Origin of the sequence: Bradyrhizobium sp. USDA 327 (assembly GCF_041262065.1) — a bacterium.
GTDB lineage: Bacteria > Pseudomonadota > Alphaproteobacteria > Rhizobiales > Xanthobacteraceae > Bradyrhizobium > Bradyrhizobium liaoningense.
Genome location: NZ_JBGCCW010000001.1, coordinates 4,602,132 through 4,657,441, shown reverse-complemented (window position 1 = coordinate 4,657,441; position 55,310 = coordinate 4,602,132). Strand labels below are relative to the sequence as shown.

General features: G+C 64.7%; 53 protein-coding genes (2 of these 53 cut by a window edge). 21 read left to right on the top strand and 32 right to left on the bottom strand.

The features are described from left to right. Both ABIA42_RS21875 and ABIA42_RS21870 read left to right on the top strand, forming a co-directional pair. Window positions 1-861: the 3' portion of a substrate-binding domain-containing protein gene (locus tag ABIA42_RS21875; protein WP_370121293.1), read on the top strand. It extends 24 nt beyond the left edge of the window; only the last 861 of its 885 coding nucleotides appear in the window; its start codon lies off the left edge, out of view; it ends in the stop codon at window positions 859-861. Further along, window positions 858-1,415 carry a PQQ-dependent catabolism-associated CXXCW motif protein gene (locus ABIA42_RS21870; RefSeq protein WP_370121296.1) on the top strand — a complete coding sequence of 186 codons (558 nt, stop codon included), beginning with the start codon at window positions 858-860 and terminating at the stop codon, window positions 1,413-1,415. Before ABIA42_RS21875 ends, ABIA42_RS21870 begins: the two co-directional genes overlap by 4 nt. Window positions 1,416-1,475: 60 nt before the next feature. Here the strand turns inward: ABIA42_RS21870 and ABIA42_RS21865 are convergent, their stop codons facing one another. The 6 genes from ABIA42_RS21865 to ABIA42_RS21840 form a co-directional block, all read right to left on the bottom strand. Then, entirely contained in the window at window positions 1,476-1,778 is a 303-nt protein-coding gene (locus ABIA42_RS21865; RefSeq protein WP_370121299.1) for a copper-binding protein, read from the bottom strand. A gap of 125 nt (window positions 1,779-1,903) precedes the next feature. Beyond that, window positions 1,904-2,512, bottom strand: coding sequence for a hypothetical protein (locus ABIA42_RS21860; protein WP_271533469.1), 609 nt, complete (start codon window positions 2,510-2,512; stop codon window positions 1,904-1,906). Further along, entirely contained in the window at window positions 2,509-3,357 is an 849-nt protein-coding gene (locus tag ABIA42_RS21855) for an ABC transporter permease (protein WP_370121302.1), read from the bottom strand. The genes ABIA42_RS21860 and ABIA42_RS21855 overlap by 4 nt, the downstream gene beginning before the upstream one ends. Then, a complete protein-coding gene (locus ABIA42_RS21850; protein WP_370121305.1) occupies window positions 3,354-4,163 on the bottom strand; it encodes an ABC transporter ATP-binding protein in 810 nt (269 codons plus the stop codon). Before ABIA42_RS21850 ends, ABIA42_RS21855 begins: the two co-directional genes overlap by 4 nt. Further along, a complete protein-coding gene (locus tag ABIA42_RS21845) occupies window positions 4,160-5,098 on the bottom strand; it encodes a YVTN family beta-propeller repeat protein (protein ID WP_370121308.1) in 939 nt (312 codons plus the stop codon). The genes ABIA42_RS21850 and ABIA42_RS21845 overlap by 4 nt, the downstream gene beginning before the upstream one ends. Before the next feature lie 218 nt (window positions 5,099-5,316). After that, a complete protein-coding gene (locus tag ABIA42_RS21840) occupies window positions 5,317-6,498 on the bottom strand; it encodes an ABC transporter substrate-binding protein (protein ID WP_370121311.1) in 1,182 nt (393 codons plus the stop codon). Between the two features lie 60 nt (window positions 6,499-6,558). On the opposite strand from ABIA42_RS21840, the gene ABIA42_RS21835 reads away from it, so the two are divergent. Further along, window positions 6,559-7,131: a DUF3280 domain-containing protein gene (locus ABIA42_RS21835; RefSeq protein ID WP_370121314.1), complete on the top strand. Its 573-nt coding sequence runs from the start codon at window positions 6,559-6,561 to the stop codon at window positions 7,129-7,131. A gap of 133 nt (window positions 7,132-7,264) precedes the next feature. Here ABIA42_RS21835 and fghA read toward each other — a convergent pair whose 3' ends face one another. Beyond that, window positions 7,265-8,110 (bottom strand): S-formylglutathione hydrolase, encoded by an 846-nt coding sequence (gene fghA / locus ABIA42_RS21830; protein WP_028180672.1) that lies wholly within the window; start codon window positions 8,108-8,110, stop codon window positions 7,265-7,267. A gap of 69 nt (window positions 8,111-8,179) precedes the next feature. Next, a complete protein-coding gene (locus ABIA42_RS21825) occupies window positions 8,180-8,800 on the bottom strand; it encodes a response regulator transcription factor (protein WP_028180673.1) in 621 nt (206 codons plus the stop codon). Between the two features lie 207 nt (window positions 8,801-9,007). Here ABIA42_RS21825 and ABIA42_RS21820 point away from each other — a divergent pair, with 207 nt between their 5' ends. After that, window positions 9,008-10,366 carry a histidine kinase gene (locus ABIA42_RS21820; RefSeq protein ID WP_370121318.1) on the top strand — a complete coding sequence of 453 codons (1,359 nt, stop codon included), beginning with the start codon at window positions 9,008-9,010 and terminating at the stop codon, window positions 10,364-10,366. Between the two features lie 38 nt (window positions 10,367-10,404). Then, a complete protein-coding gene (locus ABIA42_RS21815) occupies window positions 10,405-10,803 on the top strand; it encodes a calcium-binding protein (RefSeq protein WP_370121321.1) in 399 nt (132 codons plus the stop codon). Window positions 10,804-10,819: 16 nt separating this feature from the next. Here the strand turns inward: ABIA42_RS21815 and ABIA42_RS21810 are convergent, their stop codons facing one another. After that, complete coding sequence (locus ABIA42_RS21810; RefSeq protein ID WP_370121324.1) at window positions 10,820-11,458, bottom strand: response regulator; 639 nt, start codon at window positions 11,456-11,458, stop codon at window positions 10,820-10,822. Between the two features lie 100 nt (window positions 11,459-11,558). Continuing rightward, complete coding sequence (locus ABIA42_RS21805) at window positions 11,559-13,724, bottom strand: PQQ-dependent dehydrogenase, methanol/ethanol family (protein WP_370124000.1); 2,166 nt, start codon at window positions 13,722-13,724, stop codon at window positions 11,559-11,561. Window positions 13,725-14,075: 351 nt separating this feature from the next. Between ABIA42_RS21805 and ABIA42_RS21800 the strand changes: the two genes are divergently transcribed. Further along, a complete protein-coding gene (locus ABIA42_RS21800) occupies window positions 14,076-16,523 on the top strand; it encodes a TonB-dependent receptor (protein ID WP_370143641.1) in 2,448 nt (815 codons plus the stop codon). Between the two features lie 146 nt (window positions 16,524-16,669). Here the strand turns inward: ABIA42_RS21800 and ABIA42_RS21795 are convergent, their stop codons facing one another. The 5 genes from ABIA42_RS21795 to ABIA42_RS21775 form a co-directional block, all read right to left on the bottom strand. After that, window positions 16,670-17,416 (bottom strand): SDR family NAD(P)-dependent oxidoreductase, encoded by a 747-nt coding sequence (locus ABIA42_RS21795; RefSeq protein WP_271533456.1) that lies wholly within the window; start codon window positions 17,414-17,416, stop codon window positions 16,670-16,672. Window positions 17,417-17,564: 148 nt separating this feature from the next. Next, the gene (locus ABIA42_RS21790; RefSeq protein WP_370143640.1) at window positions 17,565-18,482 is read right to left on the bottom strand and encodes an MBL fold metallo-hydrolase; all 918 of its coding nucleotides are present in this window, start codon (window positions 18,480-18,482) and stop codon (window positions 17,565-17,567) included. Window positions 18,483-18,565: 83 nt separating this feature from the next. Next, window positions 18,566-19,771: an NAD(P)/FAD-dependent oxidoreductase gene (locus tag ABIA42_RS21785; protein WP_370121327.1), complete on the bottom strand. Its 1,206-nt coding sequence runs from the start codon at window positions 19,769-19,771 to the stop codon at window positions 18,566-18,568. Window positions 19,772-19,892: 121 nt separating this feature from the next. Continuing rightward, window positions 19,893-20,165 (bottom strand): hypothetical protein, encoded by a 273-nt coding sequence (locus ABIA42_RS21780; protein WP_370121330.1) that lies wholly within the window; start codon window positions 20,163-20,165, stop codon window positions 19,893-19,895. Window positions 20,166-20,259: 94 nt separating this feature from the next. Then, window positions 20,260-21,219 (bottom strand): helix-turn-helix domain-containing protein, encoded by a 960-nt coding sequence (locus tag ABIA42_RS21775; protein ID WP_370121333.1) that lies wholly within the window; start codon window positions 21,217-21,219, stop codon window positions 20,260-20,262. A 298-nt stretch (window positions 21,220-21,517) separates the two neighbouring features. Between ABIA42_RS21775 and ABIA42_RS21770 the strand changes: the two genes are divergently transcribed. From ABIA42_RS21770 to ABIA42_RS21750, 5 genes are all read left to right on the top strand, one after another. Next, entirely contained in the window at window positions 21,518-21,685 is a 168-nt protein-coding gene (locus tag ABIA42_RS21770; protein ID WP_271533452.1) for a hypothetical protein, read from the top strand. Window positions 21,686-21,747: 62 nt separating this feature from the next. Then, entirely contained in the window at window positions 21,748-22,155 is a 408-nt protein-coding gene (locus ABIA42_RS21765; RefSeq protein ID WP_271533451.1) for a hypothetical protein, read from the top strand. Window positions 22,156-22,304: 149 nt separating this feature from the next. Then, window positions 22,305-23,768 carry a GH1 family beta-glucosidase gene (locus ABIA42_RS21760; RefSeq protein WP_370121337.1) on the top strand — a complete coding sequence of 488 codons (1,464 nt, stop codon included), beginning with the start codon at window positions 22,305-22,307 and terminating at the stop codon, window positions 23,766-23,768. Between the two features lie 168 nt (window positions 23,769-23,936). After that, entirely contained in the window at window positions 23,937-25,169 is a 1,233-nt protein-coding gene (locus ABIA42_RS21755; RefSeq protein ID WP_370121340.1) for an acetyl-CoA C-acetyltransferase, read from the top strand. Between the two features lie 342 nt (window positions 25,170-25,511). After that, window positions 25,512-25,814 carry an HU family DNA-binding protein gene (locus ABIA42_RS21750; protein WP_035705209.1) on the top strand — a complete coding sequence of 101 codons (303 nt, stop codon included), beginning with the start codon at window positions 25,512-25,514 and terminating at the stop codon, window positions 25,812-25,814. 70 nt (window positions 25,815-25,884) lie between these two features. Here ABIA42_RS21750 and ABIA42_RS21745 read toward each other — a convergent pair whose 3' ends face one another. The 5 genes from ABIA42_RS21745 to ABIA42_RS21725 all read right to left on the bottom strand — a co-directional run bounded on the left by ABIA42_RS21745 (window position 25,885) and on the right by ABIA42_RS21725 (window position 29,868). Then, on the bottom strand, window positions 25,885-26,040 hold the full coding sequence (locus ABIA42_RS21745) for a hypothetical protein (RefSeq protein WP_162832024.1): 156 nt from the start codon (window positions 26,038-26,040) through the stop codon (window positions 25,885-25,887). 5 nt (window positions 26,041-26,045) lie between these two features. Beyond that, the gene (lon, locus tag ABIA42_RS21740) at window positions 26,046-28,427 is read right to left on the bottom strand and encodes an endopeptidase La (RefSeq protein WP_370121344.1); all 2,382 of its coding nucleotides are present in this window, start codon (window positions 28,425-28,427) and stop codon (window positions 26,046-26,048) included. A gap of 8 nt (window positions 28,428-28,435) precedes the next feature. Beyond that, window positions 28,436-28,819, bottom strand: coding sequence for an Hsp20/alpha crystallin family protein (locus tag ABIA42_RS21735; RefSeq protein WP_028180878.1), 384 nt, complete (start codon window positions 28,817-28,819; stop codon window positions 28,436-28,438). Window positions 28,820-28,984: 165 nt separating this feature from the next. After that, entirely contained in the window at window positions 28,985-29,551 is a 567-nt protein-coding gene (locus tag ABIA42_RS21730) for a ferritin-like domain-containing protein (protein ID WP_271533447.1), read from the bottom strand. Between the two features lie 110 nt (window positions 29,552-29,661). Continuing rightward, window positions 29,662-29,868, bottom strand: a complete 207-nt coding sequence (locus ABIA42_RS21725; RefSeq protein ID WP_028180880.1) for a hypothetical protein — start codon at window positions 29,866-29,868, stop codon at window positions 29,662-29,664. A 507-nt stretch (window positions 29,869-30,375) separates the two neighbouring features. Here ABIA42_RS21725 and ABIA42_RS21720 point away from each other — a divergent pair. Next, on the top strand, window positions 30,376-31,029 hold the full coding sequence (locus ABIA42_RS21720; RefSeq protein WP_370121348.1) for an L-fuculose-phosphate aldolase: 654 nt from the start codon (window positions 30,376-30,378) through the stop codon (window positions 31,027-31,029). A 13-nt stretch (window positions 31,030-31,042) separates the two neighbouring features. Further along, entirely contained in the window at window positions 31,043-32,830 is a 1,788-nt protein-coding gene (locus ABIA42_RS21715) for a chloride channel protein (RefSeq protein ID WP_271533445.1), read from the top strand. A 7-nt stretch (window positions 32,831-32,837) separates the two neighbouring features. Here the strand turns inward: ABIA42_RS21715 and ABIA42_RS21710 are convergent, their stop codons facing one another. After that, window positions 32,838-33,089: a DUF2798 domain-containing protein gene (locus ABIA42_RS21710; RefSeq protein WP_271533444.1), complete on the bottom strand. Its 252-nt coding sequence runs from the start codon at window positions 33,087-33,089 to the stop codon at window positions 32,838-32,840. Window positions 33,090-33,379: 290 nt separating this feature from the next. On the opposite strand from ABIA42_RS21710, the gene ABIA42_RS21705 reads away from it, so the two are divergent. Then, entirely contained in the window at window positions 33,380-33,796 is a 417-nt protein-coding gene (locus ABIA42_RS21705; RefSeq protein WP_370121353.1) for a hypothetical protein, read from the top strand. 894 nt (window positions 33,797-34,690) lie between these two features. Here the strand turns inward: ABIA42_RS21705 and ABIA42_RS21700 are convergent. After that, window positions 34,691-35,728 (bottom strand): integrase core domain-containing protein, encoded by a 1,038-nt coding sequence (locus ABIA42_RS21700; protein ID WP_370157164.1) that lies wholly within the window; start codon window positions 35,726-35,728, stop codon window positions 34,691-34,693. Between the two features lie 627 nt (window positions 35,729-36,355). Here ABIA42_RS21700 and ABIA42_RS21695 point away from each other — a divergent pair. The 3 genes from ABIA42_RS21695 to uraD are packed head-to-tail and all read left to right on the top strand — an operon-like array spanning window position 36,356 to window position 38,600. Next, window positions 36,356-36,769, top strand: a complete 414-nt coding sequence (locus ABIA42_RS21695; protein ID WP_370121359.1) for a DUF3830 family protein — start codon at window positions 36,356-36,358, stop codon at window positions 36,767-36,769. Continuing rightward, the gene (gene puuE / locus ABIA42_RS21690; RefSeq protein WP_370121362.1) at window positions 36,770-37,705 is read left to right on the top strand and encodes an allantoinase PuuE; all 936 of its coding nucleotides are present in this window, start codon (window positions 36,770-36,772) and stop codon (window positions 37,703-37,705) included. It begins immediately after the preceding gene. Window positions 37,706-37,712: 7 nt separating this feature from the next. Further along, complete coding sequence (uraD, locus tag ABIA42_RS21685) at window positions 37,713-38,600, top strand: 2-oxo-4-hydroxy-4-carboxy-5-ureidoimidazoline decarboxylase (RefSeq protein ID WP_370121365.1); 888 nt, start codon at window positions 37,713-37,715, stop codon at window positions 38,598-38,600. Between the two features lie 232 nt (window positions 38,601-38,832). On the opposite strand, the gene ABIA42_RS21680 is transcribed toward uraD, so the two are convergent. Both ABIA42_RS21680 and ABIA42_RS21675 read right to left on the bottom strand, forming a co-directional pair. Beyond that, window positions 38,833-41,559, bottom strand: coding sequence for a molybdopterin-dependent oxidoreductase (locus ABIA42_RS21680; protein ID WP_370121368.1), 2,727 nt, complete (start codon window positions 41,557-41,559; stop codon window positions 38,833-38,835). Continuing rightward, window positions 41,556-42,383 (bottom strand): FAD binding domain-containing protein, encoded by an 828-nt coding sequence (locus ABIA42_RS21675; RefSeq protein WP_370121371.1) that lies wholly within the window; start codon window positions 42,381-42,383, stop codon window positions 41,556-41,558. Before ABIA42_RS21675 ends, ABIA42_RS21680 begins: the two co-directional genes overlap by 4 nt. A 149-nt stretch (window positions 42,384-42,532) precedes the next feature. Here ABIA42_RS21675 and ABIA42_RS21670 point away from each other — a divergent pair, with 149 nt between their 5' ends. Next, the gene (locus tag ABIA42_RS21670; protein ID WP_271533438.1) at window positions 42,533-43,882 is read left to right on the top strand and encodes an 8-oxoguanine deaminase; all 1,350 of its coding nucleotides are present in this window, start codon (window positions 42,533-42,535) and stop codon (window positions 43,880-43,882) included. Window positions 43,883-43,991: 109 nt separating this feature from the next. Here ABIA42_RS21670 and ABIA42_RS21665 read toward each other — a convergent pair whose 3' ends face one another. The 5 genes from ABIA42_RS21665 to ABIA42_RS21645 form a co-directional block, all read right to left on the bottom strand. Beyond that, window positions 43,992-45,068, bottom strand: a complete 1,077-nt coding sequence (locus tag ABIA42_RS21665) for a BMP family ABC transporter substrate-binding protein (RefSeq protein WP_370124006.1) — start codon at window positions 45,066-45,068, stop codon at window positions 43,992-43,994. A gap of 75 nt (window positions 45,069-45,143) precedes the next feature. Beyond that, window positions 45,144-46,061: an ABC transporter permease gene (locus tag ABIA42_RS21660; protein ID WP_370121374.1), complete on the bottom strand. Its 918-nt coding sequence runs from the start codon at window positions 46,059-46,061 to the stop codon at window positions 45,144-45,146. Then, window positions 46,048-47,139: an ABC transporter permease gene (locus ABIA42_RS21655; protein ID WP_370121377.1), complete on the bottom strand. Its 1,092-nt coding sequence runs from the start codon at window positions 47,137-47,139 to the stop codon at window positions 46,048-46,050. Before ABIA42_RS21655 ends, ABIA42_RS21660 begins: the two co-directional genes overlap by 14 nt. Further along, window positions 47,123-48,712: an ABC transporter ATP-binding protein gene (locus ABIA42_RS21650; RefSeq protein WP_370143638.1), complete on the bottom strand. Its 1,590-nt coding sequence runs from the start codon at window positions 48,710-48,712 to the stop codon at window positions 47,123-47,125. Before ABIA42_RS21650 ends, ABIA42_RS21655 begins: the two co-directional genes overlap by 17 nt. A gap of 202 nt (window positions 48,713-48,914) precedes the next feature. Continuing rightward, window positions 48,915-49,400: a nucleoside deaminase gene (locus ABIA42_RS21645; RefSeq protein WP_370124009.1), complete on the bottom strand. Its 486-nt coding sequence runs from the start codon at window positions 49,398-49,400 to the stop codon at window positions 48,915-48,917. 388 nt (window positions 49,401-49,788) lie between these two features. Between ABIA42_RS21645 and ABIA42_RS21640 the strand changes: the two genes are divergently transcribed. Both ABIA42_RS21640 and ABIA42_RS21635 read left to right on the top strand, forming a co-directional pair. Further along, a complete protein-coding gene (locus ABIA42_RS21640) occupies window positions 49,789-51,063 on the top strand; it encodes an allantoate amidohydrolase (protein ID WP_370143637.1) in 1,275 nt (424 codons plus the stop codon). Window positions 51,064-51,160: 97 nt separating this feature from the next. Continuing rightward, window positions 51,161-52,546: a hypothetical protein gene (locus ABIA42_RS21635; protein WP_370124012.1), complete on the top strand. Its 1,386-nt coding sequence runs from the start codon at window positions 51,161-51,163 to the stop codon at window positions 52,544-52,546. Window positions 52,547-52,554: 8 nt separating this feature from the next. Here ABIA42_RS21635 and ABIA42_RS21630 read toward each other — a convergent pair whose 3' ends face one another. Then, window positions 52,555-52,773, bottom strand: coding sequence for a hypothetical protein (locus ABIA42_RS21630; RefSeq protein WP_035678447.1), 219 nt, complete (start codon window positions 52,771-52,773; stop codon window positions 52,555-52,557). A 352-nt stretch (window positions 52,774-53,125) separates the two neighbouring features. Here ABIA42_RS21630 and ABIA42_RS21625 point away from each other — a divergent pair, with 352 nt between their 5' ends. Continuing rightward, on the top strand, window positions 53,126-53,308 hold the full coding sequence (locus tag ABIA42_RS21625; RefSeq protein WP_370121380.1) for a hypothetical protein: 183 nt from the start codon (window positions 53,126-53,128) through the stop codon (window positions 53,306-53,308). Window positions 53,309-53,327: 19 nt separating this feature from the next. Here ABIA42_RS21625 and ABIA42_RS21620 read toward each other — a convergent pair whose 3' ends face one another. Together ABIA42_RS21620 and ABIA42_RS21615 are read right to left on the bottom strand one after the other, a co-directional pair. After that, window positions 53,328-54,704 carry a VWA domain-containing protein gene (locus tag ABIA42_RS21620; RefSeq protein ID WP_370121383.1) on the bottom strand — a complete coding sequence of 459 codons (1,377 nt, stop codon included), beginning with the start codon at window positions 54,702-54,704 and terminating at the stop codon, window positions 53,328-53,330. A 5-nt stretch (window positions 54,705-54,709) separates the two neighbouring features. Continuing rightward, window positions 54,710-55,310, bottom strand: the 3' portion of a protein-coding gene (locus ABIA42_RS21615) for a MoxR family ATPase (RefSeq protein WP_035678446.1). Its footprint extends 347 nt past the window's final position; only the last 601 of its 948 coding nucleotides appear in the window; its start codon lies beyond the right edge, outside the window; it ends in the stop codon at window positions 54,710-54,712.

Sequence of the window (55,310 nt, the reverse complement as noted above, 5' to 3'; positions counted from 1 at the left end):
CGCTGGTTGTTTTCACTATGGGTCGTGGTCGCATCCTGTGCGTTCGGCGATGTCGCCGTCGCGCAGACCAAGGACAGCGGCGATCTCTCATTCGAACTGGTCGATCCCAAGGTGCTGCGCGTCTGCGCCGATCCGCGCAATCTGCCGTTTTCCAACGAGAAGGGCGAGGGCTTTGAGAACAAGCTCGCCGAATTTCTTGCGGACAAGCTCCAGAAGAAGCTCGACTACGTCTTCTTTCCGCAGGCCACCGGTTTCGTGCGGATGACGCTGGGTGCGCATCGCTGCGACGTCATCATGGGCTTCCCGCAAGGTGACGACCTTGTGCAGGGCACCAATCCCTACTACCGCACGAGCTATGCGCTGGTCGCGAAGGATGGCAGCGGGCTCGAGGACGTCGACACGCTCGAGGACCCCAGGTTGAAGGGCAAGCATGTCGGCATCGTCGCCGGCACGCCGCCGGCGACCAACATGGCGCTGGCCGGCCTGATGGGCGATGCAAAGCCCTATCCGCTGATGATCGACACGCGCTTCGACAATTCGGCGAAAGCGATGATCGATGACCTCGCCGCCGGCAAGATCGACGCCGGCGTGTTGTGGGGACCGATGGCCGGCTACTATGCGAAGAAGGCCGGCTCTTCGCTCCATGTCACGCCGCTCGTGAAGGAAACCACCGGGCCGAAGCTGGTCTATCGCATCGGCATGGGCGTGCGCCCTGCCGACCAGAACTGGAAGCGGCAGCTCAACAAGGTGATCCAGGAGAACCAGGGCGAGATCAACAAGATCCTGCTCGATTTCGGCGTACCGCTGCTGGACGAGAGCGACCGGCCGCTCGGCGCGGAGGCGGCCAAGAAAACGCCATGAGACGGCCGCTTGCCGCTGTGATCGTCGTTGCTCTGCTCGTGGCACCGGCGTTGGCGCAGCAGCAAGAGCCGTTCGAGCCCGAAGGCTATCGCACCGACAATTATCGCGCGCCGGTGCCGGCGACGCTTGCCGGCGCGCGCGTGCTGACGACCGAGGAGGCGGAGGCGGTCTGGCGCGCGAACAGCGGCACCTTCGTCGACGTCCTGCCGCGGCCGCCGAAGCCGAAGAACCTTCCCGAGGGCACGGTGTGGCGCGATGCGCCGCGCAGAAACATTCCGGGCAGCATCTGGCTGCCTGACACCGGCTACGGCACGCTGCCGCCCGCCATGGATGACTATCTCCAGCGCGGCCTCGCGCGCGCCTCGCGCGGCAACAAGGCCGCATTGCTCGTGATCTATTGCCTCGCCGATTGCTGGATGTCCTGGAACGCCGCCAAGCGTGCGCTGGCTTACGGCTACTCCAGCGTCGCCTGGTACCCCGACGGCACCGACGGCTGGGAGCGCGCGAAGCTTCCGACCGATGACGCGCAGCCGGAGCCGCGACCCGAGCAATAATGGTCAGGCGAAGATACGCTTCCTCTCTCCGCAAGCGGAGAGAGGTCAAGCGCAGTGCTGTTACTTCTGTTTCTGCAGCTTCGTCAGCGTGCCGGTGCCGTTCGTCTCGGTGGCCGTATAGTTCACCCTGTCGCCGGCATGAACGGCATCCAGCATCGCGGCATCCTTGGTTTTGTACTCCTGGAGCGCGCCGGCGCTGCCAGCGCTGGCGCCGACCGTACCCTTCTGCATCTGTTGGATCGAGATCGTGCCGTTGAGACGGTCGATCCGCGTGATCGTTCCGGTCATATCTTCGGCAAATGCGCTGGATGTGAGCAAGCTAAGGGCCGCAGCGCCCGCGAGGATGAATTTCGTTGTTCCCATCGAGGCCTCCCGAGGTATGGGGTTCACTTCGACAAGGCATCCTGGATCGATTTGGTTCCGGCAGATAGCTCGGGAAAAGGTTAACGATTGCGGAACTTGCGCGAAAGCCGTCAGCGAGGCTGCCGCTATTCCATTTCCTGCTGGATCACGCGGCCGAGCGCGAACAGGCGCTGGTCGATCGTGGTTGGAACCTCGCAGACGAAGCGCACCACCTTGGTGCGGTCCTCGAAGATACGGGTCTTCCAGATCAGCTCGTTGCTGAGCGCCTCGACCTTGGCCTCGTCGCGGGGTGTCGCGCCTTGCAGGGTGTGGAGTTGGAGCGTTTCCTCGCGAATCTTGTCGGCGGCCTCGCGCTGCTTCCGGCTGACGCGTTCGAGCCCGTTCATGACCTGCGAGCGCTGAGCATTGAGCGTGTCGAACAGACCGGCAAATAGCAGCTTCGCATTCGCCGTCTTGTCGGAACCGGAGGCGGCCAGAAACTCCTTCACCGATTTCTCGGCCTCGTCCAGCGGCGTCTTGCGCGCCGCCAATTTTGCGACCAGCGCGCTGACCTTGGCGTCGTCCTTCCATTTGTTCTGGACATCGTCGAGCGGCGGACCGGCCCACACGGCGGCCAGCGAGATCTCCGGCACCTTGGCTTGGGTACAGGGCCAGTCCGGATAGCGCGGATCGGCCGCGCGCGCGGTCGTGCCGGACAGCGCGATCACCAGGGCAGCCAGGAGCCAGACCTTCATCCTTCGCCTCCCGCAGGCCCGCGTCGCGCCAGCCCGCGCGAGGGATCATAGGCCAAAATCGCTCCGACCATGAAGACGATTGTGCAGCTTGCCACCACCGCCAACGAGATCCAGTTGATCTGCCCGTACAGCGCGAAGCGGATCAGCTCGACCGCATGGGTGAACGGATTGGCCTCGCAGAGATAGTACAGATAAGGGCTGCCCTCCTGCACCCGCCAGAGCGGGTAGAGCGCGGAGGAGGCGAAGAACATCGGGAAGATCACGAAGTTCATCACACCGGCGAAGTTTTCCAGCTGCTTGATGCCCGAGGAGATCAGCATGCCGAGCGAGCCCAGCATCAGCCCGGACAGGATCAGCGCCGGCAGCACGGTGAGATAGCCCGAGGCTGGCGGGGTGATGTCCCAGAGCCAGGCGATCAGCAGGAATGCGTAGACCTGGAGCAGCGACACCGCGGTGCCTGCGAGCAGCTTGCAGAACAACAGGAATCCGCGCGGCAGCGGGCTCACCAGGAGCGTGCGCATGTTGCCCATCTCGCGGTCATAGACCATCGAGAGCGAGGATTGCATGCCGTTGAAGAGCTGGATCATCGCCATCAGCCCAGGCGCGATATAGACCTCGTAGAGGATGTAGGTCTCGTACGGCGGGATGATGGAGATGCCGAGCACCTGGCGGAAGCCGGCGGCGAAGATGAACAGCCACACCAGCGGGCGCACCAGCGCCGAGACGAAGCGCTCGCGCTGATGCAGGAAGCGCAGCCCCTCGCGCCAGACGATGCCGGTGAGGCAGGTCAGGTACTCCTGGACCGAGAAGCCGCGCGGGGTGTCACGCGTGGTGATGCTGCTCATGCGCCGCCTCCCGGCATCACTTGCGCGCCGGTCAGGCGCATGAAGGCGGTGTTGACGTCCTGCGCGCCGGCCTCCGCGATGACGCGGCTCATCGGCCCCTTCGCCAGCACCTTGCCCTGGTGCAGCACCACGAGATCGTCACCGGGATTGATCTCGTCGAACAGGTGCGTGGCCCAGAGCACCCCGATGCCCTGCTCGGTCACGAGCTGGCGAACATGGCTGATGATGTCGGCGCGCGCCTTGACGTCCAGGCCGACCGTCGGCTCGTCCAGCAACAGCAGCCGCGGCCGGTGCAGCAGCGCCCGCGCAATCTCCAGCCGCCGCATCTGGCCGCCGGAGAGGTCGCGGACCTTGCTGCCGACGCGCTCTTCGAGCCCGATGCGGCCGAGCAGCTCGGCGCTGCGCGCGGCGGCCTCGCGGCGGCTGATGCCGTGCAGGGCGGCGTGATAGAGCAGGTTCTGCGTCAGCGACAAATCGAGATCGAGCGTACGCGGCTGGAACACGACCCCTAACAGCCGCAGCGCCTCGCCGGGGCTCTTGCTGATGTCATGGCCGAAGATGGCGACCCGGCCGGACTGGATGCCGAACAGGCGCGTGACGAGCGAGAACAGCGTGCTCTTGCCGGCGCCGTTCAGCCCAAGCAGCGCAGTGAAGCTCGCGGGCTGGACAGTGAAGGAGACGTCCATCAGCGCGCGGCGCGGCCCATAGGCGTGGCTGACGCCGTCGATCGCCAGCGCCGGCGCGGCGGCGGGATCAGGCCTTGGTGCGTCGTCGTGTGGTTCGGCGATCGGGGCAGGGCTGGTCATGGCGCGATCGTGACGCCCCAGGGCAGTTCGCCCACCTGGATGGTCTTGATCACTTTTTGCGCGGCGACGTCGATGACCGAGACGTCGTTCGACACGCCATTGGTGGTGAGCAGGTACTTTTCATCCGGCGTGAACGCCACGTGCCAGACGCGCTGCCCGACCAGCAGGTATTTCGTCACCTTGCGCGAGGCGACATCGACGACGGCGATGCGATTGGCGGGGCCGAGCGCGATGAAGGCGGTCTTGTCGTCCTTGGTCATGCCGATGCCGACGGGCTGGATCGCCTCTTTCCGCAGGCCCGGGATCTCGAAGGTGACCTTGCCGATCACCTCGTGCTTCCTGGGATCGATGATCGACACGGTCCCGCCGATCTCTGAGGATACCCACAGTTCCGAACTGTCATGCTTGAACTCGGCGAAGCGCGGGCGGGCGTCGACCAGCACGTTGGCGACGATCTGGCGCGAGGCGGTGTCGATGAAGTGCGCCATGTTGGTCGTCTCGGACGTGTTGATCAGCGTTTTGCCGTCGGGGCTGATGGTCATGCCCTCGGGCTCGACGCCGACCTGGATGTCGCCGAGGCGTGCGCGCTTCTCGAGATCGATCACGGTCACCGTGTTGTCGTTCTCGTTGGCGACATAGAGGATCTTGCCGGCGGCATCCTGCGCGAACAGCTCGGGATCGGGCCCGGAGGGCAAGCTGTCCACCACGCTTTGCGTCTTGGCGTCGATGACCTGGATGGTGTCGTCGTCGCCGACCGCGACCATCACGAACTTGCCGTCGCGCGTGAAATCGATGCCCCGCGGGCGCTGGCCGACCTTGATGGTCTTGGTCACCGTCCAGCTGTCGGTGTCGATCACCGAGACCGTGTTGCTCTTTTCGTTCGAGACGTAGGCGACGAACGCGTGTGCGGGCGCTGCGGCGGTCGCCAGAACCATCAGCAACGCTGCTCTTAGCAGGTTCGATCTCCGTCCGCGGGCGGTCCTCACCTCCCCCGCTTGCGGGGGAGGTCGTATCGCATCGAAAGATGCGATACGGGAGAGGGCTCTCTCCTCTTGAGGGGTCTCGCGAGCGGAGAGACCCTCTCCCCAACCCTCTCCCGCACGCGGGAGAGGGAGCGCACCATCTCTGCGGAGGCTCCGTCGCATCACTTCGCTCACTTCAGCTTGCATTTGCTCTCCGGACGATCGTAGCCGAGCGTGTCGAGCTCGGAGACCTGGTGCAGGAATCCCTCCTGCGGCGACACCGAAACCACCATGCGACCATCGACCAGCAGGATCGGCTGGCGCAGCTGCAAGTTCCAGTCGCGCAAGGTGAGCCGCGTGCCCTTGAACGCGGCGACCGAGAAATCCGGGCCCTTGATGAAATCGGTCACCTTCTTGACGTCGCCGGAATTGGTGCGCGAGGTGGCTTCGCCGATCATGCGCACCGCGGTCCAGGCCTGCATGTCGAGTGCGGTCATGCGCCGCGAATTCAGCTTGAAGAAGCGGTTCTGCATCTGGATCGCACCCCACTGGTCCTGCGCGGCGTCCCAGCTGCGCGGCACCAGCCCGGCCGAGCCAGCGACGGGCCGCGGATCCCAGGTGCGATAGGGCAAATAGGCGCCGAACACCTCGCTCTCGTCGGCGGCGACCAGCACGTCATAGGCCGGCGCCTGCTGAGTGAAGACAGGCATCTGGCGCTGTATCAGTGTCACGCCGCTATCGGTACGGCGTGCGCCGCCTTTGTCTTCGAAGGTGCGCTCCTGCACGATCTTGGCGCCGAACCGCGTGGCGGTGCGCCGGAGCGCATCGGCGAACAGCTTGTCCTCGTCATGGGAGCCGACCACGAGCAGCCAGCGCTTCCACTGCTTCCACACCAGGTATTGCCCGAGCGCGTCGGCGAGCATTGCCCGGGTCGGGGCGGTATGGATGACGTTGGCGCGGCAATCGGCCTCGCGCAGCCGCTCGTCGATAGCGCCGACGTTGAACAACAGCGTGCCGCGGTCGCGTAAGGCGTCCGAGACCTTTAGCAGCGCATCGGCCGGCAGGTCGGTGACGATGAAGCCGTTCTTCTCGGCCAGCGCGGTCGCCGCCTGCACAACGTCCTCGCCTTCCTTGATGCGGCGCTCCTCCAGCGTAAAGCGCTGGTTGAGGAATTTCCCGGTGGTGTTGTTGTCTTCGATGGCGAGGCGCGCGCCGGCAACGCCGTCATTCTCGGCGGGCTGCTCGACCAGCGACAGCGTCGATCTGGTGCCGGCGATGCCGAGATAGCCGACGCCGATCGTGGCGGGGTCGGCCGCGAGCGCGCTCGTTGCGGCAAGACTCCAGCCGATCAGGCCGACCAACCATCGGATCATGTTTCCTCCAGGCGTTCTCCCCGGCTTGACCGCCGGTGGAGAATTGTTTCTGCTTCAAGCATGACCGATTTGGCCCGCCTTGCAACCCCGCATTTCGTCCTCGCGCGCGCGAGACCGGGAATCACGATTATGCGAGCACTGATTTGTTTCTCGGCTTTGCTGTTGACGGGCTCGGTCGCGCTCGCAGATCCGCCGAAACTCGCGGTGTTCGATTTCGAGCTGATCGACACCAGCCTGCCCGGCGAGTTCTACGGCTCGAAGCCCGAGCAGGCGCGGCTCGAGCGCATCAGCGAGCAGCTGCGCAAGGAACTGGCAGATTCAGGCAAGTTCCAGATGCTCGACATCGCGCCGGTTCGGGATGCCGCCCGTCACGCGAATCTGCAGGCCTGCGGTGGCTGCGACCTCAAGCTCGCCGGCCAGCTCGGCGCCGACCTGGAGATCACTGGCCTGGTGCAGAAGGTCTCGAACCTGATCATCAATCTCAACATCTATTTGCGCGACGTGAAGACCGGCAACATGATCACCGTCGCCAGCGCCGACATGCGCGGCAACACCGACGAATCCTGGTCGCGCACGATGAGCTATCTGGTGCGTAACCGCCTGCTGGCGCCGAATTACGGGAGGCCCCAGTAGAGCGCCGCTGCACCCACTTCGCTTGCAGGAGGTGGCTCGCCGCGCGCGGCGAGACGAGCGAGGGCCTCCATGCGCGCGCCACCTTCTCCCACAAGAAGGGAAGGAGGCTGCGTGCCCGTGTGGCGCGCAGAGATCACGCCGTCAATCTTGCCGCATGCCAGTGCAGATGATCGCCCATGAAGGTCGAGATGAAGTAATAGCTGTGGTCGTAGCCCACCTGCCGGCGCAGCGTCAGCGGGATATTGGTCTTGGTGCAGGCCTCCTGCAGCAGCTCCGGCTTGAGCTGCTCCTTCAAGAAATTGTCGGCATCGCCATAGTCGACGAGGAAGCCCGAAAATTTCGCACCGTCCTCGATCAGCGCCACCGTATCATGGTTGCGCCAGGTATCCCTGTTCGGCCCGAGATAGCCGGTCAGGGCCTTGATGCCCCAGGGCACCTGCGAAGGCGCCACGATCGGCGCGAAAGCGCTTGCCGCGCGAAACCGGTGCGGGTTGCGCAGCGCAACCGTCAGCGCACCATGGCCGCCCATCGAGTGACCCATCACCGATTGCCGCTTGACGTCGACCGGAAAGTTTTCCGCGATCAGCTTGGGCAACTCGTCGGTGACATAGCTCCACATCCGATAGTTGCGCGCGAACGGCTCTTGCGTCGCATCGACATAGAAGCCGGCTCCTAAGCCGAAATCATAGGCGTTGTTGGCATCACCCGGCACGTCCGGTCCGCGCGGTGAGGTGTCCGGCGCGACGAAGATCAGGCCGAGCTCGGCGCAGGCTCTACGGAATTCGCCCTTCTCCGTGACATTGGCATGCGTGCAAGTGAGCCCGGAGAGGTACCAGACCACGGGTAGTCTGGCGTCGCTCGCGTGCGGCGGAACGTAGACCGAGAACACCATGTCGGTTCCGGTCGCCAGGCTTGCATGGCGGTAGACGCCCTGCACACCGCCATAGGATTTATTCGTCGAGACGGTCTGGATCGTCATGCCTGAAACTCCGTGGCATCTCACCACATCAACATTGCAACGCTTGTGTGACCGAAATTTGTGGCGCCGTCAGGCGACGCCGCTGTCGATCGCCAGCCGGACCAGCTCGACGGAGGTTTTCACCCCGAGCTTCTGGCGCATGATGGACGAGGTATTGGCAACCGTCTTGTAGGACGATTGCACCAGCCAGGCGATCTCGGACAGGCTCTTGCCGGCGCTGAGCAGCCGCAGGATCTCCATCTCGCGCGCATTCAGCTTCGACAGCGGGCTTTGCGCCAGAGTCGGCCCCGCAAAGGCGATGCTGCGCGCGATCGCGGTCGGAAGGTACGTGCCGCCGCCGCCGACGGCGCGGATCGCCTCGACCAGATCGTCGGGATCGCCGGTCTTGGAGACATAGCCCTTGGCGCCGCACTCGATCGCCCGCGCGGCGAACGCGGGATCGTCGTTCATGCTGAACATGATGATGCGGGCCTCGGGCGCGCGCTCGAGGATACGGCGCGCGAGCTCGAATCCGGAGACGGTCGGCAGGTTGATGTCGATGATGCAGAGCTCGGGGCGTTCGACGATGAAGACGCACTCGCCGTCTTCGGCGTCGGCGGCCTCCAAAATCTCGATCTCGCCCTCGTCGGCCAGCACGGCACGGCAGCCGGAGGCGACAATGGGATGATCGTCGACGATCAGAATGCGCATAGGCGTTCCCCGCGACAGCGCGTTTCCCGTGTTGGAATTTGCCTGTTTTGCGCCGCACGCTGCCGGCATGAGGAGCTGCGCGTCTCATGTGGCCGCATGCAACCCGGCTGGGATTGCTGTACGTTTCCGATTAGATATCCGGCGCTTCGCCTCTGTCAACGTCATCGGACAGGCGCGGGCATCCTTCGCGAGGCACAGGCGATACCTATGTGGCAAAATTTATCCTTGCGCGGGCGCATCAACCTCTTGCTGGCGCTGCTGCTGGCGCTGGGGCTCGCCGTCAATATCGGCCGGCAGGTCGCAGAGGCAGGGCCGCGCGTGCAGGCCGAGGACCAGAGCGTGATCCGCCTTGCCCGAGAGTTCATCGAGATGATCGTGGCGGATCTCAACGAGGCACCCGATCCGGATGCCAGGCTCAACCAGATCGCGCGCGATCTCAGCCGCCTGCGCCACGTCAGCATCACGCTTCGGGACGCCGGCGGCCATCCGCTGACGCCCCCCCGGCTTGACGCCGACGCCGACACGCGCGCGCCGCCGGCCTGGTTCGTCGCCCTGGTTCATCCCGAGCAGACCGCCGTCAGCGTGCCGGTCTCGATCCGTGGCAAGCCCGCCTCGCTCGTGATCACCTCGCATCCCGACGACGAGATCGCCGAGATCTGGGACGGGATCGTGACCCAGCTCGAGGTCGGCTCGGTGATCGCGCTTGCGCTGTTCTTGCTGATGATGAACGTGGTCGGCCGGGCGCTGGCACCGCTCCAGTCCCTGGCGGAGGCAATGGGGAAGCTCGAGGGCGGACATTACGATGCCCGTGTCGCGCCGGGCGGCGCGCCGGAGCTCGCCGCGATCTGCACCAAGCTCAACCACCTTGCTGCGACGCTTGGTGAGGCGGTCGAGGACAAGCGGCGTCTTGCCGAGCGCGCGGTGTCGCTTCAGGATATGGAGCGCAAGGAGATTGCCCGCGAGCTCCATGACGAATTCGGGCCTTACCTGTTCTCGCTGCGCGCGCATGCGAGCGCGCTGGCGAAGCTGGCGGACGGACGCGATCCGAGTGCGGATGCCGTGCGAAAACATGGCAGCGCCATGCTGGAGCAGATCAATGCACTGCAGCAGTTCAACCGCCGCGTGCTGGAGCGCCTTCGGCCCGTGGGCCTTGCCGAGCTGGGCTTGCGCAAGGCGCTCGAATCCCTGTCGCGGCTGTGGCGGGAGTCGCATCCCGACGTCGCGATCGAGACCGTGATCTCGCCGGCGCTCGGGCCGACCGGCGAGACCGCCGATCTCACCATCTATCGCATCGTGCAGGAGGCGCTCACCAATGTATTCCGCCACGCCGGTGCGACCGCGGTCAATGTCGTCATCGAGCCGGTGGAGCAGATGGGTCACGACGGCCGCGGCTGCGCCCGGGTGCGGGTCAGCGACAACGGCCGCGGCATGGAACCGGGGCAGAAGCTCGGCTTCGGCCTCGTCGGCATGCGCGAGCGGATCCTGGCGCTGGGCGGCACGCTCAACGTCGTCTCCGGCGATGCCGGCCTGACCGTGGAGGCCTTGATTCCGACTGCCTCATCCTGATCTGAATGTCACGTCCACTACCTCAGGGGGAGCTCGAAATGCTGAAGTTTAGCGGATGGACGGTCTCGATACTGGCTGTCGTGATGGTGTCGGGATCTGCGCTGGCGGCTTCTCGCGGTGATCCTGTCAGGAAGTTCGATACCGACAGCGACGGGACGCTGGACCATATCGAGGTCAGGAAGGCCGCGACGGCGCTTTTCGCCAGGCTCGACCCGGATCACGACGGCACGCTGGACGTGCGGGAGTTGCGGGGCAGATTATCCGCCAAAGAGATCGCGGCAGCGGATCCCGACCACGATGGAACGCTCTCGGTGAATGAATATCTCGCCGTCGTTTCGCAGCGCTTCGACGCGGCCGATCCGGATCACGACGGAACGCTGGATGGGAGAGAACTGAAGACGCCTGCCGGACGCGCGCTGCTCCAGCTCCTGCAATAAACCGGCGGCTCGCGCGTCAGTTCGAGCTGTCTGCGCCGCCCGCAAGCTCGCGCGCCCGGCGGAGCAGGTCGCTCGTGCGACGGATACCGAGCTTGGTCCTCGCCTGCTTGATCAGCCGGGCGACGGCCCGGGGCGTGATGACCAGCTCTTCGGCGATCGCGGAATATGAGTTTCCCTGGCCGAGCAGGCTGAGCGCCTCTCGTTCTCTGCGCGTCAGTGTGGCGACCTTGCCGGAATCGACGTGATCGGGCAGGGGCACGCCGCGCAAATTGATCCGCTCGTCGACATAGCGATGGCCGAGCCTGACCTGACGCACCGCCTTTGGCAGTTCGTCCGGCGGAGAGTCCTTCAGCAAATATCCGATGGCTCCCGCCTTGATCGCGGACGCCACGATATTTGCGTCCGCATGCATGCTGAAAACCAGGATGCGTGCGAGCGGCGCATCCGAGGAGATGCGGTGCAGCAAGTCGACACCGCCCAGTGCTTCTCCCGGAAAGGTCAGATCGAGGATGACGACCCCGGGGCGGTGCTCCAGAAATGCTTCATAGCCGCTCGGCACATCGCGCGCAGCGACCACGTCCTCGACGTCCCCCAGCACGATGCGACAGGCTTCGGCAATGATGGGATGGTCGTCGACGACGAGTATGGGGCTCAAGGGATCTCTCTGAAAGGCATGATGTTTCAAAGGATTGCGGCGTGTCGCGAGCGTCGGGCGAGCCGGCTGCGGCAATGCCTGCCGCAGCCATATCGCCGCGTCATTTCTTCGGCCGTATTGCGTCGGCCGTGCCTTGAATGAAAGCCTGAATCTTCACGACATCGGCTTCCGTCAGCTTGCCCGTGAAGTCCGGCATGCCCTTGTCGCGGAACGGTCCCTTGAACACGATGTTCTTGAGGTTGGCGATCTCCTCCGCCGGCACGTAGCCCAGGTTGCGGACGTTGCCGCCCCTGTCGACACCGGGCACGCCATGGCAGGTGGCGCAGGCGGCGACATAGAGCGCCGTTCCTTCGGGCACGTCCTTCGGATCGTACTTCACGCCCTGGAGCAGGCCTTCGGTCTGGTACTTCACGAATTCCGGCAGCGGCGCCTTGCCGTTGAGCGCGAACGTGTAGACCGTCCCGGGACTTTGCCGCTCAGTCGCCCGCTGCGCCATGCCATAGACTCCGCCCCAGCCGACGGCAATCGAGACATACTGCACGCCATCGAGCATATAGGTCGAAGCCGCCGCGACGACGCCGGTGCCGGTCGCTGTTTCCCACAGCGTCTTGCCCGTCGTGGCGTCATAGGCGACGAAGCGTCCATCCGCCGTGCCCTGGAACACCAGGTTTCCGGCCGTGGTCAGCGTGCCGCCGTTCCATGGTGAGGGGTATTCGACGCGCCAGGCTTCCTTCTGCTTGACCGGGTCCCACGCGATCAGGCGTCCGAACGGAAGACTCTTGGGCGGCTCCCCGTTGAGCACGAAGCCGACATTCCAGCCGGTGGCGCCGCCGAATTTGCCCGGCGTTGCGGCATTCTGCTTGAACTTCTTTTCCGGAATGAGGTTCAGCGGCACGTTCTGGGCCGGCAGATAGACCAGCCCGGTTTGCGGGTTGAACGACATCGGGTGCCAGTTGTGGGCGCCGTAGGGTCCCGGGATCGAGTCATAGGCCGCGTCGCCACGCGCGGCCGGCACCTCGATCGGGCGGCCGTTGGCGTCGTAGCCGGTGGCCCAGTTCACATCGACGAAATTCTTCGCCGAGATGAATTTGCCGTTGGTGCGGTCGATCACGAAGAAGAAGCCGTTCTTGGGCGCGTGCAGGATGACCTTGCGCGGCGCGCCGTCGATGGTGATGTCGGCGAGTATCATCGGCTGGGTCGAGGTGTAGTCCCAGTGGTCGCCGGGCGTCTCCTGATAGTGCCAGGCGTATTTGCCGGTGTCGGCGTTCAGCGCCACGATCGAGGCGAGATAGAGATTGTCGCCGCCGGCGGGGCTGCGCACGTTCCGGTTCCAGGGCGAGCCGTTGCCGGTGCCGATGTAGACGAGGTTGAGATCGGGGTCGAAGGTGATGGTGTCCCACGGCGTGCCGCCGCCGCCGTTGAGCCAATACTGGCCGGCGGGATCCCAGGTCTTGGCCGCCTTCTCCATCGACTCGTCCTCGAACGGCTTTGACGGATCACCGGGGACGGTGAACCAGCGCCAGAGTTGGTTTCCGCTTTCGGCATCGTAGGCGGTGACGTAGCCGCGCGCGCCATATTCGGCGCCGCCTTGTCCGATCACGACCTTGCCGTTGAAGACGCGCGGCGCGCCGGTGATGGTGTAGGAATGCTCGTGGTCGATCAGCGTGTCCTTTTCCCAGACCTTCTTGCCGGTTGCCGCGTCGAGTGCGATCAGGCGGCCATCATAGGCGGCCACGAACACCTTGCCCTTGTAGAGCGCGACCCCGCGGTTGACCACGTCGCAGCAGCCCCTGTAGCCGAGCTCGCGGTTGACTTCCGGATCGAACGTCCAGATGCGCTTGCCGGTTCGCGCGTCGATGGCATGCACGACGCTCCAGGAGGCCGTCTGGTACATGATGCCGTCGACGACGACCGGCGTCGCCTCGACGCCGCGCGAGGATTCGAGATTGTAGGTCCAGACCAGGCCGAGGCCTTTGACGTTGTCGCTCGTGATCTGATTGAGTTTCGAAAAGCGGGTCTCGGCGTAGTCGAGACCGACTGTCGGCCAGTTGTTGGACGTCGCGGTGTTGGCCTTGATGTAGGCGCCGTCGACCTGCGAGGTGATGGCCTTGATGCTCTCCGGCGTCGGGGTCTTTGCCGAATCCTGCGCAGACGCGGCGGCGATGGATGCGCCGAAGCCCAAGCCTGCGAGAAGACCCAGGACGAGGCTGCCGCGGACTGGCCGAGCCGATGAATATCGAACGGAAAAGCGGTCCCCCAACGTCATCATGTCCTCCTGTATTCTTGCTTGCCGTAAAGGCACCCCGCCCAGGAGGGCGGGGTGAGTCTACGGATGAATGACTCGCGATCAGATCGCGATGTCGAGCCAAGGATTGCACGAAGGTCTTTCGCGAGGTTCGGCAAAAAGTCTCGCGGCGACCGGGAATAGTTCCCGGCCGCGCCCGATGAGGCTCGCGCCCGCCGTTGGACGGATCGGGAATAATTCCCGATTTGGTCGGGAATTTAAGCTCCGGACAGGGCGGACGTTTTACGGCTGGTGCTCTTCGGCTGTTGGCCTGTATCGTTGGCCTAACCGGCGGGGAAACGAGCCGGACGATACGGGTGGAGGCGGGCAAGAATGGGCGTTCGTGGTCTGGTCATCATTTCAGTTTCCACGGGAATGGTTGTTGCGACCAGCGCGATGGCCGCGCAGGACGAGGAGACCAACGTCCAGAACCTGCCGCCGGTCGAGGTTGCGGCGCCATCGCCTGCGGCGGCAAGACGCGCCGCGCCGGCGCGACCGGTCGCGCGCGTGGGGGCGCCGGGCTCCGCCAGTCCAAGGACACGCCTATACGTCTATCCAACCGCGCCGGGTATCGGCCGCGGCCTCGACGTCGACAAGGTTCCGTCTTCCATCAATGCCGTCGATGCCAGCCAGATTAGGCGCACCAACTCGCTGAACGTCACCGACGCCCTGCGCGACAACATCGCCGGCATCAACATCAGCGAGGTCACCGGCAATCCGTTCACGCCCGATGTCGAGTTTCGCGGCTTCGTCGCCTCTCCCGTGACCGGCACCCCGCAGGGCCTTGCCGTCTACCAGAACGGCGTCCGCATCAACGAGGCGTTCTCGGACGCCGTCAATTGGGATCTGATCCCCACCGCCGCGATCAGGTCGGTGACGCTGGTGACCAACAACCCCGCCTTCGGTCTCAACGCGCTGGGCGGCGCTATCAACCTGCAAATGAAGGACGGCTTCACCTATCAGGGCGCCGAGATAGACGTGATGGGTGGCTCGTTCGGCCGTATCCAGGGCTCGGCGCAATGGGGCAAGCAGGTCGATCAGAATTACGCCGTCTACGCCGCGCTCGAAGGCCTGCGCGACAACGGTTTCCGCAATTTTTCCCAATCGACCGTTCGGCGCTTCTACGGCGATGTCGGCTACAAGGCTGGCGACAGCGAATTCCACGCCAACATGGGGGTCGCCAAGAATAATTTCGGCGCCAGCGCCACCGTTCCGGCCGAGCTGCTGGATAAATATTGGGGCGCGACCTACACCACACCGCAGACCACCGCCAACCGCGTCGGCTATCTCAACCTGACCGGAAAGGTCGACGCGACGCCGACCTGGACGCTCGAAGGCACCGCCCATGTGCGCAGGTTCGAGCAGAAGATCGTCGACGGCAATCCAACCGACGTGGAGGAGTGCGCTGCAGATGCGGCGCTGCTCTGCTTCGGCGACGACACCACACCCGCCAACGGCGCGGGCGGCGTGCAACTCGCCAACCCCTTTGCGCCGGGGACGATCCTCGGCGCGATCGACCGGAGCTCGATCCGTTCGACAACATTCGGCGTGTCGGGGCAGGCCACCAACACCGATCAACTGTTCGGCCACGACAATCGCTTCGTGATGGGCGCAACCTATGACGCCAGCACCACGCGCTACAACGCCAGCTCCGAGATCGGCTCGATGGGAGAGAATTACGTCGTCAGCGGTAGCGGTGTTTTCCTGGGGGCGACTCCCACGGCAGATCCCGTTGCCGGCCCCGTCTCGTTGCGGACCGTCAATCAATACAACGGTCTCTACGCGATGGACACGTTCAACGTCTCGGACGCTTTCGCCATCACCGGCGGCGGCCGCTTCAACGCGGCGCGGATCTCGCTCGAAGACCAGCTCGGGACTGCGCTGAACGGCGATCACACCTACACCCGCTTCAATCCGATGATCGGAGGCACCTACAAGATCACGCCGGGATTGACCGCCTATGCCGGCTATTCCGAGGCCAACCGCGTGCCGACGCCGCTCGAGCTCGGCTGCGCGGATCCGGCCCGTCCCTGCCTCATCGCGGCCTTCCTGGTTGCGGATCCGCCGTTGAAGCAGGTCGTCTCCAAGACGGTGGAGGCCGGCTTCCGTGGCACCAAGGAGCTGAACATCGGCACGCTGGGATGGAAGATCGGCGGCTTTCGCGCCACCAACCATGACGACATCGTAGCGGTGCCCGCCGTCGGGCGGACGGGCTTTGGCTATTTCACCAATGTCGGCCGGACACGGCGGCAAGGGCTGGAAGCGGAGGTCAACATCAAGTCGCCCACGCTTCAATTCCAGGCGAGCTACGCCTTCGTCGATGCGCGCTTCCTTGATCCGCTCGAGCTCGGCTCGGAAAGCCCGTTCGCCGATGACGCGACCGAGACCATCCAGGTCAGACCCGGCAACCAGATCCCCGCGATCCCGCGCCACCGCGTCAAGGTCGGCGTCGACTACGCCGTGACCGACGTCTGGAAGGTCGGCGGCAACGCGCTGTACGTCTCCAGCCAATACATCGTCGGCGACGAGTCGAACCAGTTCGCGAAGCTGCCGTCCTATACGGTGTTCAATCTCCACACCTCCTACCAGGTGACGAAGAACATCCAGCTCTACGGCCGCGTCGACAACGTGTTCGACAAGCGCTACGCCACCTACGGCCAGTTCTTCGATCGCGAGGCCCTGCCGAACTTCACCAATGGCGGCGCCGAATTCACCGACCCGCGCTCGCTGAGCCCGGCAAGGCCGCGCGCGTTCTATGCGGGCATGCGCGTGACGTTCTAGGCGCTTGCGAAGCGCGGCGGATTCAATATCGGCGCAGGACTCAAAGCGCAATGCGATTGGGATGATTCGTTGTCGCGCTTTGGGCTATTCTTCGAGCGTGATCTTTTCGGAAAGCCGCTGCACACCTTTCCGGATCATGCTCTAAACTAGGCCAGTCCCAGGCCACCATCGACTGCGAGAACTTGGCCCGTCATCCATTGCGAGGCGGGACCTGCAAGCTGCACGATCCATCGCGCAATGTCGTCGGGAACGCCGCGCCGACCGAGCGGAATTCGCGCGCGCTCTTCGTCCTTGACGGCTTCTGCCGCTTCCGCGGACAGCCCCATCATTCCGGTCAAGGCGCCGGATTCGGTCGGACCGGCCGCGATCGCATTCACCCTTATCCCAAGTGGCGCGAGCTCGAGCGCCCAGCAGCGTGTCAGGTGTTCCAGCGCCGCCTTGCTCGCGGCGTAGTGGGACAGTCCCGCGGCCGGCCGGTGACCAAATGTCGAGGAGATGTTGATAATGGTGCCCCGCGTTGCCTGCAGGTGCGGAAGGGCGGCGCGGGCCAGCAGGCTCGGACCGACCACATTGACGGAAAATATGTCCGCGATCCGCTCGGCCGCGACATCCGACAACGGAAGGATGGCTCCGGCGCCGGCGTTGTTGACGAGCGTGTCCAGCCGGCCCCATCTGCCGATCGCCTCGGCGATGGTCCGCTCGGCGTCTTCTGCGGAAGCGGTATCCGCAATCAGGCCCGCGATGTTCTGATGCTCCGCTATCGTATTCTCAATAGGCCCGGCACGACGGCCGGTGATGAGCACCTTGTCGCCCTGGTTGGCGAAACGGAGAGCTGCGGCTCGACCGATGCCGGAACTGCCGCCTGTGATGATTACGACCTTGTTTTCTTGCATGTTCGTTCGCGTGGTTGCGCCGTTCGAAATCGCCGGAGCGACCGTAGACCAACGCTTCGGCTTCGACGGCTCAGTGCATGTGGAGTCCCAGGGCGCAAACTCATCGCGATGAGCGCGCGCCCTGGTTTGGATTCGGTCCGGCAAGCGCTCAATAGTCCCAGGACACGGGCACCCAGCGGAAAGCGTCGCCGGCGACCGCGACATGACCGACCGACGGGAACGGCATATGCGTGGCCACCAGCAGCTCGCGGTTCGCCGCAAGCTCCCGCAAAAGGTTCACTCTGACGCGGGCGGCTTCCTCGGGATCGTGTTCGAAGCCGTTGTGCCAGTCAGGGTGTTCGAACCCGACGGTGAACACGAGGTCGCCGGCGAATGTCAGTCGCTCGCCGCCGGAGGTCAGGCGGACCACGCTGTGCCCGGGGGTGTGACCGCCGGTGCGGCAGACCACCACCCCCGGCGCGACCTCGAATTCGGCTTCAAACGTCCGGAGCTGGTTGTGATATTCGTGCGCGAACCGCTTGGCCGTCTGTCGAAGTGCGTCGGGGAATCCCGGCGGCATGGAGACGCGGGAGAAATCGGGCGACTCCCAGAACTTGACTTCGGCGGCTGCCACATGGATCCGCAGGTCCGGACGCAGCCGGTCTTTCACGCCTTCGACGAGCAACCCGCCGACATGGTCCATGTGCATGTGGGTCAGCACCACGTCGGTCACGGATGCCAGATCGATGCCGGCGGCCTCCAGTCGCTTGACCAGCTGTCCGGCTCGCGGGAGGTGCAGGTCCGGGTCCAATCCGAGCCCGGCGTCGATCAGAATGGTCTGCTCTCCGCTGCGCACCACGACCACGTTCAACGCCCAGTCGAACGCGTCCGGCGGCAGGAACATGTCATCCAGCCAGGCCGCGCGGACCGCGGGGTCGGCATTGTGCGCCAACATCTCGGCGGGCAGCGGCAGCACGCCGTCGCTGACCACCAGCACGTCGATCTCGCCGACCTTCAGCGCATAGCGCGACGGGACAAGCTCTTCGGGTTTTGATGCAACGGAATAGGAAGCGTTGTGCAAGTTCATGTTGATCTCCTGTATCATGCTTCTGGCTGGTCTTGGTTGATCAGGTCGCGTAGCCAGGAGCGCGGCCGTCATCGCGTCGTGCGTTAGAGGCTGGTCACGCGTTCCGGATCGGCCGACGCGAGCGCAGCGGCGCGTTCGGCCTTCGGCGGATAGATCCAGACCGTGTTGATCTCTTGCTTCGTCTTCTTGGCGACATCACCGACCATCTCGACCTTGCGGTCCCAGCCGCGGGTGAACAGTGCGCCGGCTTCGCCGAGATCGAGACAGGTGACGTAGGCCTTCTGGTGGTAGGGCCTGGTCGGAATGCCGAGCAGCTCGGCGGCGGCATTGTTGCCCGCAAAGGCGCCCATGCGCGTGGCGTGCTGGCACGACATCAGTGCGTAATTGCCCTCGTCGTCGCAGGCGGCGCGGGCCGCATCGCCGGTCGCGAAGACGCCCTCGACGCCCGGCACCCGCAGACAGCTATCGACCAGCAGCCGGCCGAAACTGTCGCGCTCGGCAGGGATTTGCGCCGTCAGAGGGGCCGCACGAATACCCGCCGCCCAGATCACGGTTTCGGTTTCGATGTGCTCACCGCTGGACAAGGTGACGCCGGACTCGTCGAGCGAGGCGACGCCGGCACCGAGGCGGGTCTCCACGCCGAGCTTGTGGAGGGCGCTCTCGATGACCGGTCGCGGGCCTGCACCCATGTCGGGTGCGATCGCGCTGTTGCGCTCGACGATGATGACGCGAGTCCTGGCATTCGGGCCGAGGATTGCACGGAGCCGCGCCGGCATTTCGGTGGCCGCCTCGATGCCGGTGAAGCCGCCGCCGGCGACGACGACCGTGTCGCGCCCGTTCGCGGCCGGCCGCTTGGCAAGGCCATGCAGGTGCCTGTCGAGCGCGATCGCATCGTCGAGCGAGTCGACGCTGAACCCGTGCTCGGCAAGACCCGGGATGTTCGGGCGGAACAGCCGGCTCCCGGTGGCGACCACGAGTCGATCGTAGGAGAGCGCCTTCTTGGAGTCCTTGGCCGTGGCGACCCTCACCGTGTGGGATTGGGTTTCAACCGTCTCGACGCTGCCCTGAACATAGGTGACGTCGATCGCCTCGAGCACATCGAGGAGCGGTGCCGTCAAGGTCTCCGGATTCTTCTCGTAGAGCCGCGGGCGGACGACCAGCGTCGGCTCGGGTGCGACCAGCGCGATCTCGAGTTCGTCAGGCGAGACGCCCTGGATCTCGCGCAGGCGGGCGGCGGAAAGGGCGGCGTACATGCCGGCGAAGCCGGCGCCGATGATGACTAGTCGCATTGACGGTCTCCTTTGGTTGATCTTCCTGGGCACAGGCGCGTTGCCGCCGCCGCTGCGGGTTTGCGGCAAGTCCTGTTGCGGTCAGCGACGACGCGAATGATTGAAGCGAGCTTGCTGACGCCTATTGGAGCGGGCAGCCGGGTGGCCAGTCCTGACGAAAGACGATCGACCGCGCGGACTTGCGGCTCCAGTCCTGATAGGGAAGGCGGAAGCTGTCCCCGCTGATCACCGAAATCACCGGGTGGGCGCGTTGTGCGGATTGCGGCGGGATGTCGTCACCTGTTGCTGAAGTGAAGCGAACAGTCAGCGTAAGTCCGTACACGACCGCAGTAGCGAGCCCCTTGCGTGATGAGGTGATGGCCAACCGGTGGACGAAGTTTTTCCCGATCATCATTTGCCTCCGTCATGGGATTGGACATGGTGATGGTCTAACCGATCAGGCGTGCCGCTGCCCCAGCGCGATTGCTGTCGACATCGAGCGATTGCTGCTAACGCATGCGCCTGCGCCATTCGCTCGGCGTTTCGCCGGTGAGCTTCCTGAAGGCCGCGGCGAACGCCGTCTGCGAGGAATAGCCAAGTGCCGCAGCGATCGAGACGACCGGGTCGTCGCTCTCCCGCAGCATGTTCATGGCCTGCTCGAGCCGGTGTTGGCGCAGCCAGGCATGCGGCGAGAGCCCGGTGCTCTCCTTGAAGGCGCGGCAGAAGTGAAAGCGCGAGAGGCCGGCATCGGACGCCAGCGCATCGAGGGAGACGTCCGCATCGCTGTCCGAGCGCAACCGTTCGATCGCGCGGAGCAGGACCTTCGGCGACAGCCCGCCCATGGTCGGTTGGAACGTGGCCGGTGAACCCGTGTGCGCAGCCAGGACGCGCGTGGCAAGAAGATCCGTCACCTGGTGCCGGAACAGCGTGTCGAGGACCCCATTGCCTTCGAGCGCATCCGCTGCGCTCAAGAGCAGTCGGGACGTAATGGGGTCAGGGTGCGCGGTCCGCTCCAACAGGTCGGCCGCTCCTGTGATCCCGGCTTCGCCGGCAACGCGCTTCAGTGTCGCATTCGGAAGGTAGAGCTGAACGACATCAACGGGCTTCGGAATGTCCCATCGGGAGCTCGATCCTTCCGGGATGATGATCACGACTCCAGGGCGAAACGTGCCGATCGAAACCGATTTTCCCGACCGGCGCTCCATGCGCTGCATCACGCCGTTATATGCCATGATCACGTGGTGGCTCATGGGTTCGACGACGTCATGCAATGGATCGTGTTTCCAGTGCGCGATCCCGGCGCCGGAGGAGTCCAGCGCCATGCGGGTCGGTTCAGTCCTGAGCACCCGCGCCATCTCCACCTCGGCGGTGCGTCGCTCGGACATGGCGATATCGACGGGTTGTGCGCTGGGCAGGGGTGGCTGGCCCCTGGACGGGTGATTGCGCATGAGTGCGGTGCTCCCGGTCATGGCGTGGCTCCTTCTGATCGCTTGCTGCTTCAGATCAGGTGCCCGTGCTTTTACGGGTCGGCGCGAGTTCTATGCGGCGCAGAGGCTCCGGGTCTTGCCTGGAACGGTTCTGTTTTGCCCGATCCTGCTCCGGGCAATCGTGCGGTTACACGAATGCACGATGAGCGACGTTGAGCTGTCGCCCGCCGCCGCGGGCTTGGCGCCGCCCTTAACCGATCAGAAACCATGGAAAATGATCTGAAAATTGTAATGAAACTGCTCGGTCTTCTGCGCGTCGGTTTGCCGGAGGGCCCGTCTGATGACAGAACGCCAGTTGAGAGAGCAGGAATTCCTGATCGCGCGTTACCGGTATTTGGAGCGCGAAGTGACCGACCCGCTTGCCGCGCATCTGCTTCACAGCATCATCGAGGAGCTTGAGGCCGAGCTGCGCAAGGAAAGACCGGATTGGCACGGGCACGGCCATTAACGATTTCTTGGCATTAAATCGTGCCAATGGTCCGCGTGGGAATACCAGGAGAGACTGCTCCCATGCTGAAGGACGGCACCTACGCGGCGTGGTACAGGACGCCCCTCGACCAGGGTACCGGGATCGTCCATGTCGCAGACGGCCAGATTTGGGGCCGTGACAGCCTGATGACATATCACGGCTCCTGCTCGGTCGACGGCGAGCGCTTCACCGCGACCGTATCGACGAAGCGTCATACCGATGGGCGTTCGACGGTCTTTGGCGTTGAGGATGAGCTCACGCTGGACATCGAGGGACGCTGCCCCGGCAAGATCGCGAGCTACACCGCGACGGCACAACAGGTGCCGGGAATGATCCTCCATGGCACGCTCATTCTGACGGAACAGCAGCCACCCGCACGCGAACGAGCCGAGCAGCTGCCGGCGTTCAATCCCGACAAGCTGCGAAAATTGCCGAAGCGCTCGCGCTGAGCGGGAAGCAACCGCGTCGGCTGGCCCGCATCCATATGTCGCGCCAAGGCAGCCAGATTCTGCATCCGGCTTTCGCCAAAGCTTGCTTTTCAAACGGCCCGCGACTCGCCATTGTGCGTCCGCAATCACCCGGAAGCGGAGAAGCATCCATGACGGACAAGGTCTCGCGTCGCCAGCTTGCGAAGATCGCGGGGCTGTCCGCAGCCGGCATGACTGGCGCGCTCGATGCAGCCGAAGCCAAGCCGGCACGGCCGCGGCGCGTTGGAAGCGGCTTTCCGGCGGGCTTTGTCTGGGGCACGGCGACCTCGTCCTATCAGGTGGAAGGCGCGGTCGACGAGGACGGGCGCGGGCCCTCGATCTGGGACAAGTTCGTTCGCATTCCCGGCAAGATCGAGGACGGCACCAATGGTGACCGCGCCAATGAGCACTATCACCGCTACAAGGAGGACATCGCGCTCATCAAGGAGCTCGGCTGCAGGGCCTATCGCTTCTCGGTGGCCTGGCCGCGGCTGTTTCCGGACGGTGACGGCAAGCCCAACCCGAAGGGGCTCGACTTCTACAATCGTCTCGTCGACGAGCTCCTGAAGAACGGCATCGAGCCGTGGCTGACGCTCTATCATTGGGACCTGCCCCAATCGCTCCAGGACCGTTTCGGCGGCTGGCGTTCGACGGAAACCTGCAAGATCTTCGGCGATTACGCGGCCTATGTCGCCGAGCGTCTGACCGACCGGGTCAGGAACGTGTTCACGTTGAACGAGAGCGGCCGCTTCGTCTATTTCGGCTACGGCATCGGCATCGACGCGCCGGGCCTGACGCTGCCGCAAGCCGATGTCAACCAGATCAGGCACAACAGTGCGCTGGCGCACGGGCTCGCGGTGCAGGCGGTGCGCGCCCATGGCCGCCGCGGCACCAGGGTGGGGCCGGCCGAGAACGTCGATGCCTGCGCTCCCGCGATCGACACGCCGGAGAACGTTCGCGCCGCGGAGATCGCGCTGCGCGAGATGAATGCCGGCTATCTCAACGTCATTATGACGGGGCGCTATACCGACGCCTTCCTGAAATTCGCCGGGGCCAACGCGCCGAAATTCACCGATGCGGAGCTCAAGATCATCTCCTCGCCGGTCGACTTCCTCGGCCTCAACATCTACGCGCCACAGAATTACGTCGTGGCCTCCGACCAGGGCGCGGGCTTCATGCCGCTGCCGATCCCGAAATCGTTTCCGCACATGAATTCGGATTGGCTGCGCGTCGGGCCGGAGACGATCTACTGGGTGCCGAAGCTGGCGGCAAAGATATGGAAGACGGATGCGATCTATATCAGCGAGAACGGTGCATCAGGCGACGATGCGGTGACGCCCGACGGCAAGATCTACGACACCGACCGCATCATGTATCTGCGCAACTATCTCGCCCAGCTCCAGCGCGCCACCAGCGAGGGCGTGCCGGTGCGCGGCTATTTCCTCTGGAGCCTGATGGACAATTTCGAGTGGGTATATGGACTGAACAAGCGCTTCGGGCTCTACCACGTCAATTTCGACACCCAGGTTCGCACGCCCAAACTCAGCGCCAGCTTCTATCGCAACGTGATCGCGAAGAACGCGGCGGGAGTGTAGCTCTCCCCTCTTTCGAAGCCCGGCCATGACGTTGCGGCAGCTTTCGTGCGGTCGGCTCGATTTTACGCGCGGCGGAAAATCGGGTGAGGGCGCAAACGCCGCGCATTGACTCCACTCCTCCCCTGATTCACAACGCCCTCAACATCCATAAACGAGAGGACAACGCCAATGGCTGACGCGCTGATCATCGATGCCTGCCGGACCCCACGCGGCATCGGCAAGGCCGGCAAGGGAGCGCTCTCCGGCATTCATCCGCAGCAGCTTGGGGCAACCGTGCTGCGCGCACTTGCCGATCGCACCGGCATCGATACGGCAGACGTCGACGACATCGTCTGGGGCTGCAGCGCGCAGGTCGCAACGCAGAGCGGCGATCTCGGCCGCATGTCCGCGCTCGATGCCGGCTACGACGTGCGCGCCAGCGCGGTGACGCTCGACCGCTTCTGCGGAAGCGGTATCACCAGCGTCAACATGGCCGCGAGCTCGATCATGGCGGGCGCCGAAGACCTCGTCATCGCCGGCGGCTGCGAGATGATGTCGATGGAGGGACGCCGTGGCGGCGGTCCGATGATGATGGACGGCGGCAATCTCCGTCTGCGTGCGCGGCATCCGCAGTCGCATCAGGGCGTCTGCGCCGATGCGATCGCCACCATGGAAGGCATCACGCGAAGGGATGTCGACGCGCTCGGGCTGGAGAGCCAGAGGCGCGCCGCGCATGCGATTGCGAACGGCCACTTCGAGAAGAGCCTCGCGCCCGTCCACCGCGAAGACGGCAGCCTCGCGCTCGACCACGAGGAGTATCCGCGGCCGCAGACCACGATGGAAGGGCTCAGCAGCCTGAAGCCGGCATTTCCCGCCATCGCCGATTACGCGCTCGACGACAAGGGCACGACCTATCGCGGCCTGATCCTGCAAAAATATCCCGATCTGAACATCGACTTCGTGCATCACGCCGGCAACTCCTCCGGCGTCGTCGACGGCGCCGCCGCGATCCTTCTGGCCTCGCCCGCCTACGCGAGGGCGCATGGCCTGAAGCCGCGCGCCCGCGTGGTCGCGATGGCCAACATGGGGGACTCGCCGACCTTGATGCTGAACGCGCCGGTGCCGGCGACGCGCAAGGTGCTGGCGAAGGCGGGCCTCACCATCGACGACATCGACCTGTTCGAGATCAACGAGGCGTTTGCGGTGGTGGCGGAGAAATATATCCGCGATCTCAAGCTCGACCGCGCCAAGGTCAACGTCAACGGCGGCTCGATCGCGCTCGGCCATCCCATCGGCGCCACCGGCTCGATCCTGATCGGCACCGTGCTCGACGAGCTCGAACGGCGCGATCTCAAGCGTGGTCTCGTCACCATGTGCGCCGCCGGCGGCATGGCGCCGGCCATCATCATCGAGCGCGTCTAGCCGATCGCCCCTCACTTTCTCCCTGTTTTTGCGGGGCGTAAGACCGGCGACATGCGATCCGACCCTTATTTTTCAGGGTGAAACACGACCGGCCTTTCACAAAGAGGCCGGTCTTCGCTTGTCGAAAGCGGCGAATCAGTTCTAGCAAGATGTAGTGCGGGCCTTTGAAACAAGGCAAAATCCGCTGCTCAAGGCTCCTTCCGCACTGGAAGTGGCTAAAATGCAGGGTTTTTTGCCACAGCGGGGCAAAATGCCCGTAAAATCGCGACAAAACTGTGCAGAAGGCTATAGGCCTTCGCCGGTTGGTCTAATATGCAGCCGTCACGAATCAGAGGAGACACGATGGCAACCCAAATGTCCAAATCGCAGTTGATCGAAAAGATTGCGACCGCCACAGAGCTTTCCAAGCGCGACGTCAAGAACGTCATGGAGACGCTGACCGACGTCGGCCACAAGGAGCTCAAGAAGAACGGCCTGTTCCTGGTGCCGGGCTTCGCCAAGTTCGTGGTCATCAAGAAGCCCGCGACCAAGGCGCGCAAGGGCACCAACCCGTTCACGGGTGAAGAGATGATGTTCAAGGCCAAGCCGGCCCGGAAGATCGTCCGCGCCCGCCCGGTCAAGGCCGCCAAGGACGCCGTGTCCTGAGAACGCAAAGACCCCCTTCAAGGAGGGGGCCTTTTGTTTGGGGCAGCCGCGAGGGCTTGAGACGGAGGGCTCAACCCTTGCGGCGCTTCACCCGGACCGGGACCGGCTGAAGCCGCGGCTCAGGCGCCGCAAGCGCATCGCGAACCCGGTCGATCGCGCGATCGAGCAGTTGGCGCAGCCGCTGCGTCTTTCGCGATCTCTTCGCTTTCTCCAGCAGTTTCTTCATCGCATTCACTCCGCAGCTTCGACCTTGAACTCGGTCGGCTCGAGCGCCGCGGCGATCGCCTCGTCGACGCGCTCCAGCCAGATGAATTCAAGGTTGTCCCGCGCGCTTTTCGGGATGTCGTCATAATCCCGCTTGTTGCGGGCCGGCAGCATCACCCGCTTCAATCCGGCGGCGGCCGCAGCCACCACCTTCTCCTTGATGCCGCCGACCGGCAGCACCAGGCCGCGCAGCGAGATCTCGCCGGTCATCGCGGTGTCGCTGCGCACCGTGCGATTGCTGAGCAGGGACGTCAGCGCCGTGAACATCGCGACGCCGGCGCTCGGCCCGTCCTTCGGGGTTGCGCCCGCGGGGACGTGAACGTGGATGTCGCTCTTTTCGAACAGAAGGGGATCGATGCCGAGCTGGGCGGCTCGGCTCTTCACCAGCGTCAGCGCAGCCTGCACGCTCTCCCGCATGACGTCGCCGAGCTGGCCGGTCAGGATCAGACCGCCCTTGCCGGGCACGCGCGTCGCCTCGATGAACAGGATGTCGCCGCCGACCGGCGTCCAGGCAAGGCCGGTGGCCACGCCGGGAACGCTGGTGCGCAGTGCGATCTCGCCTTCGAAGCGAGGCTGGCCGAGCACGGTGGCGATGTCGTTCGGCGTGACGACGACCTTCGCGGCCGTGCCTTCGGCGACCTGCACCGCGGCATGCCGGAACACCTTGCCGATCTCGCGCTCGAGATTGCGCACGCCGGCCTCGCGGGTGTATCCCTTGACGATCAGCTTCAGCGCTTCCGGCTCGATCTCGGCCTGCTCGGCCGAGAGGCCATTGGCCTCGAGCTGCCGCCGCACCAGATAGCGCTGCGCGATCTCGAGCTTCTCGTCCTCGGTGTAGCCGGCGAGGCTGATCAGCTCCATGCGGTCCAGCAGCGGACCCGGGATCTGGTCCAGCATGTTGGCGGTCGCGATGAACACCACGCGCGACAGGTCAAAGGGCACGCCCAGGTAATTGTCCCGGAACGTCCCGTTCTGCTCGGGGTCGAGCACCTCCAGCATGGCGGCGGAAGGGTCGCCCTGCACGCCACGGCCCATCTTGTCGATCTCGTCCAGCATCATGACGCAGTTCCGCGCGCCGGCCTTCTTGATGCCCTGGATGATGTTGCCGGGCAGCGCGCCGATATAGGTGCGCCGGTGCCCCCGGATCTCGGCCTCGTCATGCACGCCGCCCAGGCTGACCCGCACGAAGGGACGATTCATCGCCCGGGCGATGGAATGGCCGAGCGAAGTCTTGCCGACGCCGGGCGGGCCGACGAAGCACAGGATCGGGGCCTTGCCCTGCGGGGCGAGCTTGCGCACCGCCAGATATTCGATGATCCGGCTCTTGATCTTCTCCAGGCCGAAATGATCTGCGTCCAGGATGCGGCGCGCCTCCTTGATGTCGATCGGTTTCTCCTCGGGCAGCGCCCAGGGCAGCTCGATCAGCCAGTCGAGATAGGTGCGGACCATGCCGGCTTCGCCGGCGGCTTCCGGCATGCGCTCGTAGCGGCGCAGCTCCTTCTTGGCGTGCGCCTCCGCCTCCGGCGGCATGTTGGCCTTGGCGATCGCGGCCGTCAGCTCGGTGACCTCCGCCGCCTTGCCGTCGCCTTCGCCGAGCTGGCGCTGGATGGTCGCCATCTGCTCGCGCAGGATCGCCTCGCGCTGCCGCTCGTCGAAGCTGGCGCGGGTCTGCTGGCCGATCTCCTTGCTGATGCGCAGCACCTCCAGCCGCTCGGCCAGATGCTTCGACACCTTCTCCACGCGAAGAGCGAGATCGATGGTCTCCAGCACCTCCTGCTTGTCCTGCGGCTTGATATCCATGAAGGAGGTCGCCAGATCCGCCAGTGCGCCGGGCGCGCTGGTGCCCTGGAAGACCGCGGCCAGCTCGGGCGGCGCCTGCGGCAGCAGCTCGATCGCCTCGATCGCCTGGCGCTGCAGGTTCAGCGCGCGCGCCTCGATCTCGGGCGAGGTCGTGGTCGGCTCGGGGATCTGCTGGATGCGGGCGGCCGGGAACGGCGTCCCCGGCAGGAAGTCGAGGATGCGCGCGCGCTGCACGCCCTGGCAGACGATGTGGTTGGTGCCGTCGGGCGCGGTGATGTAGCGCACGATGTTGGCGATGGTGGCGACCCTGTAGAGGTCGTCCGGCCCGGGCTCCTCGGTCTCGGGGCTGCGCTGCAGGACGATGCCGATCGGGCGCTGCTCGCGCAGCGCCTGCTGCGCGGCGGCGATGGACTTCGCCCGGCCGATCGTGATGGGCGCGATGGCGCCGGGAAACAGCACCATCTCGCGCACGGGGATGATGATCAGCGCGTCCTCGGGGATCTTCACGTCGTTATTGGTCTGTTCGTTGTTCATCTGTTCGTTGGCCATGATCGACCTCAGGATTTGGCAAGGCGCAGCGCGACGCAGCCGTCCATCACGAAGCGGCTGATGGCATAGCGGCCAAGGGGCAGCGCGATGCGCCGCTCGAAGCGGCCCTGCGGCAGCTCGAGCCGATGGATGCGGGCGTTGCGAAGCTCCGGCGGGAGGGTGCGCTGACCGGAGATGACGAGAACGCCGTCATGGATGACCGTCTCGACATTGTCCGGATTGACGCCGGGAAGCGCCACCAGGATCAGGAGCTCACGCTCGGTTTCGAGCACGTCGATCGGCGGCTCCCAGCAGGCTTCCTGGCGGCCGAACTGCTGGCGCAGCCGGTCGGCGCGGGTCAGCGAGTCCAGGGCTTCGGACAGCATCCAGTTGAGGGGATTTTTGGGTTGCATGATGCGGGCTCGGGGGTGGGAAAGCCTGCATATGGGGCTGGTTCCCGGGAAATCCAGTGCGGTGGCGCCGGTGTGCCATGCGCCGTCGTGCCATCGAACAAGAAAGTGCCGAACGAGAAAACGCCGCGGCACGGGCCGCGGCGTTTCGTCATTGGCCGGCGCGGGTCAGGCCGCGGCGCGGTACTCTTCTTCCGCTTCCAGGTTGATCACGGAGGTGGCGAGCTCCGTCAGCGTGTGATCGGTGGCCTCTTCCTCGTCCAGCGTCGCCTGGAGCAGCCTTGCTGCGTCCTGCATGCCGAGCTCCTCGGCCCAGGTGCGAAGCGTGCCGTAGCGGGAGATTTCGTAGTGCTCGACAGCCTGGGCGGCCGCGAGCAATCCGGCATCGAGCGCCGGCGCGCCCTTGAACTCCTTCATGATCTCGGCGCCTTCGTCGGTAATGCCGTTGATCGCCTCGCAGGGCTTGCCGCGTGCTGGCTTGCCCAGCATCTTGAAGATCTGGTCCAGCCGCTTGACCTGGCCCTGGGTCTCGCGCAGGTGCTTGTTGAAGGCGGCGGTCAGCTCTTTCGACTGCGCTGCCTTAGCCATCTTGGGCAAGGTCTTGATGATCTTGTTCTCGGCGAAATAGATGTCCTTCAGCGTCTCCAGAAACAGGTCGCTGAGCATCTTCGGGGCCTGACGCGGTCGCCGCGCCGCTGTCTTCCTGGTCGCGCGCTTCTTTGCTCGTTTAGCCATACATCCTCCTCTTGAGGTGACACGGGAAGGCGTCGCCTTCCTCAATCCTCGGGCGATCAAAACCTTCGGAGAACGAAAGTTCCAAACTGCAACCCGCGTTCGCGGATCGCTCAGGTCGGGCGCTTGTACGGGTCTTCCTGGCGCTGCCGCTCTTCCGTCGCGCGATCAAGGCGTGCCCGCTCGCTGCCGCGCAGATGGCCGGCCTTCATCACCCCGTAAACGAGGGCTCCGCCGAGCACGAACGCGCCGATGAACCAGAGCCAAAGCATCTGGGCCGAGGCGTGGCCCAGCAGCATGCCAATTCCGCTGTCGCTCATGATTGGTCTCCATCGATCTCCATTGTGGTCATGCTGAGCTAAGTCGGCGGCCGAAACGTCGTTCCATGCGCCTGCGGCGTCAGACCGGATCCGCCAGCGGTGGCCGGACCGCCGCACCCTTGGGCTCGTTGCCCCGGATATCGTCTTCGATGCCCAGACGCGACAAGGCCGACGGAGCCAGATCGCGCGGCGCGCGCCGCTGATCGCCGCCTCGATCTTGGCGGTGATCGCGCACACCCTTGGTCGCACTGGAAGTGCCGTGCTCTCGCGCGTTTTCGCATGCTGCTCGCGGCCTCCTCAGTGTGGTTCGTGATCCCCGGGATTGCTGCGGCCCGGACGAGCCTGCCAATGGGCCGCGACAATTTGTAGATTCTTTCATATTTCCGTCCGTTTCGTGGTTTGGCAGGGGCGTCGCCGACACGGAAAGGCTCCGGGACTCTTTCGCTTGCGCTGCCATATTGCTTTGACGTACTTCCGGTCCAGCTAGCCCTTCGTCAGGAAATCGCAATGTCGATGAGAGCAGACGAACTCGCCAAGAGACAGGCCATTATCGACGCCTGCCGGCGCATGAACGCGCTCGGCATCAACCAGGGCACCTCGGGCAATATCAGTGTCCGGCATGTGGACGGGCTCCTGGTCACGCCGACCAGCGTGCCCTATGACGCCATGTCGCCGGACCAGATCGTCTTCATGGCCATGGACGGCACACACGCGCCCGATCAGAAACCGTCCAGCGAGTGGCGCTTCCATCGCGACATCCTGAAGTCGCGGCCCGACGTCAATGCCGTGGTGCACGCCCATCCGACCTATTGCACCATCCTGGCCATCATGGGCATGGAGATCCCGCCCGTGCACTACATGATCGCGGCCGCCGGCGGCGACAGCATCCGCTGCGCGCCCTATGCGACGTTCGGAACGGCGGAGCTGTCCGAACATGCGGTGCGGGCGCTGGAAGGCCGGCTTGCCTGCCTGCTCGACCACCACGGCATGATCGCGATCGGCAAGACGCTGGACAAGGCGATGTGGCTCGCCGTCGAGGTCGAGACGCTGGCGCGGCAATATCACGGCTGCCTCCAGATCGGACGGCCGCCGCTGCTCTCCAGCGACGAGATCGAGCGGGTCCGCCAGCGCATGGCCGGCTACGGACTGGCGGAAGGGTAGGGGCGGGCAGAGGGTGTTCGTGCGGATCAGGCATCTCGTCGATCGCAAGGGGACGAACCGCACCATGGTTCGGCTGCGCGCCCTGCTGCGCAGCAACGAGTTCTACCTGATCCCGCTTGCGCTGGTGATCGGCACGCTCGCGGGCTCGGTCGTGACGCTGATGGCCCAGATTGCCCAGATCGCGCATGTGGTAATCTACGGCATTCCCATTGATGTTCACCTGTCGGCTCACGAGAGCGTCAGCCCGTGGGCGGCGCTGATCGCACCTGCGCTCGGAGGGCTCTCGCTCGGCATCATGGAATGGTCGCGGCGGCGCATGAAGATCTCGAACGCGGTGGACCCGATCGAGGCCAATGCGCTACGCGGCGGCAATCTCTCGATGCGCGACAGCGTGGTGGTGTCGAGCCAGACGCTGATCTCCAACGGCTGCGGCGCCTCGGTCGGCCTCGAGGCCGGCTATACCCAGATCGGTTCGGGAATCGCTTCGCTGCTCGGTAAGTTCTTCAATCTTCGCCGCAACGATCTGCGTCTGATGGTCGGTTGCGGCGCGGCGGCCGCGATCGCGGCGGCGTTCGGCGCGCCGATCACCGGCGCCTTCTACGCCTGCGAGCTGATCGTCGGTGTCTATTCGGTCGGCAGCGCCGCGCCGATCCTGGCGGCCTCGCTGGCGGGCGCCCTGACCGCGCAATGGCTGGGCGGCGCGCCCTATTCGCTGGAGATCCCGAAGGTCAGCGCCGTCGGCGTCGAGCAGTACCTGGCCCTGATCGGGCTCGCCCTCATCACCAGCGGCGTCGGCATCGCCGTGATGCGCTCCTCGCCGATGTTCGAGCGCCTGTTCGTCTGGATGCCGGTCTGGCTGCGTCCGGTGATCGGCGGCCTCATCGTCGGCGGCTTCGCGATCATCACGCCGCAGGTGCTGGCAGCCGGCCACGGTGCCATGGTGCTCGATCTCTTTCACGAGATGACGATCGGCCTGATCGCGCTGGTCATCGCCTTGAAGGTGACGGCCTGCCTGATCTCGCTCGCCTCGGGTTTCCGCGGCGGCCTGTTCTTCGCCTCGCTGTTCGTCGGCAGCCTGATCGGAAAGTTCTTTGCCGCGGTGCTGCTCCTGATCAGCCCGAACTTCGCGATCGATCCGCTGGTCGCGATGCTGACGGGCATGGCGACGCTCGGCGTCGCCATCGTCGGCGGTCCCCTGACGATGTCGTTCCTCGTGCTCGAGATGACGCGCAATGTCGACGTCACCGCGGTGGTGCTCGCCGGCTGCATCGTTACCTCGATCTGCGTCCGCTTCATGTTCGGCCACTCCTTCTCGACCTGGCGGCTGCATCTGCGCGGCGAGACCATCCGCAGCGCCAACGACGTCGGCTGGCTGCGCAACCTCACGGTCGAGCGGCTGATGCGCTCCGACGTCGGCAAGGTGCCGTCGACCACGACGATCGCCGCGGTCCGCCGGGAGTTCGCGCTGGGCTCGCGGCCCGGAATCGTGATCGTCAACAATGCGGACGAATATGTCGGGCTCGTCATGCTGCCCGACTTGTTCTCCAACGATCTCGACAGCATCGCCGACGACATCCAGGTGATCGAGCTCGCCCGCCTGATCGACATCGTGCTGATCCCGGAAATGAACGTGAAATCGGCGATGGCCGTGTTCGACGAGGCCGAGGCCGAGATGCTGGCGGTGGTCGATTCCACCGACAGCCGCAAGGTGGTCGGCTTTCTCACCGAGAGTTTCGCCCGCCGCCGCTATGTCGAGGAGATCGACAAGGCGACGAGGGGCGTGCTTGGGGCGCTCTCGTAACGGTCGGCTATTGGCCGGGTGGGGCTGCAACGAGGCAGGCCACGATCCGGCGGACGAGTGGCAGGACCATGAGCAGCGTCGGAAACGCGACGAGCCAGGACAGCGCCCAGGCGCCCGGCCAGGTCGCCAGGAACGCCGGCGTTGCGCCGAGGCTTCGCAGCGTCGATATGACCGAAACCACCGCCGTCATGAGGATGGACAGCACGAATGGCATTACGATCGGCGCATAGCGCGCCGGCAGTTTGCGAACCGCAATCATCTGACTTCTTTCGAGGAAAAGGACGCGTCGATCACGTTGAAACTTGGAAATGGCATCGATCCCGACGGCGTCGGTTGATGCGTTGGTTCACGTGAAACGCTTACGGCGACCGAGAAACGGCGCGGCTGTTCATTAACCGCTCAGGTTGGATGGTTCAAGCTGGACCTGATCGTTCGGTTTACAATCGTTCAAAGCGTGGCAGGTCGCCGCGATCATGAAACTATTTCAATGGTTTGCGCGTTGTAGGAGGTTTGCTTATGTCTTTTTGGCGAGAACAGAGGAAGGTCGAAATGAGTATTGGACCGATGATTTCCGCAGCCGGCCGCAACACGGTCGTGGCTGCGTTCGCAAGCCTCGCCCTGATCGCGGCCTCCGCATCTCCGTCCACGGCCGCCTCGGCCGGGACACCGGCCGCGAAGGCGGCCGTTGCCGGCCAGGCCGCGTCCGACGTCACTGATTTCAGCGCAGCCCGGCGTCGCCATTACCACCGACGCGGGCCGAACGCCGCAGGTCTCGCCTTCATGGGCATGGCGGCAGGTCTGATCGGAGGCGCGATCGCCGAGAGCCGCCGCCGCGAGTACTATGAGAACCGCTACTATTATGGCCCGCGTCCTTACTATGGCGGCCCGGGCTATTACGGCGGTCCGGGTTACTACGGCGGCGGTCCTAATTATTACGGTCCGGGCTATGGTTACGCGCCATATTGAGCAGTCGCGTTCGCCAAAAGGGGCGGTGCTTTGCACTGCCCTTTTTGATTCTGGCATCGTTTCCCTTCTACCGGCGAACCGTGATCGCGTAGTCGAGATGGAGCTAACGGGTCGCGCGAGGGCGCGCCCCGTAGTCCCCATCTGGGCTACAGGGTCTCACCGGCGAGCGGGGCTGTTTTGCCGCTCTGTCAATCCGTCTCTGCGGAAATATTCCACTTTACCGAAATTCGGAAATAGCGTATGTGTCGCCCATCCCGGCTCATTCTTGAGGGGCGATCATGAGGTCGTCATTGTCGCGAGCCGGGCTTGCGGTGGACGCCGCAGCGTCGTGCACGAGAGGTGAAGGGCAGGGCGGATTGCTCTCCGTGAGCCCGAAGCTGCGTGCGGACGAGCGGCGCTGCTAGGCTTCGTCTCGCCTGTAAGTTTCCAGCTCCGTCGACAGGGCTGGGAAAACTGCGGGCGAAATGGCGGGCCGCGCGTACGGCAAAACCGTGTGGTCCTGGCCGTCGTTGCTACGGTCAAGCTCTTGCGGAGGCGGCAGTCGCGTCAACCGGCGCGGTGCCGGTGAATTTCGCGGGAGTGAGGGAGGCCAGAACGAACTCGGCTCCCGGGAGAGCGCGGCATAAGCCGTCCGACCATCGCGCAGGGAAGGCCGAGTGATTGGCACCACCTGTATGCTGCTGTGCGGTCTCTTTGCGCTACATTTTCGCGCAGCGGACCGCGGGTGCGAGGTCAGCACCCGGTCTTCCCTGTGCCCTCTTGGCTCAAGAGGGTGAGCGACGAAGCAAAGCTCGGGCGAATTCAGCCGCGAGAACGCCAAGCCGTGTCTGCGTTTCAAAATGCGTGATGGAAGAGCGGCATCGCCGCCTCATCCTCCGTCATTGCTGTCGATGTTCAATAATTCGCTGATTGGATCGCGGTGGTCTTGGAAGCGGCGAAGGCCTTGGGAGTTTGTCCAGCCAAGGCCTGATGGGGTCTGTGGTTGTTGTAGTAGACGAGGTATTCGAACAGTTCGTTGGCAAAGTGATCGAGGTTGTCGAAGGTCGTGCCCTCGATGACGTCATCATCCAGCGTGCGCCAGAAGCGTTCGACTTTGCCATTGGTTTGCGGCCGATAGGGCCTGGTGTAGCGGTGTTTGATGCCGAGCTCGAGCAGCATGGCCTCGAACGGATGCTCGTCCGGCTTGGTGCGGGCAGCAAACTCGGCGCCGTTGTCGGACAGAATTTCCTGGAAGACCAGCCCGTAAGTGAGGTTGAGGGTGTTGATCATCTTCAAGGTCTTGAACATGACCGGCAGCGCCTTCTTGGAGGTCAGGACCTCGGCCCAGGCCAGACGCGAGCAACTGTCGATCAGGCTGATGATGTAGGCCGTGACCGGGGGTGGCGCGAGGAACATGTCGCGCGGCAATTGATGCAGATCGACGTGGCCCAGCTCCCCGAGCTTGTCCTTGATAATACGGCGTTTCTCCTCGCGCATCGCCGGCGTGCGGCGGTTCAGCTGATGGCGCCTCAGCACCCGGTAGATCGTGATCGGTGAGGGTACCGTGTCGCGCGTCTCGCGCAAGACGGCATGAATCTCATAACGGTTCATCCCCCGCTTGCGATGGGCGACGATCTCCGCCTCGATTCCTTCCGGCTCGCGCCGTTCCCGCCACTTGGGGCCGCGCCGCCGCGGCAGCAGGTCCGCTTCCTCGCCGCTCTGCAAATAGCGATTGTAATACTTGCGGAACGTCTGCGAGCAGGTGCCGTGGTGCCGATAGAAGTCGCCGACCCGCTTGAACAGCGGCGATCGGCCAGCCTTCACCGCCTCATACTCCGGGATCAGAAAACGCCACTTCTGTAGATAGTTGCGCTCAATCGTCCGGTCGTAGCTGTTGTCGCGCATCGGATCGTCCTCCGCCTGGAGCGATCCAATCAGCGAATTAGTGAACATGCACAATTGCGAGCGCAGCAACTTGTCCGCCGAAGCCTTCGGCGAAGGCGGAAGCAATCCATAATCTTTCCACAGCGACAGCCCGGATTGCTTCGTCGCAAGAGGTCCTCGCAATGACGATGTCGACAGAGCCTGCGCCAAACTCCACTCTCGTGCCCCGGACGCAGCGCAGCGTCCCTTCGACGGTGCGCTGCAGAGCCGGGGCCCATGCTGCTGTGTCGTACTGTGGCCCTGGGTCCCGGCGCAACGCTTGCGCGTTGCAGCTCGTCCTGGACACGGGAGAGCTGCATTGCCGCGCTCGAGCTCGCAACTCGCAGACGTCGCTTGGCGCCGGCCCCGGCCAACTATTCGGCAATTCCGCCGGCGGCGCCGGTGGACTTGCCCGCCACAATCCGGTTCAATGCAGCCAATTTGAGTTTCCCGGGCGACAGCGATGGCGCCATGACATGCGAGACCCAAAGGGGTGCCTCCGCCAGCCGCCGGGCCGGAGCCAGACACGCGCGGAGCGGCATTTTCGGGGGGCTGCGATCGCAGGTGATGGACCGCGCCACTTGCGTGAAACTGTCGGTAATGCTCTTTGCTTGAGCGTTATCCGTGGGGCCATCGGCCCCGATCCAGAGAGATGAGATGAGCAAACTCGTTATCCGCGCCGGCGATTTCACCTTCGATGCCCGCTTCGAGGAGCAATTGGCGCCCAAGACCGTCGCCGCGTTCCGCAAGGCACTGCCGTTCGAAAGCCACATCATCCATGTGCGCTGGAGCGGCGAGGGCGTATGGATGCCGCTCGGCGACCTCGATTTCGGCGTCAGCTACGAGAACCACACCAGCTATCCCGCGCCCGGCCAGATCATCCTTTACCCGGGCGGCATCAGCGAGACCGAGATCCTGCTCGCCTACGGCGGCGTGCACTTCGCGAGCAAGATGGGCCAGCTCGCCGGCAATCATTTCATCACGCTGACCTCGGGCCTTGAGAATCTGGCGACACTTGGCAAGAGCGTGCTGTGGAAGGGCGCCCTGCCGATCCGCTTCGAGGAAGTCTGAGTGACCGATACGAGCTACCCTCGCGATCTCCGCGGCTACGGCCGCAATCCACCGCATCCGCAATGGCCCGACAACGCGCGGATCGCGGTGCAGTTCGTCGTCAATTTCGAGGAGGGCGGCGAGAACAACATCCTGCACGGCGACCGTGCCTCGGAGGCGTTTCTGTCGGACGTGCTCGGCGCGCAGCCCTGGCCGGGCCAGCGCCACGCCAATATCGAATCGATGTTCGAATATGGCTCGCGCGCCGGCTTCTGGCGGCTGTGGCGGATGTTCACTGCGCGCAACTGGCCGACCACCGTGTTCGGCGTCGCCACTGCGCTCAAGCGCAATCCCGAGATCGTCGCGGCGATGAAGGAGGCGGGCTGGGACATCGCGAGCCACAGCCTGAAATGGATCGAGCACAAGGACATGACGGAAGCGCAGGAGCGCGCCGAGATCGCCGAAGCGATCCGCGTCCACGTCGAGGCGACCGGTTCGCGGCCGCTCGGCTGGTACACCGGGCGCTCCTCGATCAACACCAACCGGCTGCTGATGGAGGAAGGCGGCTTCCTCTATCTCTGCGACTCCTATGCCGACGATCTGCCCTATTGGGTGAGGGGGCCGGGCGGCAAGCAGCTCATCATTCCCTATACGTTGGACGCCAACGACATGCGCTTCATCAACCCACAAGGATTCGCTGAAGGCGAGCAGTTCTTCACCTATCTGAAGGACGCCTTCGACGTGCTCTACGCCGAGGGCGAGACCGCGCCGAAGATGATGTCGGTCGGCCTGCACTGTCGCCTTGCCGGCCGGCCCGGCCGCGCGGCGGGGCTGATGCGATTCCTCGACCATATCGGCAAGCATGAGCGTGTCTGGGTGCCGACGCGGTTGCAGATCGCGCAACACTGGCACGACAAGCACGCCCATCTGGCCGCCGACGCATTCGAGATCGGGTGAGAGGACGATGTCGCAGATCTCGCTCGCCGACCTCAACGCCGCAAGCAAGGCCGATTTCGTCGCGGCGCTCGCCAATGTCGTCGAATATTCGCCATGGATCGCCGAGCAACTCGCGGCAAAGCGGCCGTTTGCCGGCATCAATCAGCTGCACGCTGCGCTGATGGCGGCGATCCAGAGCGCCGAGCCTGATGTTCAGTTGGCGCTGATCCGGGCACATCCCGATCTCGCCGACAAGACGCAGCGCGCCGTCGGTCTCACCGCGGAATCGACCGACGAGCAGAACAGCGCCGGACTCGACCGGCTATCGGAGGCCGAATATGCGGCGTTCGAGCGTGCCAACAACGCCTACCGCGACAAGTTCGGCTTTCCCTATATCGTCTGCGTGCGCAGACACACCAGGGATTCCGTGCTGCGCGACTTCGAGACGCGACTGCTCAATATCCCCAAGACCGAGACGCGACGTGCGATCGAGGAAATTGGCCGCATCTCCGCGCTGCGGCTGGATCAGCTCGTCATTGCCGAGGACAGGCTGAAGGTGCACGGCCGGCTCTCGACTCATGTGCTGGACAATCACATTGGCAAGCCTGCGCCAGGCGTCCCGGTCGAGCTCGTGGAGCTCGCGAGCCTTGGCGAGAACCGCGTCATCGCGCGCGCGGTGACCAATGCGGACGGCCGCACCGACCAGCCGCTGATCGGCGGTCGCCCGCTGCCGATCGGTCGCTACGAGCTCAGATTCCGTGTTGCCAAATACTACGCGGAGCGCAATGTGCCGCTGTCCGATCCGCCGTTTCTCGACGAGATCCCGTTGCGCTTTGCGATCAGCGAGCCGGAAAGCCACTACCACGTGCCGCTGCTGGTCACGCCCTGGAGCTATTCGACCTATCGCGGCAGCTAAAGCGTGATGCGATGAGACTTGATCGCTGCAACGACGGAGGTGCACTCCCTCTCCCGCTTGCGGGAGAGGGCTGGGGAGAGGGTATATCCCCAAAGGGACAATCCCCAAGAGGAGAAAGCCCTCTCCCGGCGCACGGGACGAAGCTTCGCTTCGCCCGGACGCGCCGACCTCTCCCGCAAGCGGGAGAGGTGAACGACCCGCGGCAATTGATTCGAGCTAAAGCCATTCGGCTTTAGCTGCCGAACTTCTCGTGCAGCGCCGGAAACAGCCGATCCGGTTTGAAGGGCGGTGCGGTGAAGCGGATGCCGGTGGCATCCGCAATTGCGTTGCCGAGTGCGGCGGCGACCGGATTGTACGGGCTCTCGCTCATCGACTTTGCGCCCAGCGGTCCGATCGTGTCGGCCGTCTCGGCGAAGAACACCTCCGTGCGCGGAACATCGGCGAAGGAGGGCAGGTGGTAGTCGCGGAGTTTCGGGTTGATGACGCGGCCGTTCGCATCGATCACCATCTGCTCGTAGAGCGCAGCGCCGAGCGCCTGCGCCACGCCGCCTTCGACCTGACCGCGGCATTGCATGGGATTGGCGACGACGCCCGCGTCCGCGGCGTGCACGCTCCTGAGAATCCTGAGCTCGCCGGTGCCCTTGTTCACGGCGACACGAAAACCCTGCACATTGAAGCCGACCGAACGCGGCGTGCCGGTGGAATTGCCGGTGCCTGCGAACGGGCATCCGCGGTCGTGCGCGAGCTTTGCAAGTTCCGTATAGGGCATGCGCCGTACGCCGCTGACGACGGCGTCCCCATCGAGCACGCAGGTTTTCACGTCGGACAGCCACGCGCCGGCTGCCGCGGCCTTCAGCTCGGTCGCAAGCTGCATGGCCGCCGCATGCGTGGCCTTGCCCGCGACGAAGGTGCCGGCGCTACCATAGGCGCCGGTGTCGTGGCCGCCATGGGCGGTGTCGGACTGGCGCAGACGGATTCTCTCGACCGTGGTCGCCAGCGTGGTCGCGGCGATCTGGAGGTGCACGGTGCTGGTGCCGTTGCCGAACTCGGCCGTGCCGACGGTGAGGTCGAAGCCGCCGTCGTCGTTGAGCGCGATCGTCGCGTCGGCGATGTGGCCCGCCGGTGGCACCGTATCGATCATGGTCAGCGCGATGCCGTGACCGATCAGCCATTCCGGCGACAGGTCAGGCTCTGGGCCATCGGCCTGCATCGCGCGCTCGACGAGGTCGAGGCACTGGTCGAGCCCGTAGGAGCCGTAGAGCACGTCGTGATATTCGGACGGCGGCGGCGACAGCATGGGATCGCCAGGCTTCACGATATTGCGCCGGCGCATCTCGTAGGGACTGATGCCGAGTTGCCTGGCCAGCTCGTCGATCGCGGCCTCCACGGCGATCAGCGTCTGCGGCAGGCCATAGCCGCGAAACGCGCCCGCCGGCACGGTGTTGGTATAGACGGCGACGCCGTCCACCCGCTTGTTCGGACAATTGTAGACGCTGATGGACTCGCCCAGAGCGTGGAACATCACGGGGCCGGCATGATTGCCGTAGGCGCCGGTGTTGGAGAGCACGTCGAGCTGGAGCGCGGTGAGCTTGCCGTCGGCATCGGCGCCCGCCTTGATGTGGACCCGCATCGGATGCCGCGTCGAGGTCGCGATGAATTGCTCCTCGCGGGTGAGCTCCAGTTTCACAGGCCGCCCGGTCTTGAGCGCAGCAAGCGCCAGAATATCCTCGACGAACATCTCCTGCTTGCCGCCGAAGCCGCCGCCGACGCGCTCGCAGAACACGCGGACCTTGTCCATGGGAAGCTGGAAGATGTCCGACAGCGCGCGGCGGGTCAGGAATGGGACCTGGGTCGAGGTGCGGACATTGAGCACGCCTGCGTCATCGAGCCAGGCGAGGCCGCCATGGGTCTCCAGTGCCGCATGCTGTACACGGTGACTGTGGAAAGTGGCCTCGTAGGTCACGGCGGACGTGGCGAGCGCGGCCGCGACATCGCCGAACTCGCCGTGCGTTTCCGCGACGAGATTACGCTGCGCGTCCGCGACGCGGTTCGCAATGGTGCGGTCAGGATGAATGATTGGCGCGCCCGGCTCCATCGCCTGCTCCGGATCGATCAGCGCGGGCAGAATCTCGTAGCTGACTTTCAGCCTGCGGCATGCCTCCTCGGCGGCGCCTTCGGTCTCGGCGACGACGGCGGCAACCTTTTGGCCGATGAAGCGCACGACGTCGTCGAGGACGCGGGTGTCCTCGGGGTCCATCCAGTCCTTCTCGTGCCGCGCAGTCGAAGTCAGGACGGACGGCGCATCCTCATGCGTCAGCACCGCATGCACGCCGGCTACGCGAAGGGCTTCCGACCTGTCGATCGTGAGGATCCTGGCGTGAGCATGCGGCGAACGCAGCAGCTTGATGTGCAGCAGTCCGTCGATGGCGGTATCGAAGGTGTAGCGCGCCTTGCCGCGCACAATGTCTGGACCCGCCGGCGCCGGCAGGCTGCGGCCGAACGCGGCGCCGGCCTCGACGCTCGCCTCGACATTGGTCTTGCCGAGGATCGCATCCTCGATCGAACGATAACCGGTGCAGCGGCAGATATTGCCCTTCAGCGCCGCGCCGAGATCGGTCCGCTGGGCCTGGTTCAGCGAGGCACAGGTCAGGATCATGCCGGCGGTGCAGAAGCCGCATTGAAAGCCCTGCGCATCGAGGAAGCCCTGCTGCATCGGATGCGTGCCGTCATCTCCGCCAAGACCTTCGATCGTGGTGACGGCGTGTCCCTCGGCGCTGAACGCCGGGATCAGGCAGCTGTGCACCGGCTCCCCGTCGAGCAGCACGGTGCAGGCGCCGCAATCGCCGGCATCGCAGCCCTTTTTGACGCCGAAATGGCCGAGCTCGCGCAGGAACGTGCGCAGGCACTGGCCGGCGCGCGGCTCCTGAGAGAATGCCTTGCCGTTGACCTCGAAGCTCATGGCCGCGTTGCTCCCAGGAGTTCGCGGCGAATTTCTTCGGCGAGCCGCAGCGTCATGTGCTTGCGCCAGAGCGGCTTGCCGTGGATGTCGGTGTTGTACAACTCCTCGGTGACCCCTTCCGAGACGGCGGCGCGGAGCGCAGCGGCGTCCGGCGCCTTGGCAAACGAGAGCTGGACCGGCCGCACCGTCGATGCGGTGATCGTCAATGTCAGTTTGCCATCCGGATCGAGGCTGCCGATCAGAAGCGCTGCCGAGCGGCCGACGGGGGCCAGCGAAATCTGGCGAAAGGCCGCGCGGCGGCGCAACGCGGCAATCGGGATATCGATCTGCCGCAGCAGGTCGCCGGGCATGAGACGGTTGCTCTGGTTGCCGGTGACGAAATCGACGACGGGAATGTTCTGCTCGCCGCCGCCGGCCTTCCAGATGGTGCAGACGCCGTCGAGCGCCGATGTGAGCGAGATCATCGGCCCCGCCGGCAGGGACATGCAGAGATTGCCACCGACCGTGGCTGTCTTCCAGATCTTGAACGAGGCGAGGAAGGCCCGACAACACTGGCCGATCAATGGCGCTGCGAGCCAGTCGGGCGGGCAGGACAGTCCGTCCAGCTGTGCAACCGTGCAGGTGGCGGCAACGGAGAGATGGGTGTCCGTGATCGTCAGCGCCGGCCATCTCAGATCGGCGAGATCGATCAGTCGCCTCAGGTGGACCTGCGGCTCCGAGTACAGCCAGGTGCCGCCTGCAAGCCAAGCATCGCCTGTCGTCCAGGCAGGCAGTTGCGCGCGCGTTTGCGGGTGGGCCACCGTCGTGATGGTATTCAAATCCATGGCTGCGCCAGCGCTTCCGCCCGGTGAATCGTGCAGACGAGTCTTGCAAGACCGGAGCCAAGCCGCAACAAACAAGTCGTAGCAATATCGTGTTCGGGCCGACGTCCCCCTTGCAGGCTGGTCGTCATTCGGTGTGGAGAAGCAGGATCATGAGTGACGCAAGTCCGATCTGGATCAGGGATCCACTCGCCATCCTCGCCGACAGTGCCGAGCGCGGCATCGTGGTGCAGGACGGCCGGATCGTCGAGCTGGTGCCGGCCGGCGGTGTGCCCGCAACCGCGGATGTCGCGGTGTTCGATGCGGGCGAGCATGTCGTGCTGCCGGGCCTGATCAATACCCATCATCATTTCTATCAGACGCTGACGCGGGCGCTGCCGGCTGCAATGGACCGGCAGCTGTTTCCCTGGCTCCAGGCGCTGTATCCGGTCTGGGCGAGGCTGACGCCTGAGGCGCTCGAGCTCGGCGTCACGGTGGCGATGTCCGAGCTGCTGCTCTCCGGCTGCACCACCACGACCGATCACCACTATGTTTTCCCGGCAGGACTCGAGGACGCCGTCGATATCGAGGTGGCGGTGGCGAAGCGTCTCGGCATGCGGGTATTGCTCACGCGCGGCTCGATGAACCTGTCGCAGCGCGACGGCGGCCTGCCGCCTGACAGCGTCGTGCAGGACGAGGATACGATCCTCGCGGACAGCGCGCGCGTGGTCGCAAAGCATCACCAGCGCGACGCGGATGCGATGGTGCAGATCGCGCTCGCGCCGTGCTCACCGTTCTCGGTGACGACCTCGCTGATGCGCGCGACCGCCGATCTCGCCGGCAAGCTCGACGTGCGCCTGCACACCCACCTCGCCGAGACCGAGGACGAGAACAAATTCTGTCAGCAGATGTATGGCTGCCGCCCGCTCGACTATCTCGAGCAGTGCGGCTGGCTCAATGCGCGAACCTGGCTCGCCCATGGCATCTTTTTCAACGACGGCGAGATCAAGCGCCTCGCCAACGCGAAGACGACCATCAGCCATTGCGCCTGCAGCAACCAGCTGCTGGCGTCCGGCTGCTGTCCCGTCTGCGAGATGGAGGAGGCCGGCGTCGCGATCGGGATCGGCGTCGACGGTTCGGCGTCGAACGACGGCTCAAACCTGATGCAGGAGGTTCGCGCCGCCTTCCTGCTGCAACGGGCGCGCTACGGGGTAGCGAAAGTCAGCCACAAGGATGCGCTGCGCTGGGCGACCAAGGGCTCGGCGGCCTGCGTCGGGCGGCCGGAACTCGGTGCGATCGCCGTCGGCAAGGCCGCCGATCTCGCGCTGTTCAGGCTCGACGAGCTGCGCTTCTCCGGTCACGGCGATCCGCTGGCCGCCTTGGTGCTGTGCGGGGCGCATCGAGCCGACCGGGTGATGGTGGCCGGAAAATGGACGGTGATCGACGGCGCGATTCCGGGCCTGGACGTGGCAGACCTCGTCCGCCGCCACAGTTCCGCGGCGCGGGCCATGCGGGCGGGATAGGCCGGGCAAGATGGAAAGAGGGGGCAGCCACAAGTGCCGGGTGCTTCTGGCCACCCCCTCCGAACCTCCTCCGGGAGGAGCAGGTGGATTGGGGAATGCAAGAAGCGTGCTACTTGCCCGGCAGCTTGTCATCGATGCCTTTCACGTAGAAATTCATGCCAAGGATCTGCCCGTCGTCGAGGTGATCGCCGCCCTTGCACTCGACCGGCTTGCTGTCCTGCCCAACGATCGGGCATTTGAACGGATGCAGCTTGCCCGCAGTGATCGCGGCCTGGGCATCCTCGGCCATCTTTTTCACATCGTCCGGCATGTTGGTGTAGGGCGCCATCGCGAACATGTGGCTGTCGAGGCCGCCCCAGGTGTTTTCGGACTTCCAGGTTCCGGCGAGCTCGGCCTTGACGCGCTCGATGTAGTAGGGGCCCCAGGTATCCAGGATCGAGGTGAGCTGGGTCTTGGGCCCGAACTTGATCATCTCGGAATCCTGGCCGAAGGCGAGCTTGCCGCGTTCGCTGGCGATCTGCATGGCGGCGGGCGAATCCGTGTGCTGCATGATGACGTCGGCGCCCTGGTCGATCAGCGCCTTGGCGGCGTCGGCTTCCTTGCCGGGATCGAACCAGGTGTTGGCCCAGATGATCTTGACCTTGATGTTTGGGTTGATGGTCTGCGCCGCCAGCATCGTCGCGTTAATGCCGGAGACGACCTCCGGAATCGGGAACGAACCGATGTAGCCGAGCACGCCCGACTTCGACATCTTCGCTGCGATCAGGCCTTGAATGTAGCGGCCCTGATACCATTTCGCCGAATAGGTCGACATGTTCGGGTTGCGCTTGTAACCGGTGGCGTGCTCGAAATGCACGTTCGGATATTTCTTGGCGACCTTCAGCGTCGAGTCCATGTAGCCGAAGGACGTCGTGAAGATCAGCTTGTTGCCGGCGCGGACCAGCTGCTCGATCGAGCGCTCGGCGTCGGGCCCTTCGGGCACGTTCTCGAGGTAGGTGGTCTCGATCTTGTCGCCCAGTTCCTTCACCAGCGCCTGACGACCAACGTCGTGCTGATAGGTCCAGCCGAGGTCTCCGATAGGACCCACATAGACGAAGCCGACCTTCAGCTTGTCGGCGGCGGAGGCTGCACTGACGTTCCCGGCAAGCAAGAGCCCGGCAGTCAGCGCAAGCAGTGATTTCCTCATCATCGATCTCCAACATCAGGGGAAAGCCACGATCCGCAACGCGCGCGCCCCATCGCGCCCGCCGTGGAATGAGGTTCAACGGTCAGGCACGAACACCGTGCCGAGCGCGGCCGGCGCGGTCGAGCCGCCGCCGCGTGCGCGGGACAGCAGGACCAGGACTATGACGGTTGCGAGATAAGGCAGTGCCGACATGAATTGCGAGGGAATGCCGACGCCCCAGCCTTGCGCGTGCAGTTGCAGGATCGTCACCGCGCCGAACAGATAGGCGCCGACCACGAGCCGGCCCGGCCGCCAGGACGAGAACACCACCAGCGCCAGTGCGATCCAGCCGCGGCCGGCGGTCATGCCTGGGATGAAGAACGGCGTGTAGGCGAGCGGCAAATAAGCGCCGGCAAGCCCGGCGCAGGCGCCGCCGAACATCACGGCGAAAGTGCGGATGCGCAGCACCGGATAGCCGAGCGCATGCGCCGAGACGTGATTGTCGCCGCAGGCGCGCAGGATCAGTCCCGCCCGCGTGCGGTACAAGAACCACCAGACGCCGGCGATCAGTGCGACTGAGAAATAGACGAAGCCGTCCTCGCCGAACAGCACGCGGCCGATTAGCGGAATGTCCGTCAGAACGGGAATATAGAGGTGCATTGCCGGCGTGATGCGTTCGCCGACAAACCCGGCGCCGATCAGGCCGGAGAGCCCGACGCCGAGGATGGTCAGCGCGAGCCCGGTCGCAACCTGGTTGACGGCAAGCCCGAGCGCCATCAGCGCGAAGACGAGCGACATCAGCGTGCCCGCGACCACGCCGAACAGCGCGCCGATGAAGACCGATCCGGTCAGCCAGGCGCCGGCAAAGCCGCAGGCCGCGCCGACGATCATCATGCCCTCGACGCCGAGATTGAGCACGCCGGAGCGCTCGGTCACGAGCTCGCCGGTCGCAGCGATCAGCAGCGGCGTCGACGCGGCGAGCACCGCGAGGATGATGGCTTCAACCAGCTCCACGAGTCACCTGTCGGTTTGGGAAGACCAGCTTGAAGCGATAGAGGATGAGGGAATCGCAGGCGAGCACGTAGAACAGCAGGATGCCCTGAAAGACCTTGGTGACGTCCAATGGGATCTTCATCGCGATCTGCGCCTGCTCGCCGCCGATAAAGGTCAATGCCAGGAAAAGGCCTGCAATGAGTATTCCAAGCGGGTTCAGGCGGCCAAGGAAGGCCACGATGATCGCGGTAAAGCCGTAACCAGGCGAGATGCCGGGCTGGAGATGCCCGACCGGACCTGCAACCTCGATGATTCCGGCGAGGCCCGCCAGTGCGCCTGATACCGCGAAGGTCAGGATGATCAGCTGATTGGCATTGAAGCCGCCGAACCGCGCCGCACGGGGCGCAGCACCAACCACACGGATCTCAAAGCCCTTCATGGTGCGCCCGAGCAGGATCGCCGCTGCCGCGACGACGAGCAGGGCGATGACCGAGCCGAGATGCAGCCGGCCGCCTTCGATCAGCAGGGGGACTGTCGCCACCGGATCGAATTCCGCCGTGGTCGGGAAATTGAAGCCCTGCGGGTCGCGCCATGGCCCGCGCACGAGATAGTCGAGGAAGAGGTCGGCGACATAGACCAGCATCAGGCTGGTCAGGATCTCGCTGGCGCCGAACCTGACCTTGCAGATCGCCGGGATCAGCGCATAGAGCGCGCCCGCCGCGGCGGCGAGGACGAGCATGGCCGGCAACACCCAGGCGCCGGCGTCGGTGCCTTGCGTCTTTACCGCGATCCAGCTTCCGGCGACTGCGCCGATCAGGAATTGCCCTTCGGCGCCGATGTTCCAGGCATTGGCGAGATAGCAGAGCGATAGCCCGATCGCGATCATCACCAGCGGCGTTGCCTTCACCGCGATCTCCTGGAGCGAATAGCCGTCGGTCAAGGGTGTAACGAAATAGGCGTGCAGGGCGAGCAGCGGATTCTTGCCCAGGATCGTGAACAGGATGACCATGGTCAGGATCGTGAGGCCAATCGCGATCAGCGGCGAGACCAGCGCGATCGTGTTGGAGCGCTCGGCGCGCTTCTCAAGCACCAGCTGCATGAGCGGCCTCCTTAGGCTCCAGGCTGCTGCCGCCCATCAGAAGGCCCAGCTTTTCGCGACTCGCTTCGCTGGCTGCGAGCGGAGCCGACAGCTTGCCGTGGAACATCACTGCGATGCTATCGGCGATCTCCGCGAGCTCGTCGAGATCCTGGCTGGTCACGAGGACGGCGGCGCCGGCGGTTGCGAGATCAAGCAGCGCCTGCCGGATGACAGCGGCGGCGCCGGCGTCGACGCCCCAGGTCGGCTGGCTCACCACCAGCACCGCGGGGGAGCGCAGGATCTCGCGTCCCACGATGAACTTCTGCAGATTGCCGCCGGACAGGCTCGCGGCTTCCGGATCGCGCTTGGCCTTGCGGACGTCGAACGTCTCGGTCGCGCGGTCGACCGCTTTCAGCGTGGCTGCGGTGTCGATGAAGCCGCGACGGACCATGCCGCCGGCGGCGTGCCCGGTGAGCAGCGCGTTCTCCGACAGCTTCATGCGCGGCGCGGTGCCGTGGCCGAGCCGCTCCTCAGGTACGAAAGCGGCGCCCAGCCTGCGCCGCTGGGTGATCGAGAGACGGCCGGCGGCGATGCCTTCGATCACCACCGTGCTAGGGTTGTTCGAGAGGCGCTCGCCGGAGAGCGCGGCGAACAGTTCGTCCTGCCCGTTGCCGGCGACGCCGGCGATGCCGAGGATCTCGCCGCCCTTCAGCTCGAACGAGATGTGCTCGAGCCGCACACCATGCGCGTCTGCGGGGGCCAGCGAGAGATCGTCGACGACGAGCCGTGGTACGGTCGTCTTGCGGCCGGATGAGGCCCTCACTTCCTTGATCTCTCCGCCGACCATCATCCGTGCGAGCGAGGCCGCGGTCTCGAGCCGAGGGTTGCAGGTCTCGACCTTCCTGCCGCCACGCAGGATCGTCGCGGTGTCACAGAGGCGCTTCACCTCCTCCAGCTTGTGGCTGATATAGAGGATGGCGCGGCCTTCGGCCTTGAGCCGCTCCAGCACGATGAAGAGCTGATCTGCCTCCTGCGGCGTCAGCACCGCGGTGGGCTCGTCCAGGATCAGGAATTTCGGATCCTGCATCAAGGCGCGGACGATCTCGATGCGCTGGCGCTCGCCGACGGATAGTTGCCAGACTTCGCGCTTGGGATCGAGCGGCAGTCCATAGGTCTTCGACACCTGCTCCAGCCGCGCCGACATGTCCTTGAAGGACTCGTTGCCGTCGAGGCCGAGCGCGACGTTCTCGGCGACGGTAAGATTGTCGAACAGTGAGAAATGCTGGAACACCATACCGATGCCGCGGCTGCGTGCTTCCGACGGACCGGACAGCACGATTGGCTGGCCTTGCCAGCGGATCTCGCCGGCGCTGGGCTGGATCAGCCCGTAGATGGCCTTGACCAGCGTCGACTTGCCGGCGCCGTTCTCGCCGAGCAGGGCGTGAATTTCACTCGGCCAGATGTCGATGTCGATGGAATCGTTGGCGAGGAAATCGCCATAACGCTTGGTGAGGCCGATCGTCCTCAGGAGCGGGAAATCGCCGGAATGCCGGCCGTTGGGCATCGGATCTAACATTCGCTGATGCGCTTGCATGCGTGACGTGTCTCGATAGTGGGCCAGTTTGAACCGCGCTGTAAGATGTGAAAAAGCATCATCCCTTGCTCAACGTTTCGGCGGGCGATCGGCCAGCGGGTCGTCAACCGTGCTGAGCGACCAGGTCGCGACAGCTGCTCCAACTCGGCAGTCACATCGGGCGCGATCAGAAAAACGGCGTCATCTCCCTTTGGATGTGCTGCTACTTCGTCCAAGCGCCGTCGTGCAGCGCCTCCGCCTCCTTTTCGAGCAGGGGGCCGATGACCTCCGTCGGGCGCTGGCCGCGGGCAAAGACCTCGCGGCACGGCAGGTCGAGGGTCGGGTTCTCCGGATGGTTGCCGGTGAGGCCGCGCAGGCGATGTTCGCCGAGGCCAAAGACGACGCGGCCGATGCCGGCCCAGTAGATCGCACCGGCACACATCGCGCAGGGCTCGGCCGACGAATAGAGCGTGGCTTTCGCCAGCACTTCGCGCCCGAGCGTGCGGCAGGCCTGGGTGGCCGCGAGCCGTTCGGCATGCGCGGTGCCGTCATGATCCGGCATGTAGCCATTCTCGCTCTCGATGAGAACCTGGCCGTCGGCCGCGACAACGATGCAGCCGAAGGGATGATTGCCATGGCTAAGCGAGCGGCGGGCGACCGCGAACGACAGGCGCAGGAAGTGTTCGTCACGTTCGGACGCGGCGTCCATCGCTACTCCGCGGTCAATGCCCGCCATGCGCCGGCCGACCACGATGAATGTCGGCTTCGCTGATCCGTGCTTCATACACAATTTGCCGTGAAACATCACCAGCCGGCCGGACGGTTTCTGACGACGGCATTTTCCAGATAACCGATTGAAAAATATCGGTAATGCGGCCCGTCAGATACCTGATTGGGAAGAAATGCCAGACGCAATTGCAGGCGTTTGGGCTCCCGCGCGCATGACCGGCGCGAGGCAGCGTGGCGCGTACTCGCATTCATGCTAATCACGCGCCTGTTGGGGCAGGCGCCGGTACGTGATTTTTTGCTGGCACCGAGCTCGTGCCGATCGCCAGGACGGCCGTCGCCGCGGTCCAGAGAAGAGGAAGTTTGTCGAGATGGGGTCCGTTAACGCCGTTCAAAATGCATCGCTCGGCGAAGTGATCGTGCGTCGGATCAACGATCTGGCCGCGATCTCGGAAGAAGGTGACAAACTCACCCGCATCTATCTCACCAAGGAGTTGCGCGAGGCGGCGGACCTCATCCTGGGCTGGATGCGCGAAGCCGGCATGAGCGCGCGCATCGACGCGATCGGCAACGTCTGTGGCCGCTACGAAGGCGATCGGCCAGGCGCGCCCTGCCTGATGCTCGGCTCGCATTACGACACCGTGCGCGATGCCGGCAAATGGGATGGACCGCTGGGTGTGATCACGGCGATCTCTTGCGTCGCCGATCTCAACCGCCGCGGCAGGCGCCTGCCGTTTGCGATCGAGGTGGTCGGTTTTGCCGATGAGGAGGGTGTGCGCTTCGCTTCGACCTTGCTCGGCAGCCGTGCGGTGGCCGGCACCTTTGACGAGAATCTGCTGAACACGTGCGACCGCGATGGCGTGTCGATGCGCGATGCGCTCGTGCAGTTCGGGCTCGACCCCGACCATGTCGGCGCGGCCGCGCGAGCGCGGCGTGAGCTGCTCGCCTACCTCGAATTGCACATCGAGCAGGGGCCGGTGCTGGAAGCGCAGAATCTGCCCGTGGGGGTCGTCACCGCGATTGCCGGCGCCACACGGCTTGCCGCACGGCTGACGGGCATGGCCGGTCACGCCGGCACCGTACCGATGGAGCTTCGGCGCGACGCGCTCGCCGGGGCGGCCGAATGCATTGGTGCGATCGAACAATTTTGCCGCACCGACGAGGGCGGCCTGGTCGGCACCGTCGGCTACATCCAGGCGAGGCCCGGCGCGACCAATGTCATTCCGGGCGAAGTATCCTTCACCATCGATATGCGCGCCCCCACCGACATGCACCGCAAGCGTGCGGTGGCCGATATCGTCCGCCGGATCGAGGCGATCGCCAAGCGCCGGCAGCTGGCCCTTCAGCTTGACGTCACCCACGAGAACCGCACCGCACCGTGCGCGCCGTGGCTCAAGGAGCAGATAGCGCAGGCGATCGGAGCCGAAGGCTTCTCCGTGTTCGAGTTGCCGAGCGGGGCAGGGCACGACGGCATGGCGATGATCGACATTGCCGATGTCGGCATGATCTTCGTTCGCTGTCGCGGCGGCATCAGCCATCACCCGGATGAGCATGTCGAGCTCGCCGATGCCGATGCCGGCGCGCGGGTGCTGCTGCGGGTGATCGAGAATTTCCAGACGCGGGAGAGCCGCGCCGCCGCGAGCTGAACAGCCGGCCCCCGCCCCGTCATCGTGGCGAGACACGAATCAGTCACGCTTGGAATGGTGACCGGCCATCGCCGGGATCGCGAGATACTCGGTGCACATGAAGAGTGACATTCCCCTGCCGTCACATCGCGGAAACCGGTTTTACCAGGGCGGGGTTGCGACCCTTGTCGCCAACGCTCTTCAGGCGGTCAATTTTCTCGGTGATCGGTTCCTGAGAAAGTCGCATCATTCGTTGTCGGCGATCGAGGACCTTTATCGGCACTCGATGGACAGCGCGTTCTCGGTGACCGAGGCTTTCCTCGTCACAGGCGCCCCGCACGCCTCCGCCTATTATCCGCGAGACTTCGCGTGGTTCTATCCCGACGTTCTCGACCCCGAAACCATCATGGATCCGCAGGATGCGGTGCGGCGGGTTCGGTTGCTCGAAAAGAGCGTCCGTTTGTTGCTGGAGGCGGTTCGCGCCGGCGTCGTCACGACGACCATCGTCCCGGCGGGACGCGGTCGCTACCTCGGCGTGAACTATTTCTCGCGCCCGTCGGACACGCTGCTCGGTATTCTCGCCGGTCTCCAGCAGATGATCTCTGCCGAAGACAGGGCCGCCTCCTATTTGGCAATGTCACAATGCGCGCATGCAGGCCGCCTGTTGCTGGCCGAATATGGCGGTGACCTGAAGCGAGCAATCCTCCAGCTCGCAAGCGAGCTCGAACCGTTCAATGATGATGGTACCAGGTATTTGCTTTGCGATGTCCACGCGCCGCGCTCTGCCGCGACAGACACCCGCGCCGAACGCAGGCGCTTCGTGACCAATGCTTCCGTCTACACGACCTTCGTGTGGGGCGTGCAGCTCGGGGTCGTCGACGAGAACGAGCTGAAGCGGCTGCTCGGGCGTGACCTTGCGCAGTACAAGACAGACCTGCTCCGCCTGTTCGGCAAAGACGGCCATATCACGCATTCCCTGGAAGGTTCGGCGAGCTCGCCGGCCTCATCGGTCGCGCTGGATTTCGTCAGCGTGCATCGTGGATTCTGGAATATGAGCGATGCGAGCGAGCGGGCGCTGTTCGCGGCCACGACGGATCTGATCATTGCGGAGCCGCGGTTTCGTATCCCCAGCACGTTTCATTTCCTGGTCTCAGCCGATAATCCCAGAAACAAGATGATCCACAGGATTGCGGCACCAGCCTATCAGGGGCGTTCCTGCTGGCCGACGTTCAACGTCGAGTTCGCGGATCGCATGCTGGACTATGACGAATTCACTGGCGGCGAGACCTATCGGGCCTGCGCCCAAGGAATATTGAAGGATATTCGGACAGCGACCGAGGTTCACGGCGGCTATCAGGAGCTGATCTCAGAACAGGGTCTGAAGTATCGCACCTGGGCCTATAAGGGCGCCGTGGCTCATTCCTGGTTTCCGCGCTTCCTGTCCGTCTGGAGGAGGGCGTATGGAACGCCGCTGCTCCGGTGGATTGACGAATCCACTCGGTAACATATCGCTCACGCTACGAGATCCAGCAGCCGGCACGATCCGCGCACCAGCACCTTGCGTCCGGTTGGCGTCATGGCAGGCACGCCGTCATTGATGACGACGAGGCCGAGCGCGACGAGGCTTTCGACGAGATGGGCCTTGAGACGGCCGTTCGACAACGGGTTGCGAAGCGAACGCAGGGCCGCCCATTGGTCCGGCGAAAGCTCAAAGTCGAAATCGTCGTTCATGTTGCCTCAGTCGATCGTAACGTTCACGCGCCCCTGTTATCGGCGCTGCATGAAGACCATGCGACGACAATGAGTCCGGAATTCGGTGTGATGTTTAGAACGTCTCTTCACAAATTGCCGCACTTCGTTGCGCCACAAGAGTTAAGATCGTTTGCCCGCGAATATCGTCTCAACTTCCGATCACTAATTGATGATCTGCGCTTGATGTTGCAGTGCGAATTGCCGCGCTGCACGGGAAGCGTCGCTGTCCTATTCAGCGTCGCGATATGCACAGAAATGGCGAGACGAGTCGTTCCGGGCTCTGCTAGGTTATTCCGTGGGGAATGACTTCACACGGCAGGAGTGTGAGTGCATGAAGAGGCTGGTTGAGATCCGTAGTCAGGAATTTTTATGCCGCGAGCGCGCGGCACTCGATTCGGAACGTCGGGTATTCTGGCTCGCACAGGCCGAGGAATGGGAGCAGCGCGCGCTCGACGAAATCGCGTATCACTTTCGGGAGCGCAATCTCGCGCAGGCCGAGCGGAATGCCGCCTGACTCGGGCGGCTAATAATGCTTACTGATAGGTCGCCACGATATCGGACACGGCGCGCTCGAGCTGGTGCGCGGTGGCGCATTGGCGCACGACGCTGCAAAAGGTCGCGTAGCGCGGCATCTCGGAATCGCCAAAGCCCCAGGCGAGCCGCCCCTCGGGATTGAGCCAGACCAGCCGCTTCGAGCGATCGGAGATCCGGCGCAAAATGTCGGCGCGCGGGTCGAGATTGTTGCTGCGGGCATCGCCGAGCACGATCACCGTGGTCTGCGGCGTCAGCGTGCTCATGAACCCCTTCTCGAAATCGACCAGCGAAGAGCCGTAGTCCGACGAGCCGAAACCGACCTTGGACATGATCTCGGACATCGCCTCCTCCGGCGACTTCGATTCCAGGATCTCGCTGACCTCGATCAGGTGCGAGGAGAAGGCGAAGGAGCGGACATCGTCGACCACCTCGTGCAGCGAGTGGATGAGCAGCAGAAAGAAATCGGACACTTGCGCAACGGAGCCCGAGACGTCGCACAGCGCTATGATCTTCGGCCGGTCGCGATGCTTGCGCTTCCATGCTGTGAGGAAGGGCACGCCGCCCCAGGCCGCATTGCGGCGGAGCGTGCGACGGACGTCGAGATGGCCGCGGCGCTGGCGTTTGCGCGGCTTCGAGTAGCGCTCGCGCAGCCGGCGCGCGATCTGACGGATGAGGGCGCGCATCTCGGCGACCTGGCGCCGCTCGATGCGGGCGAGCGGCGCATTGCGCAGGATCTCGTTGCGGAGGTTTTCGGCCTCCTCGCGGGCATAGAGTGCAAGCCCCTGAGAGACCGTATCGCGCACGGCCTCGCGCAAGGCGTCCAGCGCGGCGCGCAGACGCTCGGCCAGTGCCGGGTTGGTCGCGGTCAATTCGTCGAGATCGTCGCGCAGGCGCTGGAGGCCCATGGCGTCGAGGATGCGGCTGGAGAAGGTGCCGCGCTGAGTGGAGTAGCGGATGTCGGACAGGGAGGCCGCCCCGGAGGCGCTGGCAATCGCAGCCGCAATCGTATTGCGGTCCTGCGACAGCAGCATCTGCGCGAGCGGGCCTAGACCTTCGGGAGGCTGACCTTCGCCGGCCTCGCTGGGAGCGCCGGAGGGGGGCGGCTGATCTGCGTCCTGCGGAGCGTCGTCGTTGCCGGCCTCGGGCTGGTCCTGCCGCGGCTCCGGCTGACTGAAGAACAGATCAAAGCAGTCACCGAGCGCGAGCTTCTCGTCCTGGGACTTGGCAAGTGTCAGGAGCAGCGCGTCGCGCAGGACGGCGCGGTCGGAGATGCCGACCTGCGCGACTGCGCGCATCGCATCGATGCTTTCGGCAGGCGAGACGTGAACGCCGACGCCCCGCGCCGCTCGAAAGAAACGATGGAGGTTCTCGCGCATCGGCGTCAACCGAAGACGTTGGACCGTGCCGCCTTGGCAATGAAGGTCGTCACCTGCGGCGCCGCTGCCTCTATGTCCGTCTCGTATTTCAGGAGGACGTTGAGCGTGTCCTTGACGATCTCGGTGTCGAGCTCGGAAGCCTGGAGCAGCACCAGCACGCGCGCCCAGTCGATGGTCTCGCTGACCGACGGCAGCTTCTTCAGATCCAGCGAGCGGATCTCGTGGATGAAGCCGACCATCTGCCGGCGCAGCGTCTGGGAGATGCCGGGCACGCGGCTTTCGACGATGCGTTCCTCGAGACGCTGCTCGGGGAAGCCGATATGAAGATGCAGGCAGCGCCGCTTCAGGGCGTCGCCGAGATCGCGCTCGCTGTTGGAGGTGAGGATCACGGTCGGCGGCGTGATGGCCGACACGGTTCCGAGCTCGGGGATCGTGACCTGGAAGTCCGAGAGGATTTCCAGCAGCAGCGATTCAAACTCCGCATCCGACTTGTCGATCTCGTCGATCAGGAGTACGCAGCCGCCCGGCTGCTCCAGCGCCTGGAGCAGGGGACGCGGCTCGACGAACTCCTTGGAGAAGAACACGTCTCCGAAATCGTGGAGCTGG

Excerpts from the sequence above, each read along its gene's own strand:
- ABIA42_RS21870 (WP_370121296.1), top strand. The coding sequence starts at position 858 with ATGAGACGGCCGCTTGCCGCTGTGATCGTCGTTGCTCTGCTCGTGGCA.
- ABIA42_RS21865 (WP_370121299.1), bottom strand. The coding sequence starts at position 1,778 with ATGGGAACAACGAAATTCATCCTCGCGGGCGCTGCGGCCCTTAGCTTG.
- ABIA42_RS21860 (WP_271533469.1), bottom strand. The coding sequence starts at position 2,512 with ATGAAGGTCTGGCTCCTGGCTGCCCTGGTGATCGCGCTGTCCGGCACG.
- ABIA42_RS21855 (WP_370121302.1), bottom strand. The coding sequence starts at position 3,357 with ATGAGCAGCATCACCACGCGTGACACCCCGCGCGGCTTCTCGGTCCAG.
- ABIA42_RS21850 (WP_370121305.1), bottom strand. The coding sequence starts at position 4,163 with ATGACCAGCCCTGCCCCGATCGCCGAACCACACGACGACGCACCAAGG.
- ABIA42_RS21845 (WP_370121308.1), bottom strand. The coding sequence starts at position 5,098 with ATGGTTCTGGCGACCGCCGCAGCGCCCGCACACGCGTTCGTCGCCTAC.
- ABIA42_RS21840 (WP_370121311.1), bottom strand. The coding sequence starts at position 6,498 with ATGATCCGATGGTTGGTCGGCCTGATCGGCTGGAGTCTTGCCGCAACG.
- ABIA42_RS21835 (WP_370121314.1), top strand. The coding sequence starts at position 6,559 with ATGACCGATTTGGCCCGCCTTGCAACCCCGCATTTCGTCCTCGCGCGC.
- fghA (WP_028180672.1), bottom strand. The coding sequence starts at position 8,110 with ATGACGATCCAGACCGTCTCGACGAATAAATCCTATGGCGGTGTGCAG.
- ABIA42_RS21825 (WP_028180673.1), bottom strand. The coding sequence starts at position 8,800 with ATGCGCATTCTGATCGTCGACGATCATCCCATTGTCGCCTCCGGCTGC.
- ABIA42_RS21820 (WP_370121318.1), top strand. The coding sequence starts at position 9,008 with ATGTGGCAAAATTTATCCTTGCGCGGGCGCATCAACCTCTTGCTGGCG.
- ABIA42_RS21815 (WP_370121321.1), top strand. The coding sequence starts at position 10,405 with ATGCTGAAGTTTAGCGGATGGACGGTCTCGATACTGGCTGTCGTGATG.
- ABIA42_RS21805 (WP_370124000.1), bottom strand. The coding sequence starts at position 13,724 with ATGACGTTGGGGGACCGCTTTTCCGTTCGATATTCATCGGCTCGGCCA.
- ABIA42_RS21800 (WP_370143641.1), top strand. The coding sequence starts at position 14,076 with ATGGGCGTTCGTGGTCTGGTCATCATTTCAGTTTCCACGGGAATGGTT.
- ABIA42_RS21795 (WP_271533456.1), bottom strand. The coding sequence starts at position 17,416 with ATGCAAGAAAACAAGGTCGTAATCATCACAGGCGGCAGTTCCGGCATC.
- ABIA42_RS21790 (WP_370143640.1), bottom strand. The coding sequence starts at position 18,482 with ATGAACTTGCACAACGCTTCCTATTCCGTTGCATCAAAACCCGAAGAG.
- ABIA42_RS21785 (WP_370121327.1), bottom strand. The coding sequence starts at position 19,771 with ATGCGACTAGTCATCATCGGCGCCGGCTTCGCCGGCATGTACGCCGCC.
- ABIA42_RS21780 (WP_370121330.1), bottom strand. The coding sequence starts at position 20,165 with ATGATGATCGGGAAAAACTTCGTCCACCGGTTGGCCATCACCTCATCA.
- ABIA42_RS21775 (WP_370121333.1), bottom strand. The coding sequence starts at position 21,219 with ATGACCGGGAGCACCGCACTCATGCGCAATCACCCGTCCAGGGGCCAG.
- ABIA42_RS21770 (WP_271533452.1), top strand. The coding sequence starts at position 21,518 with ATGACAGAACGCCAGTTGAGAGAGCAGGAATTCCTGATCGCGCGTTAC.
- ABIA42_RS21765 (WP_271533451.1), top strand. The coding sequence starts at position 21,748 with ATGCTGAAGGACGGCACCTACGCGGCGTGGTACAGGACGCCCCTCGAC.
- ABIA42_RS21760 (WP_370121337.1), top strand. The coding sequence starts at position 22,305 with ATGACGGACAAGGTCTCGCGTCGCCAGCTTGCGAAGATCGCGGGGCTG.
- ABIA42_RS21755 (WP_370121340.1), top strand. The coding sequence starts at position 23,937 with ATGGCTGACGCGCTGATCATCGATGCCTGCCGGACCCCACGCGGCATC.
- ABIA42_RS21750 (WP_035705209.1), top strand. The coding sequence starts at position 25,512 with ATGGCAACCCAAATGTCCAAATCGCAGTTGATCGAAAAGATTGCGACC.
- ABIA42_RS21745 (WP_162832024.1), bottom strand. The coding sequence starts at position 26,040 with ATGAAGAAACTGCTGGAGAAAGCGAAGAGATCGCGAAAGACGCAGCGG.
- lon (WP_370121344.1), bottom strand. The coding sequence starts at position 28,427 with ATGGCCAACGAACAGATGAACAACGAACAGACCAATAACGACGTGAAG.
- ABIA42_RS21735 (WP_028180878.1), bottom strand. The coding sequence starts at position 28,819 with ATGCAACCCAAAAATCCCCTCAACTGGATGCTGTCCGAAGCCCTGGAC.
- ABIA42_RS21730 (WP_271533447.1), bottom strand. The coding sequence starts at position 29,551 with ATGGCTAAACGAGCAAAGAAGCGCGCGACCAGGAAGACAGCGGCGCGG.
- ABIA42_RS21725 (WP_028180880.1), bottom strand. The coding sequence starts at position 29,868 with ATGAGCGACAGCGGAATTGGCATGCTGCTGGGCCACGCCTCGGCCCAG.
- ABIA42_RS21720 (WP_370121348.1), top strand. The coding sequence starts at position 30,376 with ATGTCGATGAGAGCAGACGAACTCGCCAAGAGACAGGCCATTATCGAC.
- ABIA42_RS21710 (WP_271533444.1), bottom strand. The coding sequence starts at position 33,089 with ATGATTGCGGTTCGCAAACTGCCGGCGCGCTATGCGCCGATCGTAATG.
- ABIA42_RS21705 (WP_370121353.1), top strand. The coding sequence starts at position 33,380 with ATGAGTATTGGACCGATGATTTCCGCAGCCGGCCGCAACACGGTCGTG.
- ABIA42_RS21700 (WP_370157164.1), bottom strand. The coding sequence starts at position 35,728 with ATGTTCACTAATTCGCTGATTGGATCGCTCCAGGCGGAGGACGATCCG.
- ABIA42_RS21695 (WP_370121359.1), top strand. The coding sequence starts at position 36,356 with ATGAGCAAACTCGTTATCCGCGCCGGCGATTTCACCTTCGATGCCCGC.
- uraD (WP_370121365.1), top strand. The coding sequence starts at position 37,713 with ATGTCGCAGATCTCGCTCGCCGACCTCAACGCCGCAAGCAAGGCCGAT.
- ABIA42_RS21680 (WP_370121368.1), bottom strand. The coding sequence starts at position 41,559 with ATGAGCTTCGAGGTCAACGGCAAGGCATTCTCTCAGGAGCCGCGCGCC.
- ABIA42_RS21675 (WP_370121371.1), bottom strand. The coding sequence starts at position 42,383 with ATGGATTTGAATACCATCACGACGGTGGCCCACCCGCAAACGCGCGCG.
- ABIA42_RS21670 (WP_271533438.1), top strand. The coding sequence starts at position 42,533 with ATGAGTGACGCAAGTCCGATCTGGATCAGGGATCCACTCGCCATCCTC.
- ABIA42_RS21665 (WP_370124006.1), bottom strand. The coding sequence starts at position 45,068 with ATGAGGAAATCACTGCTTGCGCTGACTGCCGGGCTCTTGCTTGCCGGG.
- ABIA42_RS21655 (WP_370121377.1), bottom strand. The coding sequence starts at position 47,139 with ATGCAGCTGGTGCTTGAGAAGCGCGCCGAGCGCTCCAACACGATCGCG.
- ABIA42_RS21650 (WP_370143638.1), bottom strand. The coding sequence starts at position 48,712 with ATGCAAGCGCATCAGCGAATGTTAGATCCGATGCCCAACGGCCGGCAT.
- ABIA42_RS21645 (WP_370124009.1), bottom strand. The coding sequence starts at position 49,400 with ATGGACGCCGCGTCCGAACGTGACGAACACTTCCTGCGCCTGTCGTTC.
- ABIA42_RS21640 (WP_370143637.1), top strand. The coding sequence starts at position 49,789 with ATGGGGTCCGTTAACGCCGTTCAAAATGCATCGCTCGGCGAAGTGATC.
- ABIA42_RS21635 (WP_370124012.1), top strand. The coding sequence starts at position 51,161 with ATGAAGAGTGACATTCCCCTGCCGTCACATCGCGGAAACCGGTTTTAC.
- ABIA42_RS21630 (WP_035678447.1), bottom strand. The coding sequence starts at position 52,773 with ATGAACGACGATTTCGACTTTGAGCTTTCGCCGGACCAATGGGCGGCC.
- ABIA42_RS21625 (WP_370121380.1), top strand. The coding sequence starts at position 53,126 with ATGAAGAGGCTGGTTGAGATCCGTAGTCAGGAATTTTTATGCCGCGAG.
- ABIA42_RS21620 (WP_370121383.1), bottom strand. The coding sequence starts at position 54,704 with ATGCGCGAGAACCTCCATCGTTTCTTTCGAGCGGCGCGGGGCGTCGGC.